Origin of the sequence: Blastococcus sp. TF02-8 (assembly GCF_003319175.1) — a bacterium.
GTDB lineage: Bacteria > Actinomycetota > Actinomycetes > Mycobacteriales > Geodermatophilaceae > Blastococcus.
Map to the genome: position 1 here is coordinate 1 of NZ_QOHK01000006.1, position 56,254 is coordinate 56,254.

The window sequence follows — 56,254 nt, forward strand, 5'->3', positions numbered from 1 at the left end:
AGTGGTCACGAGGGCATGGGCCACGGGAGTGGTCACGAGGGCATGGGCCACGGGAGTGGTCACGAGGGCATGGGCCACGGGAGTGGTCACGAGGGCATGGGCCACGGGAGTGGTCACGAGGGCATGGGCCACGGGAGTGGTCACGAGGGCATGGACCACGGGAGTGGTCACGAGGGCATGGACCACGGGAGTGGTCACGAGGGCATGGACCACGGGAGTGGTCACGAGGGCATGGACCACGGCGGTGGTCACGAGGGCATGGACCACGGCGGTGACGTGGCTGGGCTGCCGATGGCCTCGACCGGCCCGGACCGGGACGGGCTCGAACTCGACGTTCTGAAGGTGGCGCTCGGGCCGGTACTGCCAGGCTGGCCGACGGGACTGGTGTTGCGGGCAAACCTGCAGGGCGACGTCCTCACATCCGCAGAGCTGGCCTGGCTCGACACCGACACCCTCCCGGCCGCGCGGCAGCAGCCCGACTCCCAGAGGGCCATCCTGGACCGGCTCGCACTCTTCCTGGATGTGGCCGGCTGGCCGACCGCCGCCCGAGACGCACGTCGCGCCCGAGACGGGATGGCCCAGATAGGCAGCCGCGACGAGGCACAACGGCTTGCCGAGGCTGTGGCACGGCGGGTGAGTCGGTCGCGGACCTTGGTCTGGACGGCCGGCGGCATCGGCGGACGCGGGTCCGGGGGAGACACGTTGGACCGGGTCAGGCGTTGGTGCGACATGGCGTCGGGGAAACCGGTCGAGAACGTGCCCGCGACGTCACTCGAGGCCGTCGCAGCCCTGGTCGAGGGCGCGGAGATCGGCAGCGCACGGCTGATCGTGGCCAGCCTCGACCTCACCCCCGTGTCCACGGTGTCGGCGTCGGAGCATCTGCATGCCTGAGCAGACCCTGGCGGAGGCGTGGGGGCTGGTCCCGGCAGTCCTTGGGATCGTGGCGGTCGGTGTGGTCCTAGGCGTCGTGGTGGCGGCGGTTGACCGCGTCGTCGTCTTCGGCGCATCCGGGGCGGTCGTGGAGCCGATCCGCTCGAGCGCGCGTCTGCTGGCTGAGCAGCGGCGGACGACTCTGGCGCCGGATCGGCTGCTGTGGCGAATCGGGTGCGTCGCTGTGCCGACGCTGGCGCTGCTGTCTCTGGCGGTGGTACCCGTGGCTGGCCGAACCCTGTGGTCGACCAGCGCCGATCTCGTGTGGTTCAACGCCATGGAAGCGTTGCTGTGGGCGGCGGTGTGGCTGGTCGGCTGGGGTCCGAACGCCGTCCATGCGCTGACCGGTGGATACCGATTCCTCGCCCAGGGCCTGGCCTACGAGCTGCCGCTGATGTTCGCGCTGATCACGGCTGGCCTGGCGGCCGGCTCGTTGCGGACGACCGATGTCGTCGCCGCGCAGGAGGCCCTGTGGCTCGTGGTGACGATGCCGGTCGCCTTCGTGGTCTTCGTGGCCGGCGCCGCGGCCTTCGCCTTCTGGGGGCCGTTCGCCGCACCGGCCGAAGCTGACATCGCCGGCGGCGTCACCTCGGAACTGTCCGGGGTGGACCGGCTGCTGGTGGAGGCCGGTCGCGCCGTCTTCCTCGGCGCGAGCGCGGCCATGGCGGCGGCGCTATTCCTCGGCGGCGACTCCGGCCCCTGGTTGCCCGGCCCGCTGTGGCACCTGCTGAAGACCCTGGCCGTCGTCGCTGCTCTGGTCTGGGTGGGACGACGGATGCCGGTGCTGCGGCCCGACCGCACGGTGGAGGTCGGTTGGATGGTCCTCGTCCCGCTGACGCTCCTGCAGGCGTTGGTCGTCGCGGTGCTCGTCCTGACCGGGTTCTACGCGTGAGGAGGAGCCGATGCTGAGCGACCTCTCCGGCTGGGCGATCACGGCCGTCGCCATCCTCGGGGTCCTGTCGGTCGCCGCGGGGGTCGCGGTCTTCGTCGTCGACTCGATGGCGCGGGCGACCTTCGCCCTGCTGGCGTCGTTCCTCGCCGTGGCGGGCATCCTGCTCGCCCTCGACCTGGTCTACCTGGCCGTGGTGACGGCGCTGATGATGACGATCGAGATGGCGATCATGGCCGTCTTCATGATCATGTTCATGATGAACCCGGCCGGGCTCATGCCGATGACGATGGTGCACAACGCCAAAGGCTCGGCCGCGGTCGGCGCCGGAGTCTTCGTCCTCCTCGCGGTGGGCATCTGGACGATCGACTGGCCGACGATGAACCCGGTTCGCCCCGACGACAGCACCCGCCAGCTCGGCGAGGCGATCATGGGCAGCCACATGCTGGTCATGCTGGTGATCGGCATCGGGCTGTTCGCCATGATCCTGGCCGGCACTGTCCTGGCCACCGCGCGCGGCCGTTACGACCGCCTCGGCCCGGGTCTCGACGCCGAGCACCCGGACGACCCGGTGCCCGGGGGACTGCGCCGATGACCGCCGAGCTGGTGCTGCAGATCGTGCTGACCGTCGCCGCCGGCCTGATCGGCGTCGGGCTGTTCGGGGCGTTGTCCCAGCAGACGATCGTCATGGTGATGATGGGCCTCGAGCTCGTCCTCAACGGTGTGCTGCTGGCCGGGGGAGCGGCCTGGTACTTCCTCGCGCCGGAGCTGCCCGACGCCCAGGTGCTGGTCGTCGTGGCGCTGGTGGTCATGGCGGTGGAGATGGCCATGGGCTTCGCCGTCACCGTCGCCTTCTATCGAGCTCGGCAGCTCGACATGATCGACATGGCGTCGGACCTGCGCGGATGAGCGCCGTCCTCGGCGCCCTGGTGCTGCTCCCCGCCCTGAGCGGAGCCGCCTTGCTCGTCGCCGGGCGGGGGGCCGACCGCGTCGCCGGTCCGCTGGCCGTGGCCGTCGCCGCGGCAGGTGTGGTGGTGGCTGCGCTGGTGGCCGGGACCCGGCCGCTGCTGTCGGTGCCGTTCCTCGGGATCGTCGAGGGCGGGGATCTGCGCCTGGTCGTCGACGGGCTCTCCGCCGTGCTCGTCGTCCTGGTGGCCGGCATCGCCCTGCTGGTCACCGTGTTCGCCGTCGTGGACCTGCCGGCGGATGCCGCTCGGGGGCGGTTCTTCGGCTACCTGCTGCTGTTCGTCGCGGCCATGCTGGCGACGGTCACCGCGGCAACCCTCCCCACGCTTCTCCTGGCCTGGGAGGTCATGGGCGCGACCTCCTACGCGCTCATCGGCTACCACTGGGACGAGCCGGGCAAGCCGGCCGCCGGCACCCGGGCGTTCGTGACCACCCGGGCCGGGGACCTCGGCCTGTACGTCGCCGCCGGGGCGGCGCTGGCTGCGACCGGGAGCCTGGTGCTGACCGACCTGGAGAGCGCGGACGGTGGCTGGGCGGACGTGGCCGCCGCCGGCGTGCTGGTCGCCGCGCTGGGCAAGTCGGCGCAGCTGCCCTTCTCGGCCTGGCTCTCGGCCGCGATGCAGGGGCCGAGCCCGGTGAGCGCGCTGCTGCACTCGGCCACGATGGTGGCCGCCGGCGGGTACCTGCTGATCCGGATGCAGCCGCTGCTGGCGTCGACCGGCTGGGCCGCGACGGCGGCGGCGTGGGCCGGGGCGCTGACCGCGATGGTCCTGGGTGCGGTGGCCGTGGCGCAGACCGACCTCAAGCAGCTGCTCGCGGCCAGCACGGCCGCGCAGATCGGCTTCGTCGTCCTCGCCGCCGGGGTGGGCGCCACCGCCGGTGGCACCGCCCAGCTCGTCGCGCACGCCGCGGTCAAGGCCGGCCTGTTCGTCGCCGCCGGGGCCTGGCTCACCGCGCTCGGCACTAAGAACCTGACCGACCTGCGTGGCGCCGCCCGCCGGTACCGGGGGATCGGGGCAGCGGCCACCGTCGCTGCCCTTGCGTTGGCCGGTGTGCCGCCGCTGTCGCTGTGGGCGACGAAGGACAAGGTGCTCGCCGGTGTCGATGGAACGGCGCTGAAGGTCGTCGGCCTCGCCGCAGCCGCGGTCTCGGCGGTCTACGCCGGTCGGATCCTGGCCGTCGTCCTCGCCCGGCCGGCCGAGGACCAGGCGTTCGACGAGGAGGAGCCGGGCACCCGGCGCGTCCCGGCCGTGACCACGGTCGTCGCCGGCGTGCTGGCCGTGTTCGCCGCCGGGCTGGGTGTGCTCGCGCTGCCGGCCGTGGCAGAGGAGCTCAAGGCGGTCCTGGACGTGGAGGGGGAGCCGTCCCCTGGGCTGGGGGAGCTGCTGCTCTCCGGGGCGCTCGCGCTGGTGGCCCTGGGGCTGACCGTCGCCGTGGTCCGGGCCCGCCCTGCCGTCATGGAGCAGCTTTCCCGGGGTCCGCTCGGCTCGTGGGCCGGGCTGGGACGGCTGCTGTCGCCCCGGCCGGCCATGGCTGTCGCCCGCGCTCTGGCAGTCGTCGACGACAAGCTGATCGACCGGGCCGTCATGGGCATCGCGGCCGGCGCGCGCCGGTTCGCGGGCATGGCGTCCCGGGCGGACGACGGCGTGCTGGATCGTGCGGTGTCCGGTGTCGCGGCCGCGACCCGCCGCACCGCTGCCGGCTCCGCACGGATCGACACCGGAGTGGTGGACGGCCTCGTCCGTGCGACGGCGACGGCCTTCCGCCGGGCGGGCAGCGCCGCCCGCCGCCCGCAGACCGGGCTCCTGCACCAGTACTACGCCCAGGCCGTCGTCGGTCTGGGGTTCCTGCTCGTCCTCCTGCTCGTGGTGAGGTAGTCGTGCTGCTGACCGTCGTGATCTTCCTGCCCTTGCTGGCTGCCGGCGTGCTGCTGGCCGCCCCGGGGATCCCCGGTCGCGCGGCGATCGGCGTGTGGATCGCCGCCTCCGCCGTCGACCTGGCGCTGGTCGGCTGGATGTGGTGGCGCTTCGAGCCAGGGGAGGGCGCCTCGGGAATCGTCGACGGCCTGGCGTACGAAGCCGACCTGCAGTGGATCCCCACCGTCGACGCCGGCTACCACGTCGGCGTCGACGGGCTCTCCCTGCCGCTGCTCGCCCTGACCGGGGTGCTGTTCCTGGCCTGCGCCATCTACTCACTCCGGGAGCCGGACCGACCGCACACCTACGCCGCGCTGTTCCTCTTCCTCCAGACCGCCTGCATGGGCACGTTCGCCTCGCTGGACCTGATCCTGTTCTTCGTCTTCTTCGACCTGTCGATCGTCGGCATGTACTTCGTCATCGCCGGCTGGGGCCACGGCAACGCCCGGCGCAGCGCGCTGAAGTTCTTCCTCTACACCTTCATCGGGTCGCTGGCACTGCTCGTGGGCTTCATCGGGCTGTTCCTCGGCAGCGAGGAGCGCACCTTCGACATGGTGGCGCTGGCGGCGAATCCGCCGCTCGCGGACTCCCCGCTCGCCGGCGGCCTGGTCCTGCTGGCGATCGGCCTGGGGCTGGCGGTGAAGACGCCGCTGTTCCCGTTCCACACCTGGCTGCCCGACGCGCACACCGACGCCCCGGCCGCCGGGTCGGCCGTCCTCGCCGGGATTCTGCTCAAGCTCGGGACCTACGGGTTTGTGCGGATCGCCATGCCGATCCTGCCCGAGGCCTGGCAGCGGTGGGCCATGGTGGCCGTCGTCGTCGGGGTGATCAGCGTGCTGTGGGGTGCGTTCGTCGCCCTCGCCCAGACCGACGTCAAGCGGATGATCGCCTACACCTCGGTCAACCACATGGGCTACGTGCTCCTCGGCCTGGGCGCGGCCGGCCTGGTCGCCTCCGCCGACGAGGGCGCGCGGACCGTGGCCACGGTCGGGGCGATGTACCAGATGGTCAGCCACGGCCTGCTCACCGGCGCGCTCTTCCTGCTCAGCGGCGTCCTGTGGTCCCGCGGACACTCCTACGCCTTCGACCGGTGGGGCGGTCTGGCTCGTCCTGCGCCGGTCTTCGCCGCCTGCTTCGCGGTCGCCGCGTTCGGCTCCCTGGGGCTGCCCGGGTTCTCCGGGTTCATCGCCGAGTTCCAGGTGTTCACCGGCGCGCTGCAGGCCGCGCCGGTGGCCACGGTGATCGCCGTCGTCGGCATCCTGATCACCGCCGGGCTGTTCCTGCTGGCCCTGCAGCGGCTGCTCACCGGCGACACCGTCGTCCCGTCCGGGGCAGACCCCGACGAGCTGGCGGAGGGCCCCGGTCCGGAACGTGCGGACGGCACGACGGCGACCGCCGTCCGGCCGCGGACGGCGACCCGGATGAAGGACCTGCGCAGTCGCGAGGCGGCCGCGGTCGTCCCGCTGCTGGTACTCGCCGTGATTCTCGGGTTGGTTCCGCGGGTCCTGCTGGACGTGCTGGAGCCGGCCGCCATGGCGGTGGTGGAGCTGGTGGGCAGGTGACCGGCATGTCCGGCGGCGGCGAGCGGGTGCTCGCCCTGCTTCCCGAACTGCTCCTTCTCCTCGGCGCCGTCGGCGGCCTGCTGCTGGGCCTCTGGACGCCGCAGCAACGGCAGTGGCGGGTCCGGCTCCTGGTCACCGCCGCCTGCCTGGCCAGCGCGATCGCCGCTGCTGTCGCGCTGCCGGAGCCGGCGGAGCGGGTGTTCGAGGGCACCTGGGTCGTCGACACCACCACCGGCGTCGCCCGGATCGTGGTCGCCCTCGGCGTGGCCGTCCTGGTCTGGTTGGCGTCGGCCTCGCTGGCCGGACATCCGCGGGAGACCGAGGCCTACGTCCTCATGCTCCTCGGCGGGCTCGGCAGCATCGCTCTGGCCGCCAGCGGCGATCTGCTGCTGCTCGTCGCCGCCTATCTGTTGGCCAGCGTCCCGCTGTACGCGCTGGCCGGCTTCGCCAAGGACCCCGCAGGTGTCGAGGCGACGATGAAGTACTACCTGATGGGCGCCTTCGTCGGCGTGCTGATGCTCGTCGGCGTCGCCGCCCTTGTGCTCGCCACCGGCACGACCGGATACCCCGACCTCGCCGCGCAGCTCCCGGACGCCTCCCCGGCTCTGCTCGCCGTGGGCATCCTCGGCGTGCTCGCCGGGGTCGCCTTCAAGGCTGGAGCCGTGCCGGTGCACTTCTGGGTTCCCGACGTCACGGCCGGCACCACCCCGCCGATGGCCGCCTACATCACCACGATCCCCAAGATCGGCGCGGTCGCCGCCGCATTCCGGCTGCTCGCCGAGCCCTTCGCCGACGTCCCGCTCGACGTGCCACTCCTGGTCGCCGTCATCGCCGCAGCCAGCATGACCCTGGGCAACCTGGCAGCCTTCAACCAGACCGACGTCCTGCGGCTGCTGGCCTACTCCACGGTCAGCCAGGTCGGCTACCTGTTCATGGTCGTCGCCGTCGCCGCCAGCACCGATCTCGCCGTCCCGGCCCTGGCGATCTACCTGGCCGGCTACGCGGTGACCAACATCGGTGCCTTCGCCGCCGTCGCGGCGACCCCGGCCGCGCGCACGATCACCGACTGGGCGACCGCGGTCGGACCCCACCGATGGCTGGTCGTCAGCCTCGTGGTCTGCCTCCTCGGCCTCGTCGGAACTCCACCGACCGCCGTCTTCGTCGGCAAGCTCGCCGTCTTCACCGCGGCATGGGACGGCGCCCTGGCGTGGTTGGTCGTCGTGGCGGCCGTCAACACGGTGGCGAGCCTCTTCTACTACCTGCGCTGGGTCGCCCCCGCGTTCGCCGGGGTGCCGGCCGCACCGTCTATGCAGGAGGGGGCGGGTAGTGGTCCACGGACGGCGGCGGGTACGGCGCAGCGGACCCGGCGTGGCGTCCCGACCGGATTGCTGCACGGAGCCGCGGTCATGTCCCTCCTCCTCGGTCTGGGAGCGGGGTGGTGGCTCGCCTTCGCCCTGTCAACCTGACCGAGGACGGCGACCTCGGACGTCGGTGCATCAAGTCGGCGAGAGATTGGAGTGGAAGCGATGACCGCGTCGACCTGCCGTCGGTCGGTGGCGCGACTGACGGCGATGTCGCGGCGAGCAGCAGTCATGCGGCTTGTAGGCAGACGGCACGGACGCCGAGGGCGTCCGCCAGGAGCCCGCCGACGCCGGGGCCGACTGCTGTCGGTCCCGCCGGAGCGATTCACGCCGGACGCATCGCCCGCGGGTGCGGTCGGTGACGTGCAACTGGAGCAGGCTGGTGAGGAACTCAGACGTGACCAAGATTGGCGGGATTGACGGCGGCCAGCCGGGCGACCACCTTTGCCAGCTCGTCCAGTTCGGCGCGGCAGGTAGCGCACTTGTTCAAGTGCGACCTGACGGTGGCCCGCTCCTCGGCGTCGCCGTGGCCTAACGCGAAGACGCCCAGCTGCTCTCGCATCTCACGATGGGTCTGGCGAGGCCAGTACCTCACGGTGCCACCTCCCGGAATCCGTCGGAGGTCTTCCACGTTGCGGTCTTGGGCAGCTCTATTAAGTCGGATAGTAGTCGGGTTTGAGTCGCCTCGGCCAATCCGGCACAGGCGACTGTCAAGCAGATCTGGGGCGTTTCGCTGGTGGCCCCGTCCCGGCAGGAGGACTCAAGCGGTCGAGGTAGGTGGTCTTGCCGTGTCGCAGGCGAGGCGGTCCACGGGCCCCGGAATGAAGTCCGTTCCATCCTGGCCGGGGCCACCCCGATCGGTAGGTCGGGACGGCGGGCAGTCAGCAGGGAGGCTCCCGGTTCCTTGGATTCCTGCGGCCCGGGGGCCGATTGTGGAGGGCATGGCGAAGATGCCGGTCTATCCGTCGCCGTAGTCACTGGGGGCCGAGGGGCCGTGGGCTGGCCCGATTCTCTCTGATCCAGCGATCCCTGACATCAGCAATCCAGCGGTGAGCTGTGGACGGTTGAAGGGCAGCGCGTGGGTGCCCTCCACACGGGTGGTCTCGATTTCGGCCGCGAGTTGGAGGTCGAGGACATCCCCGGGCAGCACCGTCTCGTCCTGCTCGGCGACGATCACGCGTACCGGATGGCGCGGATCTCGCAGCAGGGCAGGCAGCGGGTTGTCCTCCCAGATGCTCCGCAGGGCATCGCGGTAGGCCGGGTAGGAGTGCTGCACGCCCTCACGGGCGACCTCCTCGGGGACGTCCGGTTCCAGCCGCGGGGCGATTCGGGCAAACGCTGGACGGAGCAGGCACATGGTTCCGCAGACGAGTCCGCCGAGACCGGAGTCGTCGACTGTGGCTCGTGCCAGCCATGAGCGGCGAGCGAATCGCGCCCGGGCCGTGTCAGGGTCCGCGAAGACAGCGGGTTCGACCAGGGTCAGACGGGACACCTGCTTGGGCGCTCGCTCGGCGACCGCGGCGGCGACCAGGCATCCCCAGCTGTGTCCGACAAGATGCACCCGGTCGAGTCCGTGGTGCTGGAGCAGCCTCAGGATGGCATCGGCCTGGTCGGCCAGACCAAACCTGGTGCCGAGCCGCATTGAGGAGCCGAAGCCGAGCAGATCCGGCAGGAGCACCTCGAAACCGGCCTGCCCCAGCAGTCGGGCGGCCGGCCGCCACGTCGCGGCCGTCGCTCCCAACCCGTGCAACAAGATCAGTGGGTCGCTCGCGGACGTGCCGAAATGCTCGTGCGCCAGCGAGCGGGTGCGCGGACCGATCTGGGGCCGGATGATGCCGGCGCCGCCGATCCCCAGGGCCGGCGGCAGCCCGGCGGTGGCCTCGGCGTGTCGGGCGGCCAGCCATCGCTGCAGTAGGACGGCGTAGCCCCCAACCGCGGTCAGGGCGAGGACAAGCCAGGTCATGTCCCCGCCCGGCATGTAATGCGCACTGACATGCCCGAGGGCCAACACGTCCATCCATCGGAAATGCGGCACACCGAGCCGGAAGATCAGGTCGGGCCACATCGCCCAGAGGTGGAACAGCAGGACAGTGATGAGTTGCCCGCGGGCGGGCCGTGCGGCCACCAGTAGGTGCAGGCTCTGCCAGAGTGCGGTGGCCAGCAGCCCGACCAGGAAGTGGGTGGCCCAATGGAAATGGGCGTCGTGAGCAGAGTAGGAGGTGTAGAGGGCCACCTCCGCGCCGACCAGCACCACGGCCTGGACGAGGAGCGTCTGCGAACGAAGTGGCCGGTAGGCCCGCGGCCACTGTCCTTGAGCCCGCCTCATGGCACCCACTTCAGGATCGTCGTGACCTCGAAGGCGTTGACCAGGTAGGCGGGGTCAAGGGTGGAGTAACGCACCTGCCGCTGGCTGTCGACGACGGCGTAGCCGATGCCCGGACCGCCGTCGACGGGGGTGGGCAGGGCAACCGCATCGGCAAGGCGTCCGTCGGGATCGACGACGACCTCGACAAGTCCTCGGTCGACCGAGGCGGCGGGCGGCTCCGCAAGGATGAGTCGTACCTCGACGCGGCGCGGCACCTCACCGAGCCAGCTCGCCAGTTCCTGCCGGTCGGGTGGCTCTCGGTCGAACAGGAGCACCACGGGACTGCCGCCGAACTCAACACCCCTAACGGTCGACGGCATCAGCGGCCCGTCGAGCAACAGACCGTCGCGCTGACGTTCCGGATCGGGCTGATCCAGCGGTCCGGGCGGACGCACCAGGACCACGACCACGAATGTCAAGGTGACGGCTAGAGCGGCCCACCACGCCAACGGAACCCAGGACGGCAGTGGGGGCAGTCGGCCCGGTTCCCGGCCCCAGTCGTCATCCGTCGACCCGGAGCGGTCGGATTGCGTGGGAGTCATCAGTGCACAGGATCACTGAGATCTGAACCAACGGCTGCGTGAAGACGGCCAGCGGACGTGCGGCCTTGTATGCTCATCAGCTTCGCGGCCTGAGTGTGCGGCCGGACCGGTGACCGGGGTTGCGGTCAACGATGGAATCGAGGCGTGGCGAGGAGGGCTGCTGCGGCCCCGTCCTGCCTGCGGATGCTGAGGACGGCGACGGCTGCGGGCGCGCAGACACGCTCGGCCAAGTCCCCGCCGACATCCCCGAAGGCTTCGCCGACGGAGCCCGGTCCATGCATCGGGATGCTAGCCACGCCGTCTGCTGCAGACGTCGACGTCAGACGGTCCGCGCCCATGCCGGCCAGGCGCACCGCCCGGCGCTGACCGTCCGAATCGCTCGAATGAGGTTCGCCCCCCGTCCGCCCTTGGCGATAAAGCCTGCGGCACCTGCCTCGCGTGCGGCTCGCACGACGTCGCGGCCGACTGCTGCGCTGAAAATCAGTACACGTGCCCCCGGACGCGCATGATTGAGGCGTCGAGTGGCCTCGATGCCAGACATCCTGGGCATCGTCAGGTCCATGAGAACGACATCGGGATCGACGGCTTCAGCGAGGTGAAGTGCCTCCTGCCCGTCGCTGGCCTCCCCCACGGCCACGATGCCGTCGGTCGACTCCAGCAGGTCCAGGACGGCGGCACGCACGGTTGGGTGGTCGTCGACAACCAACACGCGGATGTCCGCGACTGGGTCGCTTGGGTCGCGGCCAGCGGGCATGCGGGTCAAGGTACTACTAAAAAGCATCGTTCTCGCGCGTTGAGCCACGCTCGACTCTCCCAGGGGGAAACGACCTGGTGATGCACAGACCATCGTGGGCCGAGGGACGCCCGCCGAATCCACCTGGCACCGTCGATGTCCTCGTCCCCGAGGACGGGCGAAGTCCGGTCCTACCCGGCACCGAGATCCACGCCTGAAGAGCTGGCAGGCACGGTGGGCATCAAGGGCGGGTGGCTGCACCGCTGGGGTACTGCGAGCGCGGTCGACCGTCGGCCGGCGCTTAGAGGTGGCGGCAGACGCCGACGGGGCGCAGGTCTCTGGGTCGACCGGGGCGGCATGGTGTGCAGCCCCGGGCATGCGGGCGCGCAACGCAATGAGTTCGGCGAGCTCTCGGTCGAGATCGGCCAGCGGGCGCTGCACGTGCCGGCAGGGGCCTTGCCGGCGTCGCGGTTAGCCAGGATCCCGCGGATCTGGGCCAAGTTCCTGCCCGCCTGCCGGCTGCGGCGGGTAAAGGTGAGGCGAGGTTCGGGCCGGGACGCCGGGGGCCTCGTGCCCCGGTACTGCAGCCTGTAGCAAGACGCCGAAGCTGGTCGCCTGTCGTCACCGGTCATGCGGCTTTGATGGACGCACGTCGGCGGGAGATCGTGCGCTTGGTCGTGGCGAGCTGTTGGGCGATGTCGCGGATGGACTTCCCGCGCTCGGTGAGGCGCCGGACGACTTCGTCCTGCTCAGCAGGGGTCAGGTGCTCGAGGTGGACGCCGTCGCCGGCGAGGGCGCGCTCGATGGCGATCTCATCGAGGTCGTCCTCCTCTACGCGCCCAGCGTGGTGTCGGGGGTCTGGGTCGGTGTCGACGTCGTCCCAGGCCAGAGGTGGCAGCCAGCCGCGTTCCGCGGCGAAGGCACGGGCGGCGTCGGCAGCGGCGCGCTGGTCGTCGGTGGACTGCGGTGGGCGCAGGTTCCACAGCTGCTCGTAGAGGGCGCTGACGTCCTGGGCGGTCTGCGCGGTGACGGCGTCGCTGAGCATGCTGCGCTGGAGGGCGGTGGAGCTTCGGCCGAGTCTCGCGGCCAGCTCGTCATGGGGCCATCCGATCGCGATCAGGGCCTGCAGCCGGCGGCGAGTGCCCGTGGAGGCGACGTGACTGTGCGGCGCCCGGTTGGCCTGGTCGATGCGAATGCGCAAGACCCGGTGGGCGGTCTCGGGCCGGACCCGCCGGATGCCTGGGTTGCCGTCGCGCCGGGGGTCGGCCAGCTCGCGGACGTGGCTGGTGGAGACGCCCGCGAGCAGGGCGATTTGTTCGACGCCGATGCCGGCGGCGCGTAGGGCGCGGATGTGCTCGCGCACCGGGGCGGCGTCTACGAACGGCTGCCATCGGCCGAAGTTCTGCGCGCGGTGCACGGCACGGCCGGTTGCGGTGTTGGCGGCAGTGCAGTCGATGCATCGGCAGCGGTCCTTCACATAGGCGACGCGGGTTCCGTGGATGTGCCGAGCACGCGGGTGGTTGCAGTCACGCTGCACCCGGCCCTGAGCGCGCTGGGCACGGCGACGTGCTCGCTCGGTGGCCTGCCGGTGCTTCGCGCAGGAATGGCGCGCGTGGTGGACGTCGGCGAGGGCGTCGCTGGCGTACGTGCCGCTGTAGCCGCAGGCCGGGCAGGTTCGGGTGGCGCTCATGCCACGCCCGATGGAGGTACCGCGACCTGCTGACCGGTGTGGCCCCGACCGGGTACGCCGGCCCTGGCCAAGACGTCTTCGATCCAGTCGGTGCGGACGCTGCCGGCGTCGCCGACGTGATCGTCGAAGGCCATGGCCGTGAACTGCTGGGCGGTGGCGGCCCACTCCCGGCCGGACAGTGGCCGCTCGAGGTGGGCTTCGACGGTGGGCCGGTCGACGTAGGCGATGCTGGCGCCGATGACGTCGGCCAGGTCGGTGAGCAGCCGGTGAGTGGCGCCGTCGTAGCTGTCGACGAAGGCCTGCAGCAGGTAGCGGCAAGCAATCTGCCGCGGCAGATGGGGGAGGCGTGCCGCGTCGCAGGCCCGGCGGCTGATCGCCCGGTTGCCGCCAGTGGCCGGCGCGTCAAAGGGACAGGCGTGCTCCGGCGAGAGGGTGACCTTCCCCTTCATCGAATCTCCTCGATGGTGCCGCCGTGACAACCCGGAGACGGCGTCGGTGCGGGGGAGGGGTCGCGGGAGGTGGTCAGCACGTGGATCACATCGACACCGAGATCGAGCAGGAAGTTGCCGACACCGGCGGTGCCCTCCAGACCGATCAGCCGCCGCTCTCCGCCGAGGTCGGCCACCCCGATCCGGTACAGCCGCGGCTGGGGGCGTCGGCAGATGACGGCCTTGACGACCGCACGGGCGGCCGAGCCGTCGAGCCAGAGATTCTTAGGTGGACGCTCGGTCCAGCTCATCCGGGTGATCGCGGCGAGGATCTCGATGCGCTGCGACTGCTCGCTCGTGAAGCCCATCCGGACGCCCAGGGCGGTCCAGGCAGGCCTGTCGCCGCGGTCGCCGTCGAGGGTCAGCCCGTCGTTCCGCGCTCGCCCACAAGCGATGCCGGTGTCATCGGCCGGCGAGCGAAGCGTTTCGCTGCTGGGGGGAAGCGGCACAACGGCTGCCGCTGCCGTTCGTCCCGGCCGACTGCGCATGGCTACTCCCGTGGGTGAGGACCGCTCACCGGGAGAAGGCGCTATTCGGAGCCGATTGGTGACACCCGCCGACGAATTGGGGATGCCGGGTGCCGCGGCTCAGTTGTGTGCCAAGAGGACCGGTCGCGGCAGTGGGGGGTCACCGGGCCGTCCGGCGCAGCCGGTCGCACTCACAGCGAACCGGGGCGAGCGATCTTGGCAGGTAGGAAACCTGCACAGGAGGCTCAGCTGGTGTCACTAAACGGCCTCGAATAGCGCCTTCTCCTCGTGAAGGCGGCGGATGCCGACGAGAGGCGGCTGAGCCGCCACCTTGACGCAAACCGGTGAATCGAAGGAGTTGCCATGGCGGGTCATCAGTCATCGCCGCAGGACCGCGGGTGCCACCTCGCCGACGCCGGTCGAGCCGGACCCAAGGGCGGCGATCTTGCAAGCCCGTCGGCTGTCAGCCAGCGGGCCCTGCGGGCGCGCATGGCAGCGCATCAGCTCCATGCAACGGTGCGGGACGCCGCAGCACATACGGCGCCTGCGCGGGCTGCGTTCTTGTCTCGGTTCGAACGGGAGGTGGACCCGGACGGATCTCTTGATCCTCGTGAGCGGGCTCGTCGGGCTGAGCATGCACGCAAGGCGTACTTCGTCCGTCTCGCGCTCGCCTCGAGCCACGCTCGTGGCTTGCGCCGCAGCGGCGGTGGCGGTGGCGGTCCGAGGCTTTCGGCTGGAGGCGAGGCATAGGTCTCGTGACGCCTCCCTTGAGGGGCTGATCTACACCAGCCAGAAGACTGTCCCTCCCGACCCCCGCATCGGGACATGCCCGCTGTACGCCGCTGGTTACGATCAACTCAGCTGTGGCGTCCAGCGTCGCTTGGCGTCGGCGAGAGTGGCCTCGTAGCCGTTGAGGTGTCGGACGAACTCCTTCGCCAGCTCGGCGTATTCGTCGTCAACGGCCACTAGCCAACCGGGACAGCCGGGGCCGTAGGTGGTGGCTCGTCGGTAGGTGAGATGCTGACCGTCCTCCGGGTCGAGCCAATGCTGGTCGACGTAGACCCGGGCGGGAGCGCTCATTCGCAGCAGGAGCCGCAGCAGTGACATGCGCGGACGGTTCGATTGGCTGTAGGGCTGTTGGCCCGGTCTCGCACCCTTCAGCCGGCCCGCATCTTCGCCCGGAGCGCCCCCGTCCGGTAACCGAGTATCGGCTGCCCTTCCGGCCGAGGCTCTGCGTCCGTCGGCTGGCTCACCGCGCCAGTGGGGACAACGCGACTCGGGGAGATCGCCGCCGCACAGGCCGGCTGCTTGCCGGAGCAGTCCTTGCCGGGGATGTGCGCCTTCCGGACGACGGCGCCCGTTGTCCGGCCAGCGTGACCCTGCCGACCGCAGGCCACGTAGTGGCCCCCGACTCCAGCGATATGAGGATGCCGCCAGGGCCGCTCCGCTGCAGCGGAGCAACCGGCGGCACCCAGCAGAACGTTCGCTACAGCCGGTCACCGAGGCCAGCGCGATGGAAGGCGGCGCGGGCCCGCTCGTCGGCAGCGCTCGCAGCGTAACGGCCGACCATTTCTCGCGAGCGCCAGCCGGCGAGCCGCATGAGGTCCTGCTCCTGTCCGCCGCTGGCCAGCCAGGTGTGGGCGTAGGTGTGCCGGAAGCGGTGCGGGTGCACGTTGGAGACGTGGGCTTCGGCGGCGCGGCGTTCGAGCATCTGCCGGACGCCGGAGTCGGTCACCCTTCCCTTCTTGCCGAGCCACAGTGCCGAAAGGCTGGCCTGGGGGTGTGTTGCGCGGGCGCGCAGGTAGCGTCGCAAAGCATCGGCGGTCTTGGCGCCGTACGGGACCGCACGGCCACGTCGTCCCTTGCCCATCACCAGGGCCACGCTCTGCTCGGAATCCAAGTCGTCGACGTTGAGCCCGGCCAGCTCGCCGGCGCGCATGCCGGTGTCGATGAGCATGCGCAGCATCGCGGTGTCCCGGCGGTTCTCGAAGGTGTTGCCGCGGGCAGCGTCCAACAGGGCCCGCAGCTCATCGTCGGTGAGGATGTCGACCGGCTGCTCGGGGACGGCCGGAGGACGCATCCGCTCCATCGGTGATCGTGGAATCTCGCCGTCCTCAGTCAGCCAGCGGAAGAGCTGCTGCATGGATCGGTAGTGCTTGGCGACGGTCGCGGGGGACACGCGCTCGACGAGGGCGGCCAAGAAGGCCTCAAGGTGGTCGCGAGTGATCGCGCCCGCAGTGGTCGGCATCCCCGCCTCCCGGAGATAGCCGACCAAGTTCTCGCCAACGCGTAGGTAGCTGGCGATGGTGGACGGGGCGACATTGCGGGCGCGCAGGTGGGTGCGCCAGTCGGGCAGCAGCACCGCCAGGTCATCGACGGCCACCGCGACACGTGGAGACGGGGCTGAGGACATGCCCACAGCGTAGCCGAATCCCCGCCTCTTGGAGCGCTGTGCGGGATCTAATACCCACGTATTGCCTGGTGGTGGGGCGGGTGGGGCTCGAACCCACGACCCAGGGATTATGAGTCCCATGCTCTGACCGGCTGAGCTACCGCCCCGTGCCGGACAGCCTGCCAGACGGCGACCCCCAACCGATTCGCCGCCTGCCGGAGGCGATGCCGCAGGATGGACCCGTGCGCAGGGTCGGGGGGATGTGGCTGCGGGCTGCCGTCCTCGGCGTCCTGCTGCTGGCCGGCGTCGTCGCCGCGCTCGTCCTCGACCTCCCCGATCCCGATCAGCTGCGGGCCTGGGTGGAGGGCCACGGCGCCCTCGGGTGGGTCCTGCTGGTCCTCGGGCTGGGGCTCGTCCTGCTCGCCCCGGTGCCGCGCTCGGTGCTCGCCGTCCTGTCCGGCGTCGTCCTCGGCTTCACCGCAGGGGTGGTCGTCTCGGTGCTCGGTGGGTTGCTCGCCGGGCTGGTTGCCTTCGGACTGAGCCGCGCGCTCGGCCGGTCCGTCGTCGAGCGCCTGGCCGGGCCGCGGCTGCACCGCGTCGACCAGCTCTTCACCGAGCGCGGCTTCACCTCGGTGCTCGCCGTGCGGATGATCCCGGTGATGCCGCACGTCGTCGTCAGCTACGGGGCAGGGCTCAGCGGCGTTCGCCTCGCCCCGTACGCCGCCGCCACCGCGGTCGGGCTGGTTCCCAGCACGGTGGTGCAGGTGGGCGTCGGGGCCTCGACCGGGTTCGTGGTCGAGCACCTCACGACCCTCACCGTGGTGCCGGCGATCGTCGTCGGACTCGTCCTCGTGGCCGGCGTGATCTGGTGGTTCCGACGCCGCCGGGCCGGAGCGGGTGTGCCCGACCCGGGCTGAAGACCCGGTCAGCCCCGCCCGAAGAACCGGCCCAGCACGCCGCCGGCGCCGCCCATCGTGCGGGCGGCCAGCTGGAGGATGGGGCCACCGGGGATGCCGGGCACCTTCTGCACGATGGGCGCGAGCTGCAGCAGACCACCGACGTCGTGCACCTTGAGCTTCCGCCGGGCGACGGCCGGCACCGGGTTGACCCGGCCCGAGGCCGCCTCGAGGAGCAGGTCCGCGGAGCCCTCGACCGCGGGGCCGTCGATCCGTCCGGCCGCCACCCGCCGGACCTGCCACCCCTCGCCGTCCGCAGCGAAGCCCCAGCCGCCGTCCGGGGTGGCGAGGGTGACCCGTCCGGTGATGCCGGTGTCCGCCGCGAGGGCCCCGGTGACGTCGGCGAGCGCCCCCAGCCCCGACTGCAGCACGTCGGCCGGTGGCGGCTCGGCGCCGCAGGACTCGAGGTCCAGCCAGTGCACCGCGAGCTCGTACGCCTGGCCGAGGACGACGCTCAGCAGCGGGATCCGTCCGACGACGGAGACCGCGGGGGCGGTGTCGAGCTCGGCCGGCTCCTCGGCCAGGTAGCGGGCCGTCGCCTCCCGGTTCCGGTGCAGCGCCTGGAGGACCTCCTCGCGCGAGGCGTCGCGGTGGGCGGCCGTGACCCGGGCGTTCACCGCATCCGGGTCCGGTGGGGTACCCGGGCCGCCGGAACGCGCCGAGGCGATGAGGTCGCGCAGCGCCTGGTGGTCCTCCCAGCAGCCGAGGTGCACGCAGATCTCGTGCGCGCGCCAACCGGGCAGCCGCGAGCTGCGGGTGAGGTCGAGCGTCTCCGCCTGGGCGATGAACCCGTCCCAGGCGCTCAGCACCATCCGGGAGATCTCGTTCCGTCCCGCGTCCGCCATTCCCTGGTGTCGTCCCACGTCAGGGCCCTACCCCGGGCGCAGGCGAGGCAGGCATGCGGTCGCGGGATCGCACACCACGGGCCCGTGGGAAACCCGGTCTCACCCCGGCGGGGGAGGTGCCCGGTCAAGGAGCGAGCGCGAGGGGCCGATCGCACTCCCGTGAGCGAGCGCCCCGTCCGAGACCGCCGAGCCAGCGGTGCGACACCGTCCGATGCGCCGGCCGAGAGCCGCGTCCGGGCGATGGTGCGCGGTGCCCGGCGCGGGCTCTTCCGCACCCTGGCGACGGACGACGACCGTGCCGCGTACTGGGTTCGCCACGTGCGCATCGGTGTCCTCGTCAGCGAGGTCTCCGCCCTCGCCGTCGGCGGCTACGCGTTGCTCTCCGACGTCCCCGGGCGTGCCGACGCCGCCCTGCTCACGCTCGCCGCGCTCGTCGTGGTCTTCGTCCCGACGATCCTGATGCTGCCGCTGCGCGTGATGATGTACGACTGGCGCGGGCCGGTCCTCTTCTACGCCTGGACGTTGCTCACCGCCGTCGTGGTCATCGTGGCCACCCGCCTCGACGGCGGTGCGAGCAGCCCGGTGGACGCGCTGCTGTTCCTGACCCTGACCTACACCGCCGTGGCCTACTCGCCGCAGGGCGTCGTGGCCATGGGCGGGCTCATGACCGGTGGCTACCTCGTCTTCGTCGAGCTGCCGGACCTGAGCACCTCCGGCGCGTTCTTCCTCGCGAGCCTGGCGATCTTCACGACCATCAGCGCGATGGCCTCGGCCAACTCGTGGGCCGCCTACGACCGCCAGATGGTGCTGATCCGCACGCAGGAGCTGCTCGCCTCCACCGACCCGCTCACCGGGATCCCGAACCGTCGACTCTTCATGGACCGCGTCTCCGGCGCCGTCGAGGCCGCGGCCTGGGGCCACGCCGCCGTCGTCCTGCTGGTGGACCTGGACCGGTTCAAGCAGGTCAACGACGCCGAGGGCCACGGGGCCGGCGATGCGTTGCTGACCGCGGTCGGTGTCGCGCTGGGCGGCGCGGTGCGGGAGACCGACACCGTGGCCCGCCTCGGCGGTGACGAGTTCGGCGTCCTGGCCGACGTCACGGCCGGGTTCTCCGCCGCGCAGCTCGCCGAGCGCCTCCGCGAGGCGGTCGCCACTGCCGGTGCGCGCCACGGGGTCACCGCGAGCGTCGGGGTCGCCGAGATCGCGCCCGGGGACGACATCGAGGACCTCATGCACCGTGCCGACGTCGCCATGTACCAGGCCAAGACCGGCGGCGGCGACCGGGTGCGCGCCGTCGACGCCTGATCCACTGGCTGTGCCCTCCGCGGCACGCTGGGTGACCGTCAACTCTTGTAGTTCCGCAGGTCGGAAGCCCGCAGTAGCTCCCGACGGCGGAGACGTCCTGTGACGGAGAGTGATATCCGTCATGCTCGCGGGCGGGTCGCCCCCGGCCGACGGCGTTCCTGGCTCCGGCACCACGCTGGAGGGGCGGTGGATCCGCACCGAAGGGCTGGACGTCTCCCGATACGACGTGGTATCGGCCGTTGACCAGCACCAAGAGGTCACGGCGAAGATCACCGATCACTTTCGTCCCATGAGTTGCACCCCGGGCTGGCGCGATGGGGTGACCATCGTGCAGACTGGTCGTGGGAGCCCTGCTCCGCCACTGCCGAACACAGCCAGTCACCGAATCGATGGGTCCGTAGGGGAAGACGAGACCGATCGAGTCGATGGAGGTGCCCCGTGCAGCGACGGTCAACCCAGGGTGTCGTCTTCGTGCACGCGTGCCCGAAGGCGCTCTGCCAGCATGTCGAGTGGGCGCTCGAGCGCGTCGTCGGCACGCCGGTCTCCCTGTCGTGGGCTGAGCAGCCTGCGGCGCACGGTTCTTACCGTGCTGAAGTGGCGTGGACGGGTTCGCCCGGTACCGGCGCCAAGCTGGTTGCTGCGCTGCGCGCGTGGCCGATGCTGCGCTTCGAGGTGACCGAGGAAGCCAGCCACGGCAACGACGGCGAGCGCATGTCGTACGTGCCCGGCAAGGGCGTGTTCCGCGCGCCCACCAGCGCCAACGGTGACCTCGTCGTCTCCGAGCAGCAGCTGCGCCACCTCGCGGCGACGGCCGGATCCATCGAGGCGTTCCGCCACGGCGTGGACGAGCTGCTCGGCGCTGCCTGGGATGCCGACCTCGAGGTCTACCGGCACGCCGGCGACGGCAGCCCCGTCACCTGGCTGCACCAGGTCGTCTAGTCGTCGGGCCTGCTGAACTCGCAGGTCACGATCAGGGCACGACACTCCCGGCTCGCCCGTGAAGTCGTCGTAGCCTGGAGCGGGCCGTCCGGGCGCCGTCGGGGAAGCGGCGCCGGGACGGCCCTTCCACGTCGTGGGCCCTGCTCGGCGCGCCGCACGCCCTCCTCCCTCACCGTTCGGGGTCTTCCCTCGCGGTCGACCATGAGGGAGGACCCAGAACGATCAGGTCACCTGATCGTTCCGGAGCTCACAGGGGGATGTTGCCGTGCGCGCCGCGGCCCAGCGGGGCCTCCGCCAGCGCCTGGATGAGCCGGCGCCGGGTCTGCACCGGCTCCACGACCTCGTCGACGACACCGATCTGCAGCGCCCGGTTCACCCCGCCGGCGATCCGCTCGTGCTCCTCGGCCAGCTGCGCGTGCAGCGCCTCGCGCTCGCCGGGAGGAGCGGCGGCCAGCTTCTTGCGGTGCAGGATGCCGACGGCCGCCTTCGCCCCCATCACCGCGACCTCCGCGCCCGGCCAGGCGAACACCTTGGTCGCCCCCAGCGAGCGGGCGTTCATCGCGATGTACGCGCCGCCGTAGGACTTCCGGGTCACCAGGGTCACCCGCGGGACCACCGCCTCGGCGAAGGCGTGCAGCAGCTTCGCCCCGCGGCGCACCACGCCGTCCCACTCCTGGCCGACGCCCGGCAGGTAGCCCGGGACGTCGACCAGCACGACCAGCGGCACCCCGAACGCGTCGCACATCCGCACGAACCGGGCGGCCTTCTCCGCCGACGCCGAGTCCAGGCAGCCACCGAGCCGCAGCGGGTTGTTGGCGACCACGCCCACCGTGCGCCCGGCCAGCCGGCCGAGGGTGGTGACGATGTTCGGCGCGAACCGCGGGTGCAGCTCCAGCCCCGGCTCGTCGAGGATCGCGGAGACCAGCGGCTTGACGTCGTAGGCGCGGTTGGTCTGCTCCGGCAGCAGGGCGCGCAGGTCGACGTCGGCCGCGTCGGCCGCGGGGGAGAAGGTGCCCTGGGCGGCCAGCAGCTCGACCGCGAGCCGCGCGGTCTCGAGGGCGGCGGGCTCGGAGTCGGTGACCACGTGCACGACGCCGGAGCGCCGACCGTGGGTGTCGGGGCCGCCGAGCTGCTCCTGGTCGACGACCTCGCCGGTGACCGAGCGGACGACGTCGGGCCCGGTCACGAACACCCGGCCGGCCGGGCCCATGATCACCAGGTCGGTGAGCGCCGGGCCGTACGCGGCGCCGCCCGCGGCGGCTCCCAGCACGACCGAGATCTGCGGGATCCGCCCGGAGGACCGGACCATCGCGGCGAACACCTCGCCGACGGCGTGCAGCGCGGTGACGCCCTCGGCCAGCCGCGCCCCACCCGAGTGCCAGATGCCGATCACCGGCACCCGCTCCCGCAGGGCGGTGTCGATCGCGTCGACGATGTGCCGGCAGCCGTCGACGCCCATCGCGCCGCCCATCACGGTGGCGTCGGTGCAGAAGGCGATCACCGGGCTGCCGCTGACGGTGCCGCGCGCCGCCAGCACCCCGGAGGTGTCCCGCGAGGCCAGCAGCTGCAGCGAACCGGGGTCGAGGAACCGCTGGAGACGGTCCTCGGGGTCCCGCGGGTCGGGGGCGGTCAGGGCGGGTGCGGCCGGTGCAGCGGTCACGGCGTCTCCTCGGGGAGCGGGACGGGGGGAGGGACGGCGTTCAGGCGGTGGTGAAGACCAGCGCGATGTTGTGACCGCCGAAGCCGAAGGAGTCGTTGACCGCGGCGCGCAGCTCGGCCTTGCGCGGCTCGCCGCGCACGATGTCGAGCGCCTGCACGGCGGCGTCGTCGTCGGGGTCGTCGAGGTTGGCCGTGGCCGGCACGATCTGCTCGCGCAGGGCCAGGATCGTGAAGACGGACTCCAGGGCCCCGGCCGCGCCGAGCAGGTGGCCGGTCTGGCTCTTGGTCGCGCTCACCAGCACGTGCTCGCCGAGGGCGTTGCGGATGGCGGAGGCCTCCGCGGTGTCGCCGACCGGGGTGGAGGTGGCGTGCGCGTTCACGTGGCCGACGTCGGTGGCCGAGAGCCCGGCGTCGCGCAGCGCGGCGCCGATGGCCCGGCCGGCACCCTCGCCCTCGGGGTGCGGGGCGACCAGGTCGTAGCCGTCGGCGGTGGCCCCGGCCCCGGCGAGCCGGGCGTGCACCCGGGCCCCGCGGGCGGCGGCCGAGTCGGCGCGCTCCAGGACCAGGGCGGCGGCGCCCTCGCCGAGCACGAAGCCGTCGCGGCCCTTGTCGAACGGGCGGGAGGCGCGCTCGGGCTCGTCGTTGCGGGTCGACATCGCCCGCATCGCGGCGAACCCGGCCATGGGCAGCGGGTGCACGCACGCCTCGGTGCCGCCGACCAGCACGACGTCGGCGCGGTCGAAGCGCAGCAGGTCCAGGCCCCAGCGGATCGCTTCCGCGCCCGAGGCGCAGGCGCTCACCGGGGCGTGCACGCCGCCCTTGGCGCCGATCGCCAGGCCGACGGCGGCGGCGGGACCGTTGGGCATGAGCATGGGGATGGTGAAGGGCGAGACCCGCTTGGGCCCCTTCTCCTCGAGGACGTCGTCCTGCCCGAGGAGGGTGAGGGCGCCACCGATGCCGGTGCCGAAGACGACGGCGATCCGCTCGGGGGCCACGCCCGCGTCGGCGGCGCCCGACTCCTTCCAGGCCTGCTCGGCGGCGATTACGGCCACCTGCTGGCTGCGGTCGAGCCGCCGGGCGCGCACGCGGTCGATCTGGTCGGCCGGGTCGGCGGCCAGGCGGGCGACGAGCTGGGCCGGGAAGTCCATGACCCAGTCGTCGGTGATCCGGCTGATCCCGGACCGGCCGGCCAGCAGCGCCTGCCAGGTGGAGTCGACGTCGGCACCGAGCGGGGTGGTGGCCCCCAGCCCGGTGACGACGACGTCTGCGGTGCTGCTCATGGAACTTCCTCCTGGAGAACGCTGCTGGCCGTGGTGACCGGATGGAACCGGCCCCCTTGCAGGGCCCCGCGCCGAGCGGAGCGAGGCGTGGGGGGCAAGGGGGTCCCTTATTGGTTGCTCTCGATGAAGCTGATCGCGTCGCCGACGGTCTTGATGTTCGCCAGCTGGTCGTCGGGGATGGCGACGCCGAACTTGTCCTCGACGGCGGTGGCGATCTCGACCATCGACAGCGAGTCGACGTCGAGGTCGTCGGTGAACGACTTCTCCGGAGTGGCGTCGGCGGGGGTCACGCCCGCCACCTCCTCCAGGATCTCGCCGAGCCCGGCCTGGATCTCCTGGGTGCTGGCCAACGGGGGGTCCTCTCTCTCGGATGGGACGGCGTCCCCGGGTGGGGGCGGCGTCGTCGTCCGGGACCGAGCGTCCCGGGTGTCTGTGGGTGTCACGGCAGGCGGAGCACCTGGCCGGCGAAGGTGAGGCCCGCGCCGTAGCCGAGGACCAGCGCGAGGTCGCCGGACTTCGCCTCGCCGGACTCCAGCAGCGCGCCGAGCGCCAGCGGGATGGAGGCCGCCGAGGTGTTGCCCGCCTGGACGATGTCGCGGGCGACGACGGTGCCCTCGCCGAAGCCGAGCTTCTTCGCCATCGACTCGATGATCCGGAGGTTGGCCTGGTGGGGCGCGAAGACGTCGATGTCCGCGGCGGTGACGCCTGCCTTCGCCATCGCCTCCTGCAGGGTCTCGGTGAGCTTCGTCGTCGCCCACCGGTAGACCGCCTGGCCGGCCATCGTGAGGAAGGTCGACTCGACGTCGATCTCGATGGCGGAGAACTGGTCGCCGTCGCTGCCCCACGCGACCGGCCCGATGCCCGGCTCGTCGGACGGTCCGACCACGACCGCGCCCGCGCCGTCCGCGAAGATCACCGCCGTCGCGCGGTCGTCCCGGTCGGTCACGTCGGTGAGCCGCTCGACGCCGATGATGACGACGTTGCGCGCCGAACCGCTGCGGACGGCGTCGGAGGCGAGACCGAGCGCGTAGCAGAAGCCCGCGCACCCGGCGTTCAGGTCGAAGGCGCCGGGGCGGGGGATGCCGAGCCGGTGGGCGACCTGGGGCCCGATCCCGGGGATGGGGTGGCGGAGGCTGGCGCTGGCGAGGATCACGAGGTCGACCTGGTCGGGCGAGAGCCCGCTGGCAGCGAGCGCCTTTCCGCCGGCCGCGACGGCCATCTCGACCAGCGTCTCGTCGTCGTCGGCCCAGCGGCGCTCGGCGATGCCGACCCGGCTCTGGATCCACTCGTCGTTGGTGTCCATCACCTGGGCGAGCTCGTCGTTCGTCACGCGGCGGCGCGGCCGGTAGCCGCCGATGCCGAGGATCCGGGCGCCCGGGGCACCCTCGGTCAGTGCGATGGTGCTCACGCGTCCCCCTGCGGGTAGAGCCGGGCGATGGGGTCGCCGGCGTCGACGAGGTCGCCGTCGTGCACCAGCCACTCGGCGAGCACCCCGTCGTAGCCGGCGGAGACGTTGACCTCCTCCCGCCGGCCGCGGATGCAGCCCAGCGGGGTGCCGGCGGGCAGGTGCGTGCCCTCGGCGATCGACGCCGGGCTCACCGTCCCGCGGGCGGGGGCGACGACCATGCGCCAGTCCGGGAAGTGCTCGGCCTCGGCGCGACCGCGCTCGGCGTCGATGAGTTCGCGGGCGCGGTCGAGGTCGGCCGGGCTGCTGATCGCGAGGAGCTCGATCCCGGCGCCCTTCCACTCCCGCTTGGCCAGCCCGACGAGGGCGCCGGCCGGCGGCAGCTCGATGACCGCGGTGACGCCGAGCTCGCGCATCGTGGCCAGGCAGGAGTCGAACCGGACGGGGCTGGTCACCTGGCTGACCAGCCGGGACACCGCCTCCGCGCCGGTGGCGACCGCGGCGCCGTCGGCGTTGGAGAGCAGGAGCCGGCTCGGGTCGGCCGGGCGCAGACCGTCCACGAGCCCCTCGAGCTCCTCGCGGGCCGGTGCCATGTAGGAGGTGTGGAAGGCGCCCGCGACCGAGAGCGGCATGACCCGCGCCTTGGCCGGGGGGTCGGCCTTGAGGGCGGCCAGCCCGTCGAGCGGTCCGGCGACGACGACCTGCCCGCCGCCGTTGTGGTTGGCGGCGGACAGCCCGTGCCGGTCCAGCGCCGCCTGCAGCTCGTCGGGGTCGCCGCCCAGCACGGCGGACATGCCCGTCGGCGTCTGCGCGCAGGCCGCCGCCATGGCCCGGCCGCGGACGGCGGTCAGCGCGATGGCGGCCTCGACCGACAACACCCCCGCGAGCGCGGCGGCGGTGAGCTCGCCGACGCTGTGCCCGGTGATGACGACGTCGCGCCCCGCGTGCGGCGTGTGCGCGACCGGGCCGGGCAGACCACCGAGCTCGCGGGCCACGAACAGGCTCATCGCGACGACGAGCGGCTGGGTGACCGCGGTGTCCTTGATCGCCTCGGCGTCGCCGGTGGTGCCGAGCGCGAGGAGGTCGGCGCCGGCTATGGCCCCGGCCCAGCGGAAGAACGGCTCCGCGCCGGGGAGGTCGAGCCAGTCGGTCAGCATCCCGGGCTTCTGCGCACCCTGACCCGGGGCGAGGACGGCGAGCACCTCTTCACCGTGCCAGTGATCGAGATCCGGCGCGGTGGTCTGCGGTACGAAAGGACACCGGTGATCTTTGTGGGAACCCTCCAACACATGCACGCGATCCGCGCTGCGCCGAGCGATTTCGTCGTGGGATGTGAACTGTCAGTGCCAGAGCGAGCGGTTGTCGTCGAGCGCCGCGAGCGCCAGCGAGACCTGCAGCGTCCAGCTGCCGCGCGGGTCGGTCGCCGAGACGCCGGTGAGCTCCGCGGCCCGCTTCAGCCGGTACCGCACGGTGTTGGGGTGCACGAAGATCGCGCGAGCGCTGGCCTCCAGGTTGCCGCCGCTGGCCAGCACGGCGCGCACGGTCTCGAGGACGCCACCACCGGCCGCTCGCAGCGGCGCGGCCACCCGCTCCTGCAGCGCCGCGCGGGCCAGCGGGTCGCCGTCCAGCGCGCGTTCGGCGAGCAGCGCGTCGGCCGAGACGGGCCGCGGCGCCTCGGGCCAGGCGCGGGCCGCCCGCAGGCCGGCCAGCGCCGCGGCGGCGGAGACGCCGGCCCGGCTCAGCCCGTCGACCACCGGTCCGGTCACCACCGGGCCGTCGCCGAACTCGTCGCTGACCCGCTCGGCGGCGAGCTCCAGGTCGGAGTCGCCGCCCAGGACCACCACCAGCTGCTCGGCGTGCACCCCGACCAGGACGTCGCAGCGCACCGAGCGCGCCGCCCGCCGCACCGCCGCGTGCGGGTCCTCCACCCCGGGGGGTGCCGCCCCGACCAGCACGATCGCCGGCGTCGTCGCCGCCCACCCGAGCGCGGCAGCGCGACCGGAGAGCTCGTCGGTGCGCTCGCCGCGCACCAGCGCGTCGACGGCGAGCGCCTCCAGGCGGGCGTCCCACGCCCCGCGGTTCTCCGCGAAGCTGGCGTAGACGTGCGCGGTGGCGAAGGCGACCTCGCGGCTGAACAGCAGGACCGCCAGACGCAGGGCGTCCTCGTCGCCGGGCTCGGCCACCGCGGCCACCCGCTCCTCGACCACCTCGACGGTGACCTTGACCAGGTCGACGGTCTGCTTCAGCGCCACCGTCCGGGCCAGCTCGCGGGGTGCGGCACCGAACACCTCGCCGGTGAGGCGCGGCGGACGGCCGGGGGTGCGGCACCACTCGACCAGTGAGGCGATCCCGGCCTGCGCGACGAGGGTGACCCAGGAGCGCTGGTCGGCCGGCATCGCCCGGAACCAGGTCAGCTCCTCGTCCATGCGCGCGACGGCCTGGGTGGCCAGCGAGCCGGACGCGCGCTCCAGCCGCCGGAGGGTGGCCTCCGACGGGGCGCGGTTGCTCACCCGGCTCACCCGGCCAGCGTGTCACGCCCCGCCGTGGTGGGGCAGAGTGGACCGGTGAGCGTTCCCCCGGTCGGCGCCCCCCGTGTCACCCGGGCGCGTGCCGCGGTCCCGACCGGGCTGGTCGTGGCGACGCTCGTCGGGTTCGCCGTCGTGGGGCTGCTGGGCGCGGGCGTGCGGAGCGACTTCGGGCCGCAGCTGCGGGTGGACGCCGCCGTCAGCGAGGCGCTCTACGCCGGGGACGACCGGGCGCGGGCGCTGGACTGGCTGCTCGAGGCGCTCACCGCGCCGGGGCTGTCCGTCGTCCGCCTCGTCGTCCTCCTGCCCGTCGTCGTCTGGCTGGCCGGCCGCCGGGCCTGGCGGACCGTCGTCTGGGTGGTGCTCTCCGCCGGGCTGATCGGGCCGGTCACCACCGCTCTCAAGGACTTCTTCGGGCGGGTCCGGCCGGCGTTCGAGGGTGGCGGCGCGCGGTACGAGTCGCTCAGCTTCCCGAGCGGGCACTCGTCGGGCATCGCCGCGCTGGTCACCGTCGCCGTGGTGCTCGCCTGGCCGTGGCTGACGGTCGCTGCCCGGCGCGCGTGGGTCGGGGTGGGTGCGGCGCTGGTGGTGCTGGTCGGCCTGACCCGGCTGTGGCTGGGCGTGCACTACTTGTCCGACGTCCTCGGCGGCTGGGCCCTGGGGCTCTCCTGGTGCCTGCTGGTGGCCCTGCTCCTGGACGCGCTGCCGGGCGGCCGCGCCGCCCTGCCGCCGCGATGAGCCCGCTCGACCAGCGCATCGTGCTGGCCCCCGACGACGGCTCGCTCGGGCCGCTGCTCCGCGTCGCCGACGACCGGTTGCCGCCCCGTGCCGGCTACGGCACGCACGAGCACCGGGCGGTCGACGTCGTCGCCGTCGTCCTGGCGGGGGAGGTGACGCACCGCTGGGGCGCGGGCGCGGTGGTCGCCGCCGGGGACGTCGCGGTCCTGCGCGCCGGGCGGGGGCTGACCCACGACGAGGTGGCCGGCCCCGAGGGCGCGCACGTCCTGCAGTGCTACCTGCGCAGCGCCGACGCGGCCGCGCCGACCGCGCACGAGGTGCACCGGGCTGCCGCGGGATGGGTGGACCTGCGCCGTCCCGATGCCCGGCTCTGGACGGGGCGGGCGAGGCCGGGGGAGGAGCTGCCGGTGCCCCCGGGCCTGGTGCTGGTCGGCACGCCCGGTGGAGTGACGCGGCAGGACGCCGGGCCGGTGCGCGTGGCGGAGCCGGCCACCGTCGTCGTCTGGCAGGTCGACGCCGGCCGCCCCGCCTGGGCCGACTGACCCTCCCTCCCTCCCGTGATCATGAAGTTCGGGAAGCGACACCCCGCTGCTCGACGGCGCGCCGCCTCCCGAACTTCATGATCACGTGGGCGTGGGCGAGAGTGGACGCATGCCGACCAGTGCCGGGGACCTGCTCGCCGCCGCCTACTCCGACGCCGACCGCACCATCGAGCTGCGCCGTCGGCTGCACCGCCACCCCGAGATCGGGCTGCAGCTGCCCCGCACCCAGGCCACGGTCCTCGAGGCCTTCGCCGAGCTGCCGCTCGAGGTGACCACCGGGACGACGACGAGCTCGGTGGTGGGCGTGCTGCGGGGCGCGCGGCCCGGGCCCACCTACCTGCTCCGCGGTGACATGGACGCGCTGCCGGTGCACGAGGACAGCGGGCTGCCCTTCGCCTCGGAGATCCCCGGCGCGATGCACGCCTGCGGGCACGACACGCACGTCGCCATGCTGGTCGGCGCCGCCCGGCTGCTCTCCGGGCTGCGCGACGAGATCGCCGGCCAGGTCGTGTTCATGGCCCAGCCGGGCGAGGAGGGGTTCCACGGCGCCCGGTACATGCTGGAGGAGGGGCTGCTCGACGTCGTCCCCGAGGCCCCGGTCAGCGGCGCGTTCGCGCTGCACGTCTCCTCGACGATGCCCAGCGGCACGGTCAACCTGCGGCCCGGGCCGGTGATGGCCGCGGCGGACCAGTGGCGGATGACCCTGCACGGGCGCGGCGGGCACGCCTCCGAGCCGCACAAGGCGGCCGACCCGATCCCGGTCGCCGCCGAGATCGTGCTGGCCCTGCAGGCGATGGTCACCCGGCGGGTCGACGTCTTCGACCCCGCCGTGGTCACCGTGGCCCACATCGAGGCGGGCTCGACCAACAACGTCATCCCCGACACCGCGGTGCTCGAGGGCACGATCCGCACCCTGTCCGCGGAGCGGCGGGCGGACATGGTCGCCTCGGTGCACCGGGTGGCCACGCACGTCGCGGCCGCGCACGAGATGGAGCTGCACTGGGAGCACTTCGAGGGGTACCCGGTGACGATGAACGACCCGGCGGCCGCCGCCCAGGTGCTGGAGACCGCCGCGGCGCTGTTCGGTCGTGAGGCGAGCGTCGTCATGCCGGCCCCGCTCATGGGGGCGGAGGACTTCTCCTACGTTCTCCAGGAGGTCCCCGGGGTCATGGCGTGGCTGGGTGCCTGCCCGCCGGGGCTGGACCCCGCCACGGCGCCGGCGAACCACTCGAACCTGGTCGTGTTCGACGAGGAGCCGCTACCGGCCGGCGTCGCCCTCTACGCGCAGATGGCCCTGCAGGCGCTCGCGGGCTGAGCTCTTCCCGCAGCCCACTGCCAGGCCCGGTACAGCGGACGTCGAGCACCGGCTGCCCCACTACGGTGCACCGTCCCCGCGTCGCACGGAGGTCCCGATGCCCGAAACCGTCTTCGGTCTGCCGACCCACGCGCTGCTCGTCCACGCCTCGGTCGTGCTGATCCCGCTCGCGGCCCTGCTGGTCGCGCTGCACGCCCTGTGGCCCGGGGCGCGCCGTCGTCTCGGCGTGGTCACCCCGCTGGCGGCGGCCGCCGCGTTGGTCCTCACCCCGCTGTCGACGGAGAGCGGGGAGTCCCTGGAGCGCCTCGTCGGGCGCAGCCCCCTGGTGGAACGCCACGCCCAGCTCGCCGACGGTCTGCTGCCCTGGACGGTGGCCCTGTTCGTCGTCGCCGTCGCGGTGTGGTTCCTCGGCCGCCCGGACCGGGGCGCGCGCCCGCGCTGGCTGCCCGTCGTCGTCGGCGTCCTCGCCGTCGCGGCCGCCGCGGGGACGGTGCAGCAGGTCGTGCGGATCGGGCACGCCGGTGCCGAGGCGACCTGGAGCGACGTCGTCGGCACGAGCTGACCCTCGAGCAGCGGAACGGCCCGCTCCCCGAGGGGAGCGGGCCGTCCGGTCAGGTCGCGGGCGAGGGGTCCGAGCGCTGCTCCTCGGGGGCCGCCTGGACGTCACGCACCTGGTACTTCTCCACCGCCTGCCGGACGACGGATCGCTCGACCAGACCCCGGTCGGCCAGCGAGGCCAGCGTGCGCACCACGATCGACTCGGCGTCGACGTGGAAGTGCCGTCGCAGTGCGGGCCGGGTGTCGGAGAGGCCGAACCCGTCGGTGCCCAGCGTCGCCATGCCGCCGGGGACGAAGGGCGCGATGAGGTCGGGGACGGCGCGCATCCAGTCCGACACCGCCACCACCGGGCCCTCGGTGTCCTGCAGCTTCGAGGTCACGAACGGCACCCGCGGCTCCTCCTCGGGGTGCAGCAGGTTGTGCTCGGTGACCTCGTCGGCCTGCCGGCGCAGCTCGCCCCACGACGTCACCGACCACACGTCGGCCGACACGCCCCAGTCCTGGGCCAGCAGCTCCTGCGCCCGGAGCGCCCACGGCACGGCGACGCCAGAGGCCAGCACCTGGGCCTTGAGCTTCCCGGCGGGGCCCTCCGCGTAGCGGTACATGCCGGCCAGCAGGTCCCGCACCTCGAGGCCCTCGGGCTCGGCGGGCTGGCTGAACGGCTCGTTGTAGACCGTCAGGTAGTACATGACGTCGGGGGAGCGGTGGCCGCCCAGCGGGGCCCCCGGGTCGTCGCCGTACATGCGGACGAGGGCGTCGCGGGTGATGTGCGCGACCTCGTAGGAGAACGCCGGGTCGTAGGACACCACTGCCGGGTTGGTGTGGGCCAGCAGCAGCGAGTGGCCGTCCTCGTGCTGCAGCCCCTCGCCGTTGAGCGTCGTCCGCCCGGCCGTGGCACCGAGCACGAAGCCGCGGGCCATCTGGTCGGCCGCGGCCCAGAAGCCGTCGCCGGTCCGCTGGAACCCGAACATCGAGTAGAAGATGTAGATCGGGATCATCGGCTCGCCGTGCGTGGCGTAGGAGGTGCCGACGGCGGTGAACGACGCCGTGGAGCCGGCCTCGTTGATGCCCTCGTGCAGGATCACGCCCTGCTCGGACTCCTTGTAGGCCAGCATCAGCTCGCGGTCGACCGAGGTGTAGCGCTGCCCGGCCGGGTTGTAGATCTTGTGCGACGAGAAGAGGCTGTCCAGCCCGAACGTGCGCGCCTCGTCGGGGATGATCGGCACGAAGCGCGGGCCGAGCTCCTTGTCCTTGAGCAGCTCCTTCAGCAGGCGGACGAACGCCATCGTCGTCGCCACCTCCTGCTTGCCCGAGCCGCGGCGCAGGACCTCCAGCGCCTTGTCGTCGGGAGCCTTGAGCGCCTTGGCCTCCGACCGCCGACGGGGTACCGCGCCGCCGAGCTGCCGGCGCCGCTCGAGCATGTACTGCATCTCGTCGGAGTCGGGGTCCGGCTTGTAGTAGGGCGGCAGGGTCTTGTCCAGCGCCGAGTCGGGGATGTCCAGGTAGAGGCGGTCGCGGAACCCGGCGAGGTCCTCGGCGGTCAGCTTCTTCATCTGGTGCGTGGAGTTGCGGCCCTCGAAGTGGCTGCCCAGCGTCCAGCCCTTGATGGTCTTGGCGAGGATGACCGTCGGCTGGCCCTTGTGCTCCGTCGCGGCCTTGTACGCCGCGTAGACCTTGCGGTAGTCGTGGCCACCGCGGGCGAGGTCCCACACCTCCTTGTCGCTCATGTCCTCCACGAGCTTGCGGGTGCGCGGGTCGCGGCCGAAGAAGTGCTCGCGCACGAAGGCGCCGTCCTCGGCCTTGTAGGTCTGGTAGTCGCCGTCGGGCGTGGAGTTCATGAGGTGCACCAGGGCGCCGTCGCGGTCGGCGGCCAGCAGCTTGTCCCAGCCACGGCCCCAGATCACCTTGATGACGTTCCAGCCGGCGCCGCGGAAGAACGACTCCAGCTCCTGGATGACCTTCCCGTTGCCGCGGACCGGCCCGTCGAGCCGCTGCAGGTTGCAGTTGACGACGAAGGTGAGGTTGTCCAGCTCCTCGCGGGCGGCGAGGCCGATGAGGCCGAGCGACTCGGGCTCGTCCATCTCGCCGTCGCCCAGGAACGCCCACACGTGCTGGTCGGAGGTGTCCTTGATGCCGCGGTCGTGCAGGTACCGGTTGAACCGGGCCTGGTAGATCGCGTTCATCGGGCCCAGGCCCATCGAGACGCTGGGGAACTCCCAGAAGTCCGGCATGAGCCGCGGGTGCGGGTAGGACGACAGCCCGCCGCCGGTGTGGCTGACCTCCTGGCGGAAACCGTCCAGCTGCTGCTCGGTGAGCCGGCCTTCGAGGAACGCGCGGGCGTAGATGCCGGGCGAGGCGTGCCCCTGGAACCAGATCTGGTCGCCGCCGCCGGGGTGGTCCTTGCCGCGGAAGAAGTGGTTGAAGCCGACCTCGTACAGCGAGGCCGAGCTCGCGTAGGAGGAGATGTGGCCGCCGACGCCGATCCCGGGCCGCTGCGCGCGGTGCACCATGATCGCGGCGTTCCACCGGATGTAGGCCCGGATCCGGCGCTCGACGTGCTCGTCGCCGGGGAAGTAGGGCTCGCGCTCCGGCGGGATGGTGTTGATGTAGTCGGTGCTGCGCAGCGACGGCACGCCGACCTGCTGCTCCCGGCTGCGCTCCAGCATGCGCAGCATGAGGTAGCGGGCGCGGCCCTTGCCCGCGTGGTCGATGACGGCGTCGAGCGAGTCGACCCACTCCTGGGTCTCGTCGGGGTCGGTGTCGATCAGCTGGCTGGGCAACCCGCTGGTGATGACCGGGCGGGGCTGTCCAGAGTCGCGGGCGGGGTCGCCGTCCGTCTGCTGCGGTGCGCTCATGCGTTCATCGTCCCCCGCCGGGGCGGTCGGCGTCACGTGTCCGCCGATGCGCCGGAGCAGGCGTGTCGCGGGGGCGAGGCCCGTCCGGGGCGGGAGGCCCTGTGCACACGGGCTTGCGCCGCGCCCGTCATGCCCTACGCTTCCGCCTGCGGTGCCTCGTCCAGCGACGGCGCCGCCCCGGATGCCCGGCCGCGACGGCCGGACGGCGGGGGCGTCGACGGCAGCGGGAGGGGTGACATGACCGGGGTGCGGGTGGTTCTCCCGCTGGTCGTGTCCGCCGTCGGCTCGTGCCCGCTCGGCTCCCGGACCGAACCCGCCGTCTCCCCGGTCCTCCCGTGACGCGTCCCCGCGCGGTCACCGGCCCGACAGGGCACCATCCACGACACAACGGAGCAGCAGGAGCACGCATGGAGGAACAGCAGGGATGAGCGTCGACAGCGCCGGCATGGCGGCCCGGCTGGGCATCAAGCCGGGCATGGTCGTGCAGGAGCTCGGCTGGAGCGAGGACGCCGACGAGGACCTGCGCGACTCCGTCATCGAGGCCTCCGGCAGCGAGATGGTCGACGAGGACACCGACGAGGTGGCCGACGTCGTGATCCTGTGGTGGCGGGAGGACGACGGCGACCTGTTCGACGCCCTCACCGACGCACTCACCTCGCTGGCCGACGAGGGCGTGGTCTGGCTGCTCGTGCCCAAGTCGGGACGGCCGGGGCACGTCGAGCCCGGCGACGTCACCGAGGTGGCGCCGACCGCGGGGCTCTCGCAGACCAGCAGCATCTCCGCGGCCAAGGACTGGTCGGGCATCCGCCTGGTCACGCCCAAGGCCGCCCGCAGCCGCCGCTGACCCGGCGGCCGGCGCGCCGCCGGGGTGCGGCACGATCACCCGCATGACCCTCTCCGTCGGTGATCGTGCACCCGAGTTCAGCCTTCCCGACCAGGACAAGCAGGTCGTGTCCCTCGCCGAGCTGCGGGGCACCCCGGTGCTGCTGGTCTTCTACCCGTTCGCCTTCTCCGGCATCTGCACCGGTGAGCTGTGCCAGCTGCGCGACGAGCTGACCGCCTACACCGACGCCGGGGTGAAGGTGCTGGCGATCAGCACCGACCCGGTGTTCAGCCTCAAGGCGTTCAAGGCCCAGGAGGGCTTCGACTTCCCGCTGCTGTCGGACTTCTGGCCGCACGGCGAGGCGGCGAAGGCCTACGGCGTCTTCAACGACAAGGCCGGGATGGCCGTGCGGGGCACCTTCCTGGTCGACGCCGAGGGCGCGATCGCGTTCGCGGAGGTCAACGGCCCCGGCGACGCCCGCCAGCAGTCCGGCTGGAAGGACGCGGTCGCGAAGCTCGCGGCCTGACCGTTCGGCTCCGCGGCCCAGGGCACCTACCCTGGGCCGCGCACGGGCGTGTAGCTCAGCGGTAGAGCCCTCGCCTTACAAGCGAGTGGTCGCAGGTTCGAATCCTGTCGCGCCCACCAGCACCCGCCGTCTACGGTCCGGCGGTGCCCACCTACCCGGCGGCCGACGGCGCCGACCTGCACTACGACCGGCTCGGCGGCGCGGACCGGCCGCCGCTGGTCGTGATCGCGGGCGGCGCCTGCCTCCCGCCTGCGTATCTGGGGGACCTCGCGGGGCTGGCTGCGGTCCGTCCGCTGGTCCTGCCGCACCTGCGCGGGGTGGGGGAGTCGCCCCGTCCGGCGGAGCCGGAGGTCGGCTCGTACTGGCGCCAGGCCGAGGACGTCGAGGCGCTGCGGGAGCACCTCGGCCTGGAGCGGCTCGCCCTGGCCGGCCACTCCGCGGGGACCCGCCTGGCGCTGGCCTGGGCCGCGCGCTTCCCCGAGCGGGTCGAGCGGCTGCTGCTGGTCACCCCGCCGGCGGGCGTGGTCCCGGCGGCCGTCGGCGACGGCTCGGACGCGATCGAGGCCCGGCGCGGGGACCCCGCGGTCGACGCGGCCCTGGTCGCCCGGGAGCGCGGGCCGGATCTCAGCAGCAGCGAGGCCTACACGGCCTACGTCCAGGCGGTCATGCCGCTCAGCTACGCCGCGTGGACCGAGCGGGAGCGCGCGCACGCAGCACCCCAGCGCTACGACGTGGACGCCATCCGCGCGTACTTCAGCGTGCCGCCACCGGAGGACCTGGCGCAGCGGTGTGGCGGTGCAGCCGCGCCGGTGCTCGTCGTCGCGGGGGCGCAGGACCCGGTGGGCCCCACACCGCCCCGGGTCGTCGCCGGACTCTTCGCGGACGGCGAGGTGGTCATGATCGAGCGCTGCGGCCACTTCCCGTGGGTCGAGCAGCCGGAGGCCTTCCGGCGCGCCGTCGACGGGTTCGTCGGCGGCTGACCCCGGTGCTCAGGCGGCCGGCGCGGTGGAGATGTCGACCGGGCCCGGGGCCGCCGGGGTGGCGGGCCGCGGGAAGGCCGGCCGCAGGAACGCCGGCGCCTTGAACGGCTTCCACGTGCCCTCGGGCTGAGCGAGCCGGTCGGCGACCGCCCAGATGGCCGCCGGGTGGTGGCCGATCCCGAGGTGGCTCGCGGTGACGGCGATGTTCTCGCAGCGCTCGCCCGGCACGTTGAGACAGGTCTGCCAGTGCACGATCCCGTCGAAGTGCGAGTAGATGGAGGTCGCCGGCACCGGGAGGGGGCAGCCGTCGGCCTCGAGGGGGAACGGCCGCTGCTCCACGTGCAGGTGGGCGAAGCGGTCGAAGACCTTGGTGGCGCGGCTCTGGCTGTGCCGCTCGATCCGGAACGGGCTGCCCAGGGTGATCACCTGGCGCACGGCGTCGGGGCTCTGCCGGGCGAGGTCGCGGGCGAAGATGCCGCCCAGGCTCCAGCCGATCACGGTGACCGGACGGCGGTAGCGCCCGTTGAGGTACTCCAGCTTGTCGCGCAGCCCGTTCACGCAGGTGGCCGTCGGGCCGATGTTGCGGCCCAGGCCCCAGCCGTGGACGCGGTAGCCGAGCCGGCGGAGCACGGCCCGCAGCGCGCGGGTGGAGTTGTCGTCGGCCAGCAGGCCCGGGAGGACCAGCACCGGGTGGCCATCGCCCTTGGGCAGCCGCGGCTCCAGTGGCCGGGCAGCGAGGTAGAGCCCGAGCTCTGCCACCGCACGCCCCGGCTCGGTCAGGTAGAGCGGGAGTGCGGGGCCGTCACCCTGCCGTCGTGCCACGTCGTCCTCCTGGCTGCCGTTCGTTCGTGGAAGGGCTGTACCAAGATGCGGCCTGGCTCACACGTGTCGCTGTCTTCGGCACAGGCACATGTTGCCGAATTGTGTCCTGTGTCATATCGGACGCCACCGTTCCGCCTCTGCGGAGGCGCGGCCCGGTGCTGCGTGCTCTGGCAGGACGTGCCACCGTACGGGCGCACGACACCGGGGAGAGGGGCACGGATGAGCGAGCAGGGCACGGCGGGGCGCAGTGCGACGGTCGACCTCGGAGGTCCCGTCCACTACGTCGACTTCGGCGGTCCGGCCGACGGGCCGGTCCTGGTCCTGGTGCACGGACTCGGCGGATCGCACCTCAACTGGGACCTGTTCGCCCCGCTGGTGCGTGGGGACGCCCGCGTGCTGGCCATCGACCTGCCCGGTTTCGGCCGCAGCGAGCCCGGTGAACGGAAGGCGAGCGTCGCGGCCAACGTGGCCGTGCTGCACCGCTTCCTGACCGAGGTCGTGGACGAGCCGGCGGTGCTGGTCGGCAACTCGATGGGCGGGATGATCTCGATCCTGGAGGCCGGGGAGCACCCCGGGTCGGTGCGCGGCCTGGTCCTGCTCGACCCGGCCGTGCCCGGCCCCCGCCGCGCCCTCGACCCGCTCGTGGCGCTGATGTTCGCGATCTACGCGCTGCCCTTCGTGGGGGAGCGGTTCCTCTGGTGGCGTCGGCAGCGGCAGTCGGCCCTGGCCCGCGTGCGCGAGATGCTGCAGCTCGTCGGCGTCGATCCGGACCAGGTGCCCGCGGAGGTCGTCGACCGCTCGGTCACCCTGCTGGAGGAGCGCCGGGACGTGGACGGCATGGACAAGGCGTTCCTCGCCGCCGCCCGCTCGCTGGTCCGGCTGCTCGCCGATCCGCGCCGCTACCGGGCGGCGATGGCGTCCATCTCCGCTCCCGTGCTGCTCGTGCACGGCGACCGCGACCGGCTCGTCCCGGTGGCGGCCGCCCGTGACGTCGCCCGCCGGCACCCCGCCTGGCGCTACGCCGAGTGGGTCGGCGTCGGGCACGTCCCGCAGCTGCAGGAGCCGCAGCGCCTGGCCACCGAGGTCCTCGACTGGCTGCGGGACGTCGCCGTCCTCCGGTGACCCTCAGCCGTCGGGGCGCAGGGTGTCGCGCAGCGCCTCCAGCCCGGTGTACCGCGGCCGCCAGCCCAGCTCCTCCCGCGCGCGGGTGGTGTCCATGATCGCCGGGCGGCTGGCCGCCTCCACCCACTCCGCCGCCGGCGGGAGGAACGGCAGCCGCGCCACCGCCCGCGCCGCGGCCTGCGCCGGAGCGGCGGGGAACGGGATGGGCAGTGCCCCGAACTCGCGGGCCACGTCCGCCGCGGTCAGGACGCCGTCCCCGGCGATGTTGTAGGCCCCGGCCGGTCCGGCGCCCACGATGCACAGGAGCAGTGCCTGGCCGACGTCCTCCTCGTGGATGAACTGCAGCGGGTGCTCGGGCACGAGGAGCGGCACGGGGACCGGCAGCCGGCGCGGCCGGTCGAACAGGCGCCGGCCGAGTGGTGCCAGGGGGCCGGGCAGGACGTCCTTGCCGCCGATCGCGTGCGGGCCCACCACCACGGGCGGCCGCAGCAGGTAGAGGTCGAGGGAGGGCGCCGACGCCGACTCCTCCTCGAGCAGGTGCTCGAGCTCGGCCTTCTCCTGCGCGTAGAACAGCCGCGCCGCGGGCCGGACCGGCCACTCCTCGCTGATCCGTTCCGGGTTGTCGCTGTGGAACCCGTACGCGGCGACCGACGACGCGTAGACGAAGCGCTTCGCGCCCACCTCCGCCGCGGCCCGGAAGACGTTGAGCGTGCCGTCGACGTTGATCGCCCGCGTGGTCTCGCGCGAGGCGTTGCCGGTGATGAGGAACGCCAGATGCACCACGACGTCGGCGCCGGAGAAGGCCTCGCGCAGCGCGTCCGGGTCACGCACGTCGCCCTGCCGGTACTCCATCTTCGTCCAGCCGCGTTCGGCCGGGTCGAAGGGGCGGCGGGCCATGCCGATGATCCGCTCGATGCGGTCGTCGGCCTGCAGGAGCGGCACCAGGCCCTCGCCGAACGTCCCGGTCGGGCCGGTGACGGCGACGGTCAGGCCGGTGCGCTCGCTCTTCTTCCGCTTGCCCCCGGAGCCGGCCGGGCGGCGTTGCTTGGCCGGGCTCACCGGGCCGCTGCCTTGCCGGCGGGCGCCGCGTCCGCCGGCTGCTCGACGTCCGGGGTGCCCTTCTCCGCGCGGGCCAGCTCGAGCAGCTCCTCGATGCCCCGCCGGATGCCGCCGGACAGCGCGTCGACGTCGGGGAAGGCGTCGAAGTCGGCGTTGATCCCGAAGGTCATCGTCTTGAGGTAGCTGAAGATGCCGATCGAGCACCGGGTGCCGCCGGCGATCGGCACGTACGCGTGGGCGGTGCACATGCGCCGGCCCAGAACGTAGAGCGGGACCCGCGGGCCGGGGACGTTCGTCGTCACGGCCTGGCACCAGATCTGGCCGGCCTGCACCGCCGCCCGGACGCCGAGCGAGAGCAGCATCGGTGCGACGAAGTCGCCCATGGAGATGATCGACGGGACGTCGACGGCCTGCATGGCCTGCTTGTACTCGTCCATCTGCCCGCGGATGGACTGCAGCCGCGACACCGGATCGGGGTCGCCCACCGGCAGGTCGACGAAGACCGCCGAGACGCGGTTGTCCAGCGTGCCCTTCTGCTGCTCCGACCGCACCGACACCGGCACCATCGACCGGACGACGAGGTTCTCCGAGGAGAGCTCCCCGCGGCCCTTCAGCAGGTCGCGGAAGCCCTTGGTGATCGCGGTGAGGACGACGTCGTTGACGGTGCCGCCCAGCGCGGTCCGCACCTCCTTGAACTCGTCGAAGTTGCCCGAGGTCCAGGCCCAGCGGCGGTGCGGGCCGATGGGCCCGTTGAGCGACCGGGCGGTGGGGGTGACGGCCTGCTTGGCCAGCGACGGGATCGTGTGGGCGAGCGTCCGACCCGAGTCGGCCATGCTCTTGGCGTTGCGGACGGCGTTGGTCACGGTCGGCAGCGAGGTGAGGGTGCGCAGCGGCTGGGTGAGGGCCTCGGTCACCGCACCGGCCACGAGGGCGGCGCCGGACGGGTCGCGGCGGGGCGTCCAGTCGCGCGGCTCGTCGTGCGTGGCGTCGGGGCTCAGGTCGAACATCAGCTGCATGAGGTCGGTGCCGGCGACGCCGTCGACCATGCAGTGGTGGACCTTGGAGATGATCGCCCAGCGGCCCTCGGCCAGGCCCTCGACCAGCCACAGCTCCCACAGCGGCTTGGCCATGTCGAGGCGCTGACCGAGCACCCGGCCGGCCAGGTTGCGCAGCTGCTCGTCGGACCCCGGCGAGGGGACCGCGGTGTGCCGCACGTGGTACAGGATCTGGAAGTGCGGGTCGTCCACCCACATCGGACGGCCGAGCTGCAGGGGGACCTCGCGCACCCGCTGCCGGTAGCGGGGGACCAGCGGCAGCTTGCTCAGCAGCAGGCGCACCACGTCGCCGTAGGTGGGCGCCGGCCCTTCGAACACGGCGACCGAGCCCACGTGCATGGGCGTGTTCTCGCTCTCCGCGAAGTAGAACCCGCTGTCGAGGGCACTCATGCGGTCCACGTCTCGCTCCTCGCCGCCCGCCTCTGCTCGGCGGGCCGTCGCACGGTCTCGGTTGGCCGCCGAAGTTAGGTGTGTCGCGAGGTACCCGCAACTCGGGGATGTGGCGGCGGCCACATCCTGCATGCCCCGGTCCTCCGCTGGTCAACCGGCCTGTCTCAGCTGCTGCTGCACCCGGTCGAGGAGGTCGAGCAGGGCGCGGTCGACGACGTCGGTCCGGGTGAGGTTCACGCTGTGCCCCGCGCCCTGGACCATGACCAGCTCGGCGCCGGGGCCGATCTCCGCGGCCAGCCGCCGGCCGTGCGCGGCGGGGGTCAACCGGTCGTGCGTCGCGGCCACCACGGTCACCGGCACCCGGGCCAGCACCGGCAGCGAGCCGTACTCCTCGTGGTCGAGGAAGGTCGCGTAGAAGGCGGCCGTGACCGGGAACGGTGTCTCCTCCAGCAGGCCCTGCACCAGGCGGACGCTGGTCCGGTCGGCGTCGGCCCGGTTGCCGAAGAGGAAGCGGCGGGTGAACCAGCGGCCGAACGGGCTGCCCCGCCACCGGAACCGCTCCATCAGCGGCGCCACCAGCTGCAGCACCCGCAGGTAGACCGGGAGCAGGTGCAGGCGGCGGACGATCTTCAGCAGCCGGCCGAGCAGTCCGCTCTCCACCAGCCCGCCGGCCGACGTCGCCATGAGGAAGGCGCCCACCACGCGGGTGCCGAACAGCTCGGGCCGCTGCCGGGCGAGCGCCATGATGCTCATCCCGCCCATGGAGTGCCCGGCCAGCACGACCGGACCCGACGGGACGGCGGCGTCGAGCACCTGCCCCAGGTCACGGCCGGTGCGGTCGATCGTGGCGTCGTGGAGAGGGGTGGCGGCCGACCGGCCGTGGCCGCGCTGGTCCCAGAACACGAGCCGGTAGCGGTCGCGCAGTGCCAGCCGCTGCAGCTCCCACTCGGCCAGGCGGGCGGTGAACCCGTGGGAGAACAGCACGGTCACCGGCGCCGACTCCGGCCCGTCGAACTCGACGTGCAGGTCCACGCCGTCGTCGGTGCGGACCACCCGGGAGCCCGGAGGGGCGGGGTCGGTGAGGGGCGGCAGGATCAGCGGAGGCAGGTCGCTGGGCACCGCGCCATCCCAGGGCGTCGCGGCGTCCGGCGCAACCCGGCTCAGTGCGGCGCGCGCCAGGTCGGCGCGGACTCGCGCACCAGCCGGCGGACGGCGTCGACCTCGCGGGCCAGCGGCGCGAGCACGCCGTCGGCGTGCAGCTCGGCGTCGTCGGGAGGGCGGTGCGCCCGGACGTCGTCCTCCAGCCGCCGGATCGCCCGGCGCAGCGTGGCCACCTGCGCCAGGTCGGGGGCCGGCTCCCCGCCGCGCGTCGCGATGACCGCCTCGGTGACGGCGTCGGAGGCCCGCTCCAGCTGGACGATGACCGGCCACCACGCCGCGGCGCGCGTGCTGATGGGCGGCGGCTCGGCCAGACGGCGCTGCAGCTGGGTCTGCAGCTCGGTCAGCGCCCGGTAGTTGCGGCGCCGCGCCCGCCGCCGCTCGGCCGGGCTGCCGGTGAAGGCTGCGTCGACGAAGCCGTCCAGGGCCGTGGCGGCGTCCCGCAGTGCCTGGTCCAGGGGGGCCCGCCACGTCTGCGGCCACAGCAGGTACCCGAACACCAGGACGATGGCGCAGCCGACCAGGGTGTCGAGCAGCCGCGCACCGACCAGCCCGGGACCGCCGGGGAGGGCGAGGTCGAGCATCAGGATGATCAGCGGGGTCTGGAAGACCGAGAACAGGCCGAAGTTGGTGTCCCGGGCCCAGGGCAGCACGGCCGCCGAGCAGACCAGGGCGAGGACCACCCAGCCGTTGCGGGGCAGCACGGCCAGCAGCGCCGACCCGAGCAGGACGCCGAGCAGCGTTCCCGCGCCCCGCTGGACCGCCCGCGTGAAGACCGAGCCGAAGTCGGGCTTCAGCACGATCGCCACGGTGAGCAGCACCCAGTAGGGCCGGGCGAACGGCAGGTACTGGCGGGCCACCTCGGCGATCGACATGCACAGGGCCAGGCGGACGGCGAAGCCGCGCGCGTCGGCGCTGGCCAGCGTCCGGTCGACGACGTCGCGGAGCCGTGCGGACAGGCTCACCGTGGGCTGGAGTGCCGCCGCGCGGGCCCGTTCCTCCGGGTCCGCGACGACGTTCCACGCCAGGCGCACCCCGTGCCGGACCGCACGCAACGCCGGATGGCCCTGGTCCCGCTCGGCCGGCCGGTCCTCGGGCAGCGGGCGGTCGCCCGAGACCGCGGTGGCCAGGGAGTGGACCGCGGCGACGTCCTGGGGATCGGCCTGCACCCCCGCCCGCGCGGTGGCGACGGCCCCCTCGACCAGCACGGCGGCGGCGTTGAGGATCCCGGCCAGCTCGCTGAGCTCTCGGCTGCGGCCGGCCGAGCGGCTGCGGCTGCGGATGACCCGGTCGTAGGCGGCGTTGAGCGCGCTGGTGAGGGCCCGGCGCGCGCCGGGGGCGGTGTCGGTGCCGGCCACGGTGAGCAGCTCGGCGATGCGGGTGAACACGGCCGCCACGGCGGACCGGTCGGGGTCCACGGGCTCGGTGCGGACCTGGACGAGGGTGGTGAGCGTGGCCCAGGCGGCTCCGGCCAGGAAGAAACCGACCTCCGCGACCGCGGGCAGCGGCGTGATGAGGCCGGAGGCCAGCGCGGTGTAGACCAGCAGCTGGAGGGCGCCCAGGGACAGCGCCGAGTTGACCGCGCTGATCAGCGCCGCGGCGGCCGACAGCACCGCGACGACGAGCACCGGCGCCCAGCCGCCACCGGTCGCGTACTGCCCGGCGAGCAGGCCGAGGGTGCCGAACACGGTGGCCGCGGCGATCCGGCGCAGCCGGTCGCGCAGGGGGCCCGGCTGCGGGGCGAGCGAGGCGGCCAGCGCCCCCATCGTCCCGAAGACGCCGGCGCCCAGGGTGGCGCCGGAGTCCAGGCCCCCACCGACGAGCACCGCCAGGGCCAGGGGAGCGGGGACTGCGACGGCGAACCGGACGACGTCGCGCCAGGGCACGCGCGGTGGCGTCGTCCGCAGCAGCTCCTCCAGCCAGGCGGGGGCGTGCAGCGCCCGCTCCCGACGCCGCTCCTCCGCCACGTGAGGAGCTTGTCATTCCACCGTGGCGGTCGCGCCGCCGACGCCTACGCTGCGGAGCCGTGACCGTGTCGCTCGGTGAGGTCCTCGCCGCCCTGGACGCCCGCTACCCCGCCGAGCTCGCCGAGGGCTGGGACGCCGTCGGCCTGGTCTGCGGCGACCCCGACGAGCCGGTGCGGAAGGTGCTGTTCGCCGTCGACCCCACCGCCGCGGTGGTCGACGAGGTGGTCGAGACCGGCGCCGACCTGCTCGTCACCCACCACCCGCTGTTCCTGACCCCCGTGCACGGGGTTCCGGCCGACGACCCGAAGGGCCGCCTCGTGCACCGGCTCGTGCGGGCCGGCGCGGCGCTGCTGGTCGCCCACACGAACGCCGACCGCGCGCCCGACTCCGGGGTGAACGACGCACTGGCCGCCGCCCTCGGCCTGGCCGACGCCGTACCCCTGGAGCCGGCCGCCGCCGACCCCCGGGCAGGTCTCGGCCGGGTGGGGCGGCTGCCGGAGCCCATGACGCTGCGGGAGTTCACCGAGCACGCCGCCGCCGCGTTGCCGGCCACCGCCGGCGGGGTGCGCGCCGCGGGTGACCCCGACCGGCCGGTGCGGACGGTCGCGGTCTGCGGCGGCAGCGGGGGATCCCTGCTGGGCGCCGCGGCGGCTGCGGGGGCGGACGTCCTCCTCACCAGCGATCTGAAGCACCACCCGGTCAGCGAGGCGCTGGAGCAGCCCGGCCCGGCGCTGTGCGACGTCGCGCACTTCGCCTCCGAGTGGCCGTGGCTGCCGGTGGCCGCCGGTGTGCTGAGCGCCGATCTGGACGGGCGGGTCGAGGTGGCGGTCTCCACCCGTCGCACCGACCCGTGGACCTGCCGGGCGGGCCAGGAGGAGACCGGCGGCCGGCACGCGGCGGGCTGAGCGTCGGGAGAGCCCCCGGCGCACCGGTACGTTCTCTGCGTGAAGGTCGACCATTTCGAGCAGCAGAAGCTCCTGGAGCTGGCGGCGGAGGACGTCGCGCTCACCCAGCTCGCGCACCGCCGGCGGACGCTCCCCGAAGCGCTGGCCGTCGAGTCGGCCGCCGAGGCCGAGCGCACCCTCGCCGACGACGTCGTCCGTGCCGAGACCGAGGTGCGGGACCTGCAGCGCGAGGTGAAGCGGCTCGAGGGTGACGTCGAGACGGTGCGGACGCGCGCGGCCAAGGACCAGAAGCTGCTGGACTCCGGCAGCGTCTCGGCCAAGCAGATGACCGACCTGCAGCACGAGCTGGAGTCGCTCGGCCGCCGCCAGTCGGACCTGGAGGACCAGGAGCTCGAGCTGATGGAGAGCCTGGAGGCCGCCGAGGCGACCCTGCGGGCCGCGCAGGAGGGCCGGGAGAAGGCGCGCGCGGAGCTGGCGCGCGCCGAGCAGCTCCGCGACGACGCCCTGGCCGATATCACCGACGGCACGAACCGGCACGAGGCGGCCCGGGCGGCCGTCGCGGGCGGGATCTCCGCCCCGCTGCTCGGCCTCTACGACCGCATCCGCACGCAGACGGGCACCACGGGCGCGGCCATGCTCAGGGCGCGCCAGTGCCAGGGCTGCCGCATCGAGCTCAACGGCCGCGAGCTGGCCGCCGTGCGCAACGCCGACCCGCACGAGGTGGTGCGGTGCGAGAACTGCGGCCGGATCCTCGTGCGCACCGCCGAGTCGGGGCTGTAGTGGCTCGTCGGCTCGTCGTCGAGGCCGACGGCGGCTCGCGGGGGAACCCCGGGCCCGCGGGCTACGGCGCCCTGGTCCGCGATGCCGAGACCGGCCGCGTGCTCGCCGAGCGCGCGGCATCGGTCGGCCGGGCCACCAACAACGTCGCCGAGTACGGCGGCCTCGTCGCCGGCCTGCAGGCGGCCCTCGACCTCGACCCCACCGCGTCGGTCGAGGTCCGGATGGACTCCAAGCTCGTGGTCGAGCAGATGTCGGGCCGCTGGAAGGTCAAGCACCCCGACATGCAGAAGCTCGCGCTCCAGGCGCAGCAGATCGCCCGCCAGCTCGGGCAGGTCCGCTACACGTGGGTCCCGCGCGCGCAGAACGGCGCCGCCGACGCCCTGGCCAACAGGGCCATGGACGGCAGGCCCGTCCACCGCGACGCCGCCGCCGAGCCCGTGGTCCTCGAGGACGACGTGCAGCCGGCCCCCGAACCGGCGCCGGTGGTCACCACCGTCACCCACCTGCTGCGGCACGGGCAGACCGAGCACACGCCGGAGCGGCGGTTCAGCGGCCGCAACGACCTCCCGCTGTCGCGCACCGGTCGTGCCGAGGCCGAGGCCGCCGCGCACCGGATGGCCGGGCTGGGCATCGACGTCGTCGTCGCCTCGCCGCTGCGCCGCACCCGGGAGACCGCCGAGACGGTCGCCGCGGTGCTCGGTCTGCCCGTCGAGTTCGACGAGGACCTGGTCGAGCTGGACTTCGGCGACCTGGAGGGGCTGTCGGCCGACGAGGCGCGGAAGGAGCACCCGCTGGCCGTTCGCCGGTTCATGACCGATGTCCGGGTGGCCGCGCCCGGCGGCGAGTCCGTCGCCGACGTCAGCGCCCGGGTGGCGCGGGCCCGGCAGCGGATCCTCACCCGGTACGCCGGGAGGACGGTGCTCGTGGTCAGCCACGTGACCCCGATCAAGCTGATGCTCGCCGCGGGGCTCGGCGCCGGCGACGACGTCGTGCACCGGGTGTTCCTCGAGGCCGCGTCGCTGTGCACGGTGGCCTGGTCCTCGGACGGTCGCACCTCGGTCCGGCTGGTGAACGACACCGCCCACCTGCGCTAGACGCGCGCGAACAGGTAGGCCGACACCGCGACGGCGAAGAGCACGATCGCCACCCGTAGCGGCGTGGTCGGGATGCGGGTGGCGAGACGCGCCCCGGCGAACCCGCCGACCAGCGCTGCCGGGGCGGCGACCGCCACGACCAGCCAGTCGACCGGGCCGAAGAACCCGAAGACGACGAGACCGACGGTCGCGCTCACCGACGACAGCGCCGACTTCAGCGCGTTGGCCAGGGTGAGCCGGTGCAGCCCGATGCCGAGCACGCCGAGCAGGATCACGCCGAGCGCGCCCCCGAAGTAGCCGCCGTAGACCGTGGCCACGAAGAGTGCGGCCAGCAGCCACACCGGGTCCCGCCCCGCGGCGCCGCCCTCGCGCTCCCGCACCCGCCGGGCTACCAGCGGCTGGGCGGCGATGAGCACGGCGGCCAGCAGGACGAGCACGGGGACGACGACGTCGAAGGCGTCCGACGGCGTGGTGAGCAGCAGGACGCTGCCGGTGGCGCCGCCGGCAGCGGCCACGACTCCGAACCGCACGATCCGGCCGCGCTGCCCCGCGTACTCGGCGCGGAATCCGGCGACGCCGCCCAGGTAGCTCGGCCACTGGGTCACCGAGTTGGTCACGTTGGCCGCGACCGTCGGCAGTCCGAGCGCGACCAGGGTGGGGAAGAGGATGAGCGACCCGCCACCGGCGACGGAGTTGACGGCGCCGGCGAGGAGGGCCACGACGGCCGCGACGACGAGATCAGCGGCGGACACCTGGCCAACCTACGGTGGGCCCATGAGGAAGCCGGGCAAGGCATCGGTGCTGGCCGCGCTGCTGGGTGGGGGCGGAGTCCTGCACCTGGTCCGGCCGTCGATGTACGACTGGCTGGTGCCGCCGGAGCTGGGGGATCAGCGCACCTGGGTGCTCGCCACCGGGGTCGCCGAGATCGGTACCGCGGCGTTGCTGGCCGCCCCGGCCACGCGCCGGTTCGGGGGCTGGTCGGCCGCGGCGCTGCTCCTGGCCTTCGTGCCGGCGCACCTGCACACGTTCCGGGTGATCCCGAGGAGGCCGCTGCCCGTGGCGGTGGCGGTCGGCCGGCTCCCGCTCCAGGTCCCGATGGTGGCCGCCGCGCTCGACGTCGCCCGTGGGCGCTGAGGCCGGGCAGACTCCTGCCATGCCGCCCACCCCGTTGCCCGACGACTGGCAGCGTGCCCTCGTCGTCGCCGCCCACCCCGACGACATCGAGTACGGCATCGCCGCGGCCGTCGCGGTCTGGACCGCGGCCGGCAAGGAGGTGCACTACCTGCTGGCGACCCGCGGGGAGGCGGGCATGGCCGGAGTGCCGCCGGCGGAGGCGGCGCCGCTGCGCGAGGAGGAGGAGCGGCGCTCGGCCGCCGTCGTCGGGGTGACCGAGGTGGAGTTCCTCGACCACCGCGACGGCGTCCTGCAGCCCGGCCCCGACCTGCGGCGGGACCTCGCCGCTGCCATCCGGCGGCACCGGCCGGAGCTCGTCGTCACCGGGTGGTTCGGCTCGACCTGGACGCCGCCGGGCGTCTCGCCGGGCTACCTGAACTCCGCCGACCACCGGGCGCTCGGGCAGAGCGTGCTGGACGCGGTCGCCGACGCCGGCAACGAGTGGATCTTCCCGGATCTCGCCGAGGAGCCGTGGCGGGGCACGCGCTACATCGCGGTCAGCGCGCTGCAGGACCCGCCGCACGAGGTCGACGTGAGCGAGGTCGTCGAGACCGCGGTCGCCTCGCTGGCCGAGCACCGCCGCTACCTGGAGCTGCTCTCCGACGAGCCGGTCGAGGAGCAGGCCCGCCAGGTCGTCGACATGTCCACCCGCGCCGAGGACGGCCGCCGACGGGTGGGGTTCAGCCTCTACCGGGCCTGAACCACCCCGGTGGGCAGCTCGGCCAGCCACTCCTCGAACTGCGCCGCCGGGAGCGGGCGCGCGTGCAGGTACCCCTGGCTGAGGTCGCAGCCGAGGGAGCGCAGGTGGGCGAAGGTCTCCGCCGTCTCCACGCCCTCGGCGACCACGCGCAGGCCCAGCCGGTGGGCGAGCTCCACGGTGCTCGCCACGATGGCCGCGGTCCGCCCGTCGGTGAGCAGGTCGGCGGTGAAGGAGCGGTCGAGCTTGAGCTCGCCGACCGGCAGGTCCCGCAGGTAGGACAGGGACGAGTAGCCGGTGCCGAAGTCGTCGATGCTCACGCAGGCGCCGAGATCGGCGAGCCGGCGCACCACCGCGATGCTGCGCTCGGGGTCGGTGAGCAGCACGCTCTCGGTCACCTCGAGGACGAGGTGGCCGGAAGGCAGCTCGTGGCGGTCCAGGAGGGTGGCGACGCGGCCCGGCAGCCCCACGTCGAGCAGGTTGCTCGCCGACAGGTTGACCGACATGCGCAGGTCCAGCCCGCGCCGGTACCACTCCGCGGCCTGGGCCACGGCGCGGTCGAGCACGACCTCGGTGAGCGTTCCCATCAGGCCGTGGACCTCCGCCAGCGGGAGGAAGTCACCCGGGCCGAGGAGCCCGCGGACGGGGTGCTGCCAGCGCAGCAGCGCCTCCACGCCGACCGGGCGACCGGTCACGACGTCGAGCTGCGGCTGGTGGTGCAGGACCAGCTGGTCACCGGTCAGCGCGGCGCGCAGGTCCTCGACCAGCGCCAGGTTGCCGCTGCTGCCGGCGTGCCGGCTGCTGTCGTAGAGCGCGGCGCCCGAACCCGAGCGCTTCGCGTCGTACATGGCGACGTCGGCCTCGCGCAGGAGTGCCGTGGGCCGCACCGCGACGTCGCCACCCGGCGAGACCGTGAGGCCGACGCTGCCCGACGAGTGGATCACCATGCCCTCGATGGGGAAGGGGTCGGCCAGGCGCTCGTGCAGCCGCCGGCCCAGGGCCAGTGCGGACTCGGCCAGCGGGGCGTCGGCGTCCATGGGGGCGAGCACCGCGAACTCGTCGCCACCGAGCCGGCCGAGCACGTCGCCGGGGCGGAGCACGGTCTCCAGTCGGGCGGCGACCATGCGCAAGAGGTCGTCGCCGGCGGCGTGGCCGAGGGCGTCGTTGACCTCCTTGAACTTGTCCAGGTCGAGCAGCGCCAGCGCCAGGGGGACGCCCTGTGCGCCGAGCTCCTCGACCCGGCGCAGCATCGCCCGGCGGTTGGCCAGCCCGGTGAGCTCGTCGGTGAGGGCCTCCCGCCGGGTCACCGCCAGGACGGCCAGCTCGCGCACGTTCACCAGCAGGCGGATCCCGGAGCCGACGGCGGCGAGCGCGGCGCACCACAAGGTCATCCCGCGCACGTCGGCGAGCGAGGCGTACAGGAGCACGCCGGTGGAGGCGACGATGACGACGAACGCGCCGACCGTCGACGCCGTCGGGTCGGCCGGCTGTGGCTCGGAGCGGCCCGGGCGGAGGACGGTGGCCAGCGCGAGGCTGATCACCGCGAGCGGTTCGGTCACCCACGCCCAGGTGTCGGGCCGGCCACCGGTGACGAGCACCGCGGTGGAGCCGGCGAGCGTGGCCCCGAAGGAGGCCATGACCAGCCAGGTGCGGGGATCGCGGCCCAGCGCACCGACGAAGGGCAGCGTCGCCACGGTGCCCAGGATGACGAGGGAGACGGCGAACTGGGTGACCACCGCGAGGCCCGCACCGGTGAACTCCGCGGTGAGCGGGCCGTCGACGAGGGTGGAGACGAGCTCCACCACCGCGATGACGGCCAGGACCGCCGAGGCGCCGTTGAGGGTGTCGTTCGGGTCGGCCAGGTTGCTGCTGAACCGGTTCCAGCGCACCAGGCCGCCGTAGAACAGCGGGAAGGCGACGACGGGCGCCCACAGCGCCATCCACCCGGCGGCCTGCTGGGTCGCGGGGACGGCTGCGAGGACCGGGCCCAGGAGCACGGTTCCGGCCAGCAGCACGGTGCCGGCGGCGATCCGGCTCCACACCGCGCGCTCGTGCGCGACGGCGCGGGCCCGCCACACGACCAGGAGCAGCAGCCCGCCGTGCAGGACCAGCGTCAGCGCGATCCGCAGCGGCCCGGTGTGGGAGGGCGAGCTGACCTCGAGCCGGCCCGTCCCGACGAGCAGCCCGACCAACCCCGCGACGACGACGAGCGTCGTCGGGAGGAGGGGCGCTCCGGGCAGCAGTCGGGAGCGCAGGGCTGCCTGCATGCCTGGTCCATCGGCTCCCCGGCGTCCGCGGTGAACCCGGACACACGCGCCTCCCTCCATGGGGTGGGCGCCGGCGGACCACCGTGTCGCGGCGACCCCTAGACTCGCCGGCACGACGGACGAGTCGGCTGGGCGGTCGCGTCGGTGGGGGAGACCTCGCCGCCGAGGAACGTCCGGGCTCCACAGGGCAGGGTGGTCGTTAACGGCGACCCGGGGTGACCCGCGGGACAGTGCCACAGAGAACAGACCGCCGGCGTTCGCGCCGGTAAGGGTGAAACGGTGGTGTAAGAGACCACCGCACACCGGGTGACCGGTGTGGCTCGGTAAACCCCACCCGGAGCTAGGTCAAGAAGGGACGACGGACGGAGCGATCCGACCGTTGTGCTGCGCAGGCGTTCGAGGGCGGCCCGCCCGAGCCTGCGGGTAGACCGCTCGAGCCTGCCGGCAACGGCAGGCCTAGATGGATGACCGCCCATCGGGAGGCCGCAAGGCACCCGTGGACAGAACCCGGCGTACAGGCCGACTCGTCCGTCGTCCCGCCGCTGACCTGCGGTTTCATGGTCAGAGGGTGGCGTCAGTCCGCGCGGAGTCCGCAACTCGGCCGAGAACGGAGTCGACGGCGGCCCTCGTCCGGTCGTCCGAGTCGGGCCAGAGATGGCTGTAGGTGTCCAGCGTCTCGGCGGCGCTCGCGTGACCGAGGCGGGCCTGGACAGTCTTCACCGACTCCCCGTGCCGGATGAGCAGGCTCGCGTAGAAGTGCCGCAGCGAGTGCATCGTCACGCTGCTGAGCCCGGCACGCCGTACCGCCGGTCGCCACACGGCCGCGGAGAACGCCGTGCGGCGGATCGGGTCGCCGAGTTCGGTGGTGAACACGAACTCGTCGGCAGGCCAGGTGGCGAGGTGGACCGCCAGGGCGTCGATCACGACCTGGGGGAGTGGGACCACGCGGACGGACGCCTGCGTCTTGGGCGGCGCCAGGTAGGGGACCCGGTCGGGCATGGTGACGAGCTGCCGGTCGACGGTCAGTTGTCGGCGCAGGAAGTCGATGCGGTCGACGGTGAGCCCGAGGGCCTCACCCTGCCGAAGCCCCGTGCCCGCCGCGAGGGTGACCAGCGCCCGGTATCTCTCCGGCATGGATTCGGTCAGCGCCTCGACCGCCTCGAGTCTCATCGGTTCGATGCGTTGCCGGTGGACCTTCGGCAGCTTGGTGCCCTCGCACGGCGAGGCGACGATCCGGCGGTCGCGGACGGCGGCCTTGAAGATCCCCGCGAGAATCCGGTGGAGCACACCCACGGTTGCCGGGGCGAGGTCCAGGGACAGCTGCTTGACGAGGGATTGGATGTCGCTGGGCAGCACCGAGCCGAGCCGCTTGTCGCCGAGCCGGGGGTAGACGTGGCGGCGCAGCATGGTCTCGACGTGGGCTGCGGTGGTCGGCCGGTGCACCTGGGTGGCGCGCCACCGTTCGGCGTACTCGCGGAAGGTCACCCGGCCGGCCGCGGGGTCGACGTACTGACCGGTGACCATGGCGGCGGTCATCTCGTCGAGCCACCGCTGGGCGTCGACCTTCCGCTTGAAGTGCCGGGCGTGCTCCTTGCCGGACGCGTCGCGGAAGCGCGGCCGGTACGTGCCGTCAGGACGTCTGGCGATCGACGCCATGGCTTCATCGCCTCGCTCTCATGCTCGTCGTTGTCCTGCCGCGACCCGCTCCTCGAGTGCCTCGCGGGCCAGCTGGGAGACGGTCTTGCCCTCCTGGGCGGCGATCTCGGCAGCCCGGTCGCGAGTGCTGGGAGCGATCCGGAAGGTGATGCGCGGTGAGGCGGCAGCCTCGCCGGTCAGGGACGGTCGCCCGGCGCGACGGCGGACCTCCTCGACGATCTCCGCTGCTCGGTCCTCGGTCAGTCGGCTTCCGTCGGCTAGTCGGACGTCCTCGGCGTCGAGGTCGACGTCGGGGCCGATCGGCGTGGCGGGTGTGACAGCGGGCGCGGTGCGGTGGGCCATGGGGCTCATCCTCGGAGCTGGGTGGGCATGACGTGGATGACGAGCAGGTACGGCTGCGCGGCGTCGGTCGGCCGAATCTCGAGCGCGATGATCTCCAGCTCTCGGTCTCGTTCATCGGGTCCGACGTAGAGCCAGGCACTGGCGCCGCTGCTGGTGGTGACCGGCGTGGGGTTGGTCGTGGCCAGCACGTGCCGGGCGGAGGCCCGGCCGATGCGGTGCCTCCTCGCCGACTGCGTGAACCGGATCTCCCACCCGCTAGTATTGTCTGACACAATCTCTCCGGTCAAGGGCGGCCGTTGCCGGCCTGCCGGCGGTGATCGTCGATCCAACTGTGCAGATCATCGGAGCGGTAGAGGATGCGGCGGCCGAGGCGGAAGCTGCGCGGCCCGGTGCCGAGGTGGCGCCAGTACCGGAGGGTGGCCACCGGGGCGCGGAGGAGTTCGGCGGCCTCGGTGATGGTGAGCAGTTCGGGCTCACGGTGGGCTGGATCGTCGGACATGGCTGGCTCCGGTGGGCTCGGGTGGGCTGTGCTCCGTCATGGGGAGAAGGCGCCAATCGGTTGCGATTGGTGACAGCCGACCGCCGATGTCTCCCGAAATGCTCCGGTTCTCCTCCTGTTGCTGGTGGTCGTGCCCGCGGCCCTCCAGTTGGCGGCGGTCCTGCTCATCGGCCGATGCCCGGGGCGGCGCCTCCACGGGCGAGGGAGGGTCCTCGCCGTTCGACCTCGGGCCGGGGAACGCTCGGTACCGGTGCCACCGGGCGCGGGGGAGCGGCTGCCGTCCGGTCGCGCGCCCGGTCCTGGCGGTCGCGGGCGGCCTCTCGAGCGGCCAGCTCGGCCGCGTGCCCGGGGCCCAGGTCGGCCCGGTCGCGGCCGAAGACGGCGATCCACTGCGCCCGGGCCTGGGCCACGTCGGCCGCGACGAGGTGCGCGGTGTTGGACAACCGGCCGCGGGTCATGCCGACGTAGGCCGAGGCTGCGCCGGTGGCGTCATCGATCACCACGTGCGCGGCGGGAACGGTGTTCCCCTGCACGCCGTACGCGGTGCTGGCGTAGACCAGCTCCACGTAGTCGGTGACGTATTCGGCCGGCAGCACCCGGACCGGCGCGCCGGCCGGGGTGACATCGCCCCGGGAGACGTCACCGGTGGCGGTGCCGGCGGTGACCAGCAGCCCGCCGCGTCGGCCGACCGCGGTGACGGTCCACGTGTCTCGGTTGGCCACCTCCAGGTCCCGGTCGTTGCGCCGGGTGGCGATCCGGTCGCCGGCGCCGATCCGTTGACCCGCCCGCGTGGTCACGACCCGGACGTCGTCGACGCGGCCGTCGGTGACCAGCCGGTTGCGGATGGCGGCGTTGAGCTCGGTGACCTGCTCGCGGGTGTCCGCCACCACGGCGACGTCAACCGCCTGGGGGTCGTGGGCGGCGGTCGCGGCCAGGGCGTCCTGCAGCGCTGCGGAGTCGGGGTGCAGGTGAATCCGGCCGCGGGCGAGGAGGGCGTCGAACACCCCGCCCGGGGTGTCACCCCGCCGCATCGCCAATGTCAGCTCGGCGTACTCACCGTCGCGAACCGATTGGCCGGTGCTGTCGGTGCGGCTGAAGCGGTGCACCGACTCCAACGTCAAGCAGGCAGCCGGGTCGACCTGAGCGGCGGCCAGGTCCAGGACACCGCCGCGGCCGATCGCGGTGAGCTGGTGGCGGTCGCCCAGCAGCGCGAGCCGCGCCCCGGCCTCGTCGGCGACGCTGAGCAGGGCGCGGGCGGTGTCCTGGTCGAGCATGCCGGCCTCGTCGATGATCAGCAGGTCCCCGGGCCGCAGCCGGCTCGTCTCCGCCGGCCCGCTGTAGGTGCGGCCGGTGACCGGGTCGACCTCGCCGGGGGCGAGTCGGGTCCATTCGCCGTGCTCGGTCCAGCGCCAGCCGTGGGCGAAGACGAGGGACGCGGCCGACCCGGTGGTCGCGGCGACCTCCGCGCGGGCGACCTGGGCGGCCTTCAGCGTCGGGGTCACCACGACCAGCCGGCGGCCCTGCCGCTGGAGCAGGCGATGGGTGGCGGCCAGCGTGGTGGTCTTGCCCGCCCCGGCGGCGCCCTCGACCACTACGAGGCGGCGGTCGCCGGACAGGACGGCGACCGCCGCGGCTTGGCCGACATCCAGGTGGCGGACGAGCCCCACTGGTAGTCGCTCCGGCTGCAGTCCGGCCAGGGCCGGCTGGTCGGCGCGGGCGGCGAACCGGGTGACCAGGTCGGCCTCCACGTCGAGCACCGGCCGCGAGGTCCAGGACCGGACGTGCTCCGGCACTCCCTCCCGGTCCACCAGGGGAACGCACCGGCCGAGAGCGCGGGCGGTGAGGTCCTCGGCCAACTCGAGGCGCACCGCCGGGTCGGCGACGATGCCCCCCGCGGCTATCCGCCGCTCGACCTCGCCACGGACGTCCGCCGCGTTCCAGGCCGAGCGGCCGGCGGCCAGCCGGGTCAGCACGGTGTCGACGGCAGCCTCGCGGTCGAGTACGCCGATCGGGGTCGGCGCCAGCGAGACGGGGCGGGCGGGATCTCGATAGCCAAGCGACGCCAGCTCGGCTCGCCACCGCGCCACGAGCTCGGCGCCGGAGCGGGGGATGACCTTGTCCGGGCGCCCCTCGGCCCAGGCGCGGACGTCCCAGGCCCGCCGCAGCGCCGGACCGGGCTGCTCGCCCGGGTGCGCCGCCATCCAGGCACGTTCGTAGCGGTCCAGGTTGCGCCCGATCTGCGCCGCCCGTGCGCTGAACAGGCCGACGTACTGGGCGACCTCCTGTATTTCTCCAGTCGCATCCAGGGTGTAGCCGTGCCCGGCGAGCACGGCCCGGAACTGAGGATCGCAGGCGACCGCGGCGTGCCCGATCCCGTTGAGCGCGGCCAGGAAGTCCCGCACGCCGACGGTGTGCAGCCCACGCCATTGCCCGGCGGCGAACACCCGGGCACCGATCTGCAGGTGCAGATGCCGGTGCGGATCTCCCGCGCGGGAGGTGTAGTGCCGCACCGTCACCGCCTCCAGGATCTCCACCGGCACCTGGACCTGGCCGCCGCGCGGGCCGACCCGGGTGGTCGCGTGGGCGGCGAGCCAGCCGACGATCTGGGCGGCGGCGCGGTCCTGCGCGGCGTCGTAGGCGTCCGCGACGTCGTCGTGCATTGCGGCGGCCAGTGACCAGGACTTCGGGCCGTTGACCACCACCTCGACGAAGCGCACCGCGTGGGCGTCGGTGCGCAGCCGCCCCCGTGGGTCGCCGGTGTCCGGGTCGCGGCCGGCCACCCAGCTCTCGTAGGTCTGCCTCGTGAGCGGTGCCCGCTCGGCCACCCGTCGGTCGCAGGCCACGAAGCGGCGGGCCAGGCCGGTGCCCTCGGCCAGGTAGTAGTCATCGGCCCGGCCGCGGTCGGCCTCCAGATACGCCCGGGCAGCCGCCGCCGACCCGGCGTACACCTTCATTCCACCGCGCATTTCCAATGCCACCCAACAATGACCAACAGGTCACCCCTAGAAACGGCGATGGGCCCCGCGAAGCGGGGCCCGGACTACCTTTATTGGTAGCATGCGTGCCGTCCTTTAGTGAAGGAATTGGCTTGCGCGGGAAAGGTTGGAGGGGTGGTGCAGAGACATCGTGGGTATCATGTCGTTGGCTGTTTACGGCGATTATCGACTACGGGCAGCTTGCTTTCCTTCGAGCTGAGGGTGCGCATGGCCATCAGCTCCGCGGTGACCCCCGGCTCGCACCACCGGCCCCATGCAAGCCGCTGGCGCGGAAGTCGAGCGGCAGCTGGACGATGAGGCCCCGACCGGCTCGGAGGGCGTCCCGGTTGCCCTCCCCGTGCGAGAAGGTTCATTGGGCGGGTCTTGCGGGACGGCGGTCACTTCCTACCTAGCGCCCTGCGATGTTCCCGGTTGGGGTTCCGCCTACGGGACGGGCTCGACTACGGCGGTGACGCGATGTATCGCCGCCTGCTGTCAATTCATCTCGCTCGCTCCGCCGGAGTGTGCCGAGGCTTCATACCAGCGCAGCACCCGCAGCGCCCGGAGCGTATTCCACCGGCTGGGCGTGCCATCGGGTTCCTCGAACCGGAAGTGGACCGCGCCGGGGTGGCTGTTCTCCAGCAGCCAACGCCCGTCGGGCTGACGTTTGGTCCGGACTTGTTCGATCGCCTCGGCCAGCCGTGGATCGGGTGTGCCGCCACGCCGGGCGAAGTAGTCCGT

The 56,254-nt window shown here is 73.2% G+C and carries 53 protein-coding genes, 2 tRNA genes, 1 other RNA gene and 1 pseudogene (1 of these 57 cut by a window edge); 25 read left to right on the forward strand and 32 right to left on the reverse strand.

Features of this window, described 5'->3' with window-relative positions; all coding sequences use genetic code 11:
- Window positions 1-225: hypothetical protein (locus DQ237_RS19460; RefSeq protein ID WP_205730203.1), on the reverse strand; the 225-nt coding region annotated here is incomplete at its 3' end.
- A gap of 6 nt (window positions 226-231) precedes the next feature.
- Between DQ237_RS19460 and DQ237_RS12900 the strand changes: the two genes are divergently transcribed.
- The 7 genes from DQ237_RS12900 to DQ237_RS12930 are packed head-to-tail and all read left to right on the forward strand — an operon-like array spanning window position 232 to window position 7,729.
- A complete protein-coding gene (locus tag DQ237_RS12900; RefSeq protein WP_147251807.1) occupies window positions 232-891 on the forward strand; it encodes a hypothetical protein in 660 nt (219 codons plus the stop codon).
- Window positions 884-1,822 carry an NADH-quinone oxidoreductase subunit H gene (locus DQ237_RS12905; protein ID WP_113800563.1) on the forward strand — a complete coding sequence of 313 codons (939 nt, stop codon included), beginning with the start codon at window positions 884-886 and terminating at the stop codon, window positions 1,820-1,822. Before DQ237_RS12900 ends, DQ237_RS12905 begins: the two co-directional genes overlap by 8 nt.
- A gap of 10 nt (window positions 1,823-1,832) precedes the next feature.
- Window positions 1,833-2,414 (forward strand): NADH-quinone oxidoreductase subunit J, encoded by a 582-nt coding sequence (locus tag DQ237_RS12910; RefSeq protein WP_205730204.1) that lies wholly within the window; start codon window positions 1,833-1,835, stop codon window positions 2,412-2,414.
- Entirely contained in the window at window positions 2,411-2,728 is a 318-nt protein-coding gene (locus tag DQ237_RS12915; protein ID WP_113800564.1) for an NADH-quinone oxidoreductase subunit K, read from the forward strand. The genes DQ237_RS12910 and DQ237_RS12915 overlap by 4 nt, the downstream gene beginning before the upstream one ends.
- The gene (locus tag DQ237_RS12920) at window positions 2,725-4,662 is read left to right on the forward strand and encodes a proton-conducting transporter membrane subunit (RefSeq protein ID WP_113800565.1); all 1,938 of its coding nucleotides are present in this window, start codon (window positions 2,725-2,727) and stop codon (window positions 4,660-4,662) included. Before DQ237_RS12915 ends, DQ237_RS12920 begins: the two co-directional genes overlap by 4 nt.
- 2 nt (window positions 4,663-4,664) lie before the next feature.
- Window positions 4,665-6,263 carry a NuoM family protein gene (locus DQ237_RS12925; RefSeq protein WP_113800566.1) on the forward strand — a complete coding sequence of 533 codons (1,599 nt, stop codon included), beginning with the start codon at window positions 4,665-4,667 and terminating at the stop codon, window positions 6,261-6,263.
- A gap of 5 nt (window positions 6,264-6,268) precedes the next feature.
- Entirely contained in the window at window positions 6,269-7,729 is a 1,461-nt protein-coding gene (locus DQ237_RS12930) for an NADH-quinone oxidoreductase subunit N (RefSeq protein WP_113800781.1), read from the forward strand.
- Window positions 7,730-8,015: 286 nt separating this feature from the next.
- Here DQ237_RS12930 and DQ237_RS19755 read toward each other — a convergent pair whose 3' ends face one another.
- The 10 genes from DQ237_RS19755 to DQ237_RS12990 form a co-directional block, all read right to left on the reverse strand.
- Window positions 8,016-8,186 (reverse strand): hypothetical protein, encoded by a 171-nt coding sequence (locus tag DQ237_RS19755; RefSeq protein WP_166509605.1) that lies wholly within the window; start codon window positions 8,184-8,186, stop codon window positions 8,016-8,018.
- A 396-nt stretch (window positions 8,187-8,582) separates the two neighbouring features.
- A complete protein-coding gene (locus DQ237_RS12940) occupies window positions 8,583-9,878 on the reverse strand; it encodes an alpha/beta fold hydrolase (protein ID WP_166509606.1) in 1,296 nt (431 codons plus the stop codon).
- A gap of 68 nt (window positions 9,879-9,946) precedes the next feature.
- Window positions 9,947-10,399: a hypothetical protein gene (locus DQ237_RS12945; RefSeq protein WP_113800569.1), complete on the reverse strand. Its 453-nt coding sequence runs from the start codon at window positions 10,397-10,399 to the stop codon at window positions 9,947-9,949.
- A gap of 451 nt (window positions 10,400-10,850) precedes the next feature.
- Window positions 10,851-11,285 carry a response regulator transcription factor gene (locus DQ237_RS12950; RefSeq protein WP_113800782.1) on the reverse strand — a complete coding sequence of 145 codons (435 nt, stop codon included), beginning with the start codon at window positions 11,283-11,285 and terminating at the stop codon, window positions 10,851-10,853.
- A gap of 607 nt (window positions 11,286-11,892) precedes the next feature.
- Window positions 11,893-12,954 carry a helix-turn-helix domain-containing protein gene (locus tag DQ237_RS12960; RefSeq protein ID WP_113800571.1) on the reverse strand — a complete coding sequence of 354 codons (1,062 nt, stop codon included), beginning with the start codon at window positions 12,952-12,954 and terminating at the stop codon, window positions 11,893-11,895.
- Window positions 12,951-13,403 carry a hypothetical protein gene (locus DQ237_RS12965; RefSeq protein WP_113800572.1) on the reverse strand — a complete coding sequence of 151 codons (453 nt, stop codon included), beginning with the start codon at window positions 13,401-13,403 and terminating at the stop codon, window positions 12,951-12,953. The genes DQ237_RS12960 and DQ237_RS12965 overlap by 4 nt, the downstream gene beginning before the upstream one ends.
- Window positions 13,400-13,891, reverse strand: coding sequence for a hypothetical protein (locus DQ237_RS12970; protein ID WP_147251809.1), 492 nt, complete (start codon window positions 13,889-13,891; stop codon window positions 13,400-13,402). The genes DQ237_RS12965 and DQ237_RS12970 overlap by 4 nt, the downstream gene beginning before the upstream one ends.
- Before the next feature lie 870 nt (window positions 13,892-14,761).
- A complete protein-coding gene (locus DQ237_RS12980) occupies window positions 14,762-15,016 on the reverse strand; it encodes a hypothetical protein (RefSeq protein WP_113800574.1) in 255 nt (84 codons plus the stop codon).
- 379 nt (window positions 15,017-15,395) lie between these two features.
- A complete protein-coding gene (locus DQ237_RS12985) occupies window positions 15,396-16,292 on the reverse strand; it encodes a tyrosine-type recombinase/integrase (RefSeq protein ID WP_240619607.1) in 897 nt (298 codons plus the stop codon).
- A 99-nt stretch (window positions 16,293-16,391) separates the two neighbouring features.
- A tRNA-Ile gene (locus DQ237_RS12990) sits at window positions 16,392-16,468 on the reverse strand.
- A gap of 75 nt (window positions 16,469-16,543) precedes the next feature.
- On the opposite strand from DQ237_RS12990, the gene DQ237_RS12995 reads away from it, so the two are divergent.
- Window positions 16,544-17,218 (forward strand): TVP38/TMEM64 family protein, encoded by a 675-nt coding sequence (locus DQ237_RS12995; protein ID WP_166509607.1) that lies wholly within the window; start codon window positions 16,544-16,546, stop codon window positions 17,216-17,218.
- Window positions 17,219-17,226: 8 nt separating this feature from the next.
- Here the strand turns inward: DQ237_RS12995 and DQ237_RS13000 are convergent, their stop codons facing one another.
- Window positions 17,227-18,069: a maleylpyruvate isomerase family mycothiol-dependent enzyme gene (locus tag DQ237_RS13000; RefSeq protein WP_240619608.1), complete on the reverse strand. Its 843-nt coding sequence runs from the start codon at window positions 18,067-18,069 to the stop codon at window positions 17,227-17,229.
- 273 nt (window positions 18,070-18,342) lie between these two features.
- Between DQ237_RS13000 and DQ237_RS13005 the strand changes: the two genes are divergently transcribed.
- Together DQ237_RS13005 and DQ237_RS13010 are read left to right on the forward strand one after the other, a co-directional pair.
- Window positions 18,343-19,407: a diguanylate cyclase gene (locus tag DQ237_RS13005; RefSeq protein ID WP_147251810.1), complete on the forward strand. Its 1,065-nt coding sequence runs from the start codon at window positions 18,343-18,345 to the stop codon at window positions 19,405-19,407.
- Between the two features lie 438 nt (window positions 19,408-19,845).
- The gene (locus DQ237_RS13010; protein WP_113800578.1) at window positions 19,846-20,346 is read left to right on the forward strand and encodes a DUF3145 domain-containing protein; all 501 of its coding nucleotides are present in this window, start codon (window positions 19,846-19,848) and stop codon (window positions 20,344-20,346) included.
- Window positions 20,347-20,593: 247 nt separating this feature from the next.
- Here DQ237_RS13010 and DQ237_RS13015 read toward each other — a convergent pair whose 3' ends face one another.
- From DQ237_RS13015 to DQ237_RS13040, 6 genes are all read right to left on the reverse strand, one after another.
- Window positions 20,594-22,006, reverse strand: coding sequence for an acyl-CoA carboxylase subunit beta (locus DQ237_RS13015; RefSeq protein WP_113800579.1), 1,413 nt, complete (start codon window positions 22,004-22,006; stop codon window positions 20,594-20,596).
- 40 nt (window positions 22,007-22,046) lie between these two features.
- Entirely contained in the window at window positions 22,047-23,285 is a 1,239-nt protein-coding gene (locus DQ237_RS13020) for a beta-ketoacyl synthase (protein ID WP_113800580.1), read from the reverse strand.
- A gap of 107 nt (window positions 23,286-23,392) precedes the next feature.
- Window positions 23,393-23,635, reverse strand: coding sequence for an acyl carrier protein (locus tag DQ237_RS13025; RefSeq protein ID WP_104523012.1), 243 nt, complete (start codon window positions 23,633-23,635; stop codon window positions 23,393-23,395).
- An 89-nt stretch (window positions 23,636-23,724) separates the two neighbouring features.
- Window positions 23,725-24,693: a beta-ketoacyl-ACP synthase III gene (locus DQ237_RS13030; RefSeq protein WP_205730206.1), complete on the reverse strand. Its 969-nt coding sequence runs from the start codon at window positions 24,691-24,693 to the stop codon at window positions 23,725-23,727.
- Window positions 24,690-25,892 (reverse strand): acyltransferase domain-containing protein, encoded by a 1,203-nt coding sequence (locus DQ237_RS13035; protein ID WP_113800581.1) that lies wholly within the window; start codon window positions 25,890-25,892, stop codon window positions 24,690-24,692. The genes DQ237_RS13030 and DQ237_RS13035 overlap by 4 nt, the downstream gene beginning before the upstream one ends.
- A gap of 138 nt (window positions 25,893-26,030) precedes the next feature.
- On the reverse strand, window positions 26,031-27,209 hold the full coding sequence (locus tag DQ237_RS13040) for a CdaR family transcriptional regulator (RefSeq protein WP_113800582.1): 1,179 nt from the start codon (window positions 27,207-27,209) through the stop codon (window positions 26,031-26,033).
- A gap of 45 nt (window positions 27,210-27,254) precedes the next feature.
- Here DQ237_RS13040 and DQ237_RS13045 point away from each other — a divergent pair, with 45 nt between their 5' ends.
- The 4 genes from DQ237_RS13045 (at window position 27,255) to DQ237_RS13060 (ending at window position 30,372) form a co-directional block, all read left to right on the forward strand.
- Window positions 27,255-27,953 (forward strand): phosphatase PAP2 family protein, encoded by a 699-nt coding sequence (locus DQ237_RS13045; protein WP_240619609.1) that lies wholly within the window; start codon window positions 27,255-27,257, stop codon window positions 27,951-27,953.
- Window positions 27,950-28,495 (forward strand): pirin family protein, encoded by a 546-nt coding sequence (locus DQ237_RS13050; protein ID WP_113800583.1) that lies wholly within the window; start codon window positions 27,950-27,952, stop codon window positions 28,493-28,495. The genes DQ237_RS13045 and DQ237_RS13050 overlap by 4 nt, the downstream gene beginning before the upstream one ends.
- Window positions 28,496-28,604: 109 nt before the next feature.
- Window positions 28,605-29,810: a M20 family metallopeptidase gene (locus tag DQ237_RS13055; RefSeq protein ID WP_113800584.1), complete on the forward strand. Its 1,206-nt coding sequence runs from the start codon at window positions 28,605-28,607 to the stop codon at window positions 29,808-29,810.
- Between the two features lie 97 nt (window positions 29,811-29,907).
- On the forward strand, window positions 29,908-30,372 hold the full coding sequence (locus DQ237_RS13060; protein ID WP_113800585.1) for a DUF2231 domain-containing protein: 465 nt from the start codon (window positions 29,908-29,910) through the stop codon (window positions 30,370-30,372).
- A 49-nt stretch (window positions 30,373-30,421) separates the two neighbouring features.
- Here DQ237_RS13060 and aceE read toward each other — a convergent pair whose 3' ends face one another.
- Window positions 30,422-33,223, reverse strand: a complete 2,802-nt coding sequence (aceE, locus tag DQ237_RS13065) for a pyruvate dehydrogenase (acetyl-transferring), homodimeric type (protein ID WP_113800586.1) — start codon at window positions 33,221-33,223, stop codon at window positions 30,422-30,424.
- Window positions 33,224-33,647: 424 nt separating this feature from the next.
- Between aceE and DQ237_RS13070 the strand changes: the two genes are divergently transcribed.
- The 4 genes from DQ237_RS13070 to DQ237_RS13085 all read left to right on the forward strand — a co-directional run bounded on the left by DQ237_RS13070 (window position 33,648) and on the right by DQ237_RS13085 (window position 35,552).
- Complete coding sequence (locus tag DQ237_RS13070) at window positions 33,648-34,067, forward strand: DUF3052 domain-containing protein (protein WP_113800587.1); 420 nt, start codon at window positions 33,648-33,650, stop codon at window positions 34,065-34,067.
- Between the two features lie 43 nt (window positions 34,068-34,110).
- The gene (locus DQ237_RS13075; protein WP_113800588.1) at window positions 34,111-34,572 is read left to right on the forward strand and encodes a peroxiredoxin; all 462 of its coding nucleotides are present in this window, start codon (window positions 34,111-34,113) and stop codon (window positions 34,570-34,572) included.
- A gap of 44 nt (window positions 34,573-34,616) precedes the next feature.
- Window positions 34,617-34,691, forward strand: a tRNA-Val gene (locus DQ237_RS13080).
- Between the two features lie 24 nt (window positions 34,692-34,715).
- Window positions 34,716-35,552 carry an alpha/beta fold hydrolase gene (locus tag DQ237_RS13085; RefSeq protein WP_113800589.1) on the forward strand — a complete coding sequence of 279 codons (837 nt, stop codon included), beginning with the start codon at window positions 34,716-34,718 and terminating at the stop codon, window positions 35,550-35,552.
- 9 nt (window positions 35,553-35,561) lie between these two features.
- On the opposite strand, the gene DQ237_RS13090 is transcribed toward DQ237_RS13085, so the two are convergent.
- Window positions 35,562-36,374 carry a triacylglycerol lipase gene (locus DQ237_RS13090; protein ID WP_113800590.1) on the reverse strand — a complete coding sequence of 271 codons (813 nt, stop codon included), beginning with the start codon at window positions 36,372-36,374 and terminating at the stop codon, window positions 35,562-35,564.
- A gap of 219 nt (window positions 36,375-36,593) precedes the next feature.
- On the opposite strand from DQ237_RS13090, the gene DQ237_RS13095 reads away from it, so the two are divergent.
- Window positions 36,594-37,496, forward strand: a complete 903-nt coding sequence (locus DQ237_RS13095; protein ID WP_113800591.1) for an alpha/beta fold hydrolase — start codon at window positions 36,594-36,596, stop codon at window positions 37,494-37,496.
- A 3-nt stretch (window positions 37,497-37,499) separates the two neighbouring features.
- Here DQ237_RS13095 and DQ237_RS13100 read toward each other — a convergent pair whose 3' ends face one another.
- The 4 genes from DQ237_RS13100 to DQ237_RS13115 form a co-directional block, all read right to left on the reverse strand.
- Window positions 37,500-38,555 (reverse strand): NAD-dependent epimerase/dehydratase family protein, encoded by a 1,056-nt coding sequence (locus DQ237_RS13100; protein WP_205730207.1) that lies wholly within the window; start codon window positions 38,553-38,555, stop codon window positions 37,500-37,502.
- Window positions 38,552-40,000 carry a wax ester/triacylglycerol synthase family O-acyltransferase gene (locus DQ237_RS13105; protein ID WP_240619631.1) on the reverse strand — a complete coding sequence of 483 codons (1,449 nt, stop codon included), beginning with the start codon at window positions 39,998-40,000 and terminating at the stop codon, window positions 38,552-38,554. The genes DQ237_RS13100 and DQ237_RS13105 overlap by 4 nt, the downstream gene beginning before the upstream one ends.
- Window positions 40,001-40,150: 150 nt before the next feature.
- On the reverse strand, window positions 40,151-41,119 hold the full coding sequence (locus DQ237_RS13110; protein WP_240619610.1) for an alpha/beta fold hydrolase: 969 nt from the start codon (window positions 41,117-41,119) through the stop codon (window positions 40,151-40,153).
- A 41-nt stretch (window positions 41,120-41,160) separates the two neighbouring features.
- On the reverse strand, window positions 41,161-43,125 hold the full coding sequence (locus DQ237_RS13115; protein ID WP_113800593.1) for an FUSC family protein: 1,965 nt from the start codon (window positions 43,123-43,125) through the stop codon (window positions 41,161-41,163).
- 59 nt (window positions 43,126-43,184) lie between these two features.
- On the opposite strand from DQ237_RS13115, the gene DQ237_RS13120 reads away from it, so the two are divergent.
- Genes DQ237_RS13120 through DQ237_RS13130 form a run of 3 tightly spaced genes read left to right on the forward strand, consistent with a single transcriptional unit; the run spans window position 43,185 to window position 45,904 of the window.
- Entirely contained in the window at window positions 43,185-44,030 is an 846-nt protein-coding gene (locus DQ237_RS13120) for a Nif3-like dinuclear metal center hexameric protein (protein ID WP_113800594.1), read from the forward strand.
- A 39-nt stretch (window positions 44,031-44,069) separates the two neighbouring features.
- Window positions 44,070-44,810, forward strand: a complete 741-nt coding sequence (locus DQ237_RS13125; protein WP_113800595.1) for a zinc ribbon domain-containing protein — start codon at window positions 44,070-44,072, stop codon at window positions 44,808-44,810.
- Window positions 44,810-45,904, forward strand: a complete 1,095-nt coding sequence (locus tag DQ237_RS13130; protein WP_113800596.1) for a bifunctional RNase H/acid phosphatase — start codon at window positions 44,810-44,812, stop codon at window positions 45,902-45,904. The genes DQ237_RS13125 and DQ237_RS13130 overlap by 1 nt, the downstream gene beginning before the upstream one ends.
- Here DQ237_RS13130 and DQ237_RS13135 read toward each other — a convergent pair.
- Complete coding sequence (locus DQ237_RS13135; RefSeq protein WP_113800597.1) at window positions 45,901-46,656, reverse strand: sulfite exporter TauE/SafE family protein; 756 nt, start codon at window positions 46,654-46,656, stop codon at window positions 45,901-45,903. The genes DQ237_RS13130 and DQ237_RS13135 overlap by 4 nt on opposite strands.
- 22 nt (window positions 46,657-46,678) lie before the next feature.
- On the opposite strand from DQ237_RS13135, the gene DQ237_RS13140 reads away from it, so the two are divergent.
- Together DQ237_RS13140 and DQ237_RS13145 are read left to right on the forward strand one after the other, a co-directional pair.
- Window positions 46,679-47,038 (forward strand): hypothetical protein, encoded by a 360-nt coding sequence (locus DQ237_RS13140; protein WP_113800598.1) that lies wholly within the window; start codon window positions 46,679-46,681, stop codon window positions 47,036-47,038.
- Between the two features lie 19 nt (window positions 47,039-47,057).
- Entirely contained in the window at window positions 47,058-47,777 is a 720-nt protein-coding gene (locus DQ237_RS13145; RefSeq protein ID WP_113800599.1) for a PIG-L deacetylase family protein, read from the forward strand.
- On the opposite strand, the gene DQ237_RS13150 is transcribed toward DQ237_RS13145, so the two are convergent.
- Window positions 47,765-50,041 carry a bifunctional diguanylate cyclase/phosphodiesterase gene (locus DQ237_RS13150; protein WP_166509609.1) on the reverse strand — a complete coding sequence of 759 codons (2,277 nt, stop codon included), beginning with the start codon at window positions 50,039-50,041 and terminating at the stop codon, window positions 47,765-47,767. The two genes, DQ237_RS13145 and DQ237_RS13150, sit on opposite strands and share 13 nt — an antisense overlap.
- A 120-nt stretch (window positions 50,042-50,161) precedes the next feature.
- Between DQ237_RS13150 and rnpB the strand changes: the two genes are divergently transcribed.
- An RNA gene (rnpB, locus tag DQ237_RS13155) (RNase P RNA component class A) lies at window positions 50,162-50,572 on the forward strand.
- 30 nt (window positions 50,573-50,602) lie between these two features.
- Here rnpB and DQ237_RS13160 read toward each other — a convergent pair.
- From DQ237_RS13160 to DQ237_RS19950, 6 genes and pseudogenes are all read right to left on the reverse strand, one after another.
- Window positions 50,603-51,697, reverse strand: coding sequence for a site-specific integrase (locus DQ237_RS13160; RefSeq protein WP_113800601.1), 1,095 nt, complete (start codon window positions 51,695-51,697; stop codon window positions 50,603-50,605).
- Window positions 51,698-51,715: 18 nt separating this feature from the next.
- The gene (locus DQ237_RS13165; protein ID WP_113800602.1) at window positions 51,716-52,039 is read right to left on the reverse strand and encodes a CopG family transcriptional regulator; all 324 of its coding nucleotides are present in this window, start codon (window positions 52,037-52,039) and stop codon (window positions 51,716-51,718) included.
- 5 nt (window positions 52,040-52,044) lie between these two features.
- Window positions 52,045-52,311, reverse strand: coding sequence for a hypothetical protein (locus DQ237_RS13170; RefSeq protein ID WP_147251811.1), 267 nt, complete (start codon window positions 52,309-52,311; stop codon window positions 52,045-52,047).
- An 11-nt stretch (window positions 52,312-52,322) separates the two neighbouring features.
- Entirely contained in the window at window positions 52,323-52,538 is a 216-nt protein-coding gene (locus DQ237_RS13175) for an AlpA family transcriptional regulator (RefSeq protein WP_113800604.1), read from the reverse strand.
- Between the two features lie 272 nt (window positions 52,539-52,810).
- Window positions 52,811-55,492 (reverse strand): annotated as a pseudogene (mobF, locus tag DQ237_RS13180) (MobF family relaxase); the annotation flags it as partial.
- Between the two features lie 516 nt (window positions 55,493-56,008).
- On the reverse strand, window positions 56,009-56,254 hold the final stretch of the coding sequence (locus DQ237_RS19950) for a hypothetical protein (protein WP_205730208.1). 432 nt of this gene lie beyond the right edge of the window; the window shows 246 of its 678 coding nt (coding positions 433-678); its start codon lies beyond the right edge, outside the window — the gene reads right to left on this strand; it ends in the stop codon at window positions 56,009-56,011.

Coding starts and splice junctions, on each gene's coding strand:
- DQ237_RS12960 (WP_113800571.1), bottom strand. CDS start 12,954: ATGAGCGCCACCCGAACCTGCCCGGCCTGCGGCTACAGCGGCACGTAC.
- DQ237_RS13165 (WP_113800602.1), bottom strand. CDS start 52,039: ATGGCCCACCGCACCGCGCCCGCTGTCACACCCGCCACGCCGATCGGC.
- DQ237_RS13175 (WP_113800604.1), bottom strand. CDS start 52,538: ATGTCCGACGATCCAGCCCACCGTGAGCCCGAACTGCTCACCATCACC.
- DQ237_RS12910 (WP_205730204.1), top strand. CDS start 1,833: ATGCTGAGCGACCTCTCCGGCTGGGCGATCACGGCCGTCGCCATCCTC.
- DQ237_RS13075 (WP_113800588.1), top strand. CDS start 34,111: ATGACCCTCTCCGTCGGTGATCGTGCACCCGAGTTCAGCCTTCCCGAC.
- DQ237_RS13105 (WP_240619631.1), bottom strand. CDS start 40,000: ATGAGTGCCCTCGACAGCGGGTTCTACTTCGCGGAGAGCGAGAACACG.
- DQ237_RS13160 (WP_113800601.1), bottom strand. CDS start 51,697: ATGGCGTCGATCGCCAGACGTCCTGACGGCACGTACCGGCCGCGCTTC.
- DQ237_RS19755 (WP_166509605.1), bottom strand. CDS start 8,186: ATGCGAGAGCAGCTGGGCGTCTTCGCGTTAGGCCACGGCGACGCCGAG.
- DQ237_RS13005 (WP_147251810.1), top strand. CDS start 18,343: ATGGTGCGCGGTGCCCGGCGCGGGCTCTTCCGCACCCTGGCGACGGAC.
- DQ237_RS13095 (WP_113800591.1), top strand. CDS start 36,594: ATGAGCGAGCAGGGCACGGCGGGGCGCAGTGCGACGGTCGACCTCGGA.
- DQ237_RS13000 (WP_240619608.1), bottom strand. CDS start 18,069: ATGGTGCTGAGCGCCTGGGACGGGTTCATCGCCCAGGCGGAGACGCTC.
- aceE (WP_113800586.1), bottom strand. CDS start 33,223: ATGAGCGCACCGCAGCAGACGGACGGCGACCCCGCCCGCGACTCTGGA.
- DQ237_RS12915 (WP_113800564.1), top strand. CDS start 2,411: ATGACCGCCGAGCTGGTGCTGCAGATCGTGCTGACCGTCGCCGCCGGC.
- DQ237_RS12980 (WP_113800574.1), bottom strand. CDS start 15,016: ATGTCACTGCTGCGGCTCCTGCTGCGAATGAGCGCTCCCGCCCGGGTC.
- DQ237_RS13060 (WP_113800585.1), top strand. CDS start 29,908: ATGCCCGAAACCGTCTTCGGTCTGCCGACCCACGCGCTGCTCGTCCAC.
- DQ237_RS13070 (WP_113800587.1), top strand. CDS start 33,648: ATGAGCGTCGACAGCGCCGGCATGGCGGCCCGGCTGGGCATCAAGCCG.
- DQ237_RS13050 (WP_113800583.1), top strand. CDS start 27,950: ATGAGCCCGCTCGACCAGCGCATCGTGCTGGCCCCCGACGACGGCTCG.
- DQ237_RS13055 (WP_113800584.1), top strand. CDS start 28,605: ATGCCGACCAGTGCCGGGGACCTGCTCGCCGCCGCCTACTCCGACGCC.
- DQ237_RS12930 (WP_113800781.1), top strand. CDS start 6,269: ATGTCCGGCGGCGGCGAGCGGGTGCTCGCCCTGCTTCCCGAACTGCTC.
- DQ237_RS12905 (WP_113800563.1), top strand. CDS start 884: ATGCCTGAGCAGACCCTGGCGGAGGCGTGGGGGCTGGTCCCGGCAGTC.
- DQ237_RS12900 (WP_147251807.1), top strand. CDS start 232: ATGGACCACGGCGGTGGTCACGAGGGCATGGACCACGGCGGTGACGTG.
- DQ237_RS12920 (WP_113800565.1), top strand. CDS start 2,725: ATGAGCGCCGTCCTCGGCGCCCTGGTGCTGCTCCCCGCCCTGAGCGGA.
- DQ237_RS12950 (WP_113800782.1), bottom strand. CDS start 11,285: ATGCCCGCTGGCCGCGACCCAAGCGACCCAGTCGCGGACATCCGCGTG.
- DQ237_RS12965 (WP_113800572.1), bottom strand. CDS start 13,403: ATGAAGGGGAAGGTCACCCTCTCGCCGGAGCACGCCTGTCCCTTTGAC.
- DQ237_RS13020 (WP_113800580.1), bottom strand. CDS start 23,285: ATGAGCAGCACCGCAGACGTCGTCGTCACCGGGCTGGGGGCCACCACC.
- DQ237_RS13140 (WP_113800598.1), top strand. CDS start 46,679: ATGAGGAAGCCGGGCAAGGCATCGGTGCTGGCCGCGCTGCTGGGTGGG.
- DQ237_RS13145 (WP_113800599.1), top strand. CDS start 47,058: ATGCCGCCCACCCCGTTGCCCGACGACTGGCAGCGTGCCCTCGTCGTC.
- DQ237_RS13150 (WP_166509609.1), bottom strand. CDS start 50,041: ATGCAGGCAGCCCTGCGCTCCCGACTGCTGCCCGGAGCGCCCCTCCTC.